Source organism: Sphingobacterium sp. UBA1897, assembly GCF_002337775.1.
GTDB lineage: Bacteria > Bacteroidota > Bacteroidia > Sphingobacteriales > Sphingobacteriaceae > Sphingobacterium > Sphingobacterium siyangense.
The window spans coordinates 1-57,671 of record NZ_DDGR01000023.1 but is presented as its reverse complement, the minus strand read 5'-3'; the positions used below and the strand labels follow the sequence as shown (position 1 = coordinate 57,671).

Below are 57,671 nucleotides of genomic sequence, written 5' to 3'. Positions count from 1 at the left end.
TTTTGTCCGGCATTATTCACCAAACCATCGATACGGCCATATACTTCCAATGTTTTCTGGACGGCTCTTTCACAATCTTCGGGTTTAGATAACTCCGCCTCAATACAGAGTGCATCCACACCAAATTGCTTGATTTCTTCCTTGACTTTTTCATTATCCGCCTGTTTACGGCCAACAATGACCGGAATAGCCTGTTCTTTAGCTAACGCATGAACTACGGCCCGCCCGATTCCTTTTGCTCCGCCGGTAACAATAACAACTTTATCTCTTAAATGAAGATCCATAATACTTTTATTGAATGGTTTGTTTCATTGATTGTGATTAACAATCGCAACAATGAACTCGTTCTATGGTTATTGATTAATTTTATATTGACTTTATTCAGCCCATTTATCCGGCTTCATGGCCAATAAAAAACTTCAGCATGCTATTTTTCCCTTTCATAACATGCTGAAGTTTTTCTTTTTAAAGATTATACACGCGTATAGCGTTCTCTGCCCAAAATGCGTTCTTCTCTGCAGCTGTAAATTGCCCTAGTTTATCTTCAACTATGGCAATACTTTCTTCGTAAGATGCCGCCAATAGACATACAGGCCAATCTGACCCGTACATAATGCGCTCCTTTCCAAAACGTGCAAAGATATGCTCCAGATATTGTTTAAAATCATCAAGCTTCCATCCTTCCCAATCGGCCTCTGTGGCAAGTCCAGAAACTTTACATACGACATTCGGAAGAGCAGCTAGCGCATCGATAAACGTGGCCCACTCATCAAATGCCTTCGACTTGATTGGCGGTTTGGCAATATGATCCAACACAAATTGTAGATTTGGATTTTGCTGCACACAATCCAGTGTTGCTGCATAATGACGTGGACGGATGAGCAGATCATAAGTATAACCATAATCTGCCAATGCCTTCAGTCCATTTAGTATGGCAGGGCGGATAAGAAAATCAGGATCCGCTTCTCCTTCAACAATGTGACGAAATCCTTTGATGACCGTATCTGACTGATAGCTATCCAACTGTTGTCGAATATCTGCTGCTTGAAGATCAATCCAGCCCACAACGCCTTTAATAAAAGGATAATCATTAGCCAGCTGAACCAAATAAGCAGTCTCTTCTTTGGATTGATCTGCCTGAACAGCAACACTCCCTCCGAATCCATTTCGTTCAAGCACAAACTGAATATCTAAAGGGCTGAAATCACGTTTTATGACCTGCATTTCTTCGGTAATCCAACTATCTCTAATTGGGTCGAATTTCCAGAAATGCTGATGGGTATCTATACGCATAATGAAATGAAAACCTGATGAGCAATTAATTTTTTGAATACGCTACAACAGTCTGACGGGACTCCCCAAGACCATCTGCTCCTAACTCGATAACATCGCCAGGCTTCAAGTAAATCGGTGGATTAAATCCTAACCCAACACCTGCAGGTGTACCTGTTGAAATAACGTCGCCAGGCAACAAGGTCATAAATTTAGACACATATGATACCACATGTGCTACCGAAAAGATCAAATCCTTGGTATTGCCATCCTGATAAGTTTTTCCGTTTACCTTTAACCATAGACGCACATTGTTGATATCTTTGATTTCTTCTTTTGTCGCCATGAAGGGTCCCATTGGTGCGAAAGTATCACATCCTTTTCCTTTATCCCAGGTACCGCCACGTTCCAACTGATACTCACGTTCGGAAACATCATTGTGCAACACATAACCAACCACATAATCTAAGGCCTCATGCTCTTCTACATAAGAGGCTTTTTTACCGATCACGATACAGAATTCCACTTCCCAATCTGTTTTTAGAGAATCTTTAGGAATCATCACATTATCGTATGGACCTACCAACGAAGTGGTCGATTTCATAAAGATGATCGGTTCAGCAGGAATAGGTGCATTGGTCTCCTTTGCATGGTCTAAATAGTTCAATCCAATACAAACAATTTTGGATGGGCGGGCAAAAGGTGCTCCGACACGCTCGCCTTGAGGAACTTCAATCAACTTACCTTCATTTGCCTTCACAAATTCTTCTAAACGAGCTACACCATCCTCAGCAAAGAATTGCTCATTGTAATCACCACCAAATGCGCTTACATCGTAATTTACACCATCGATCTGAACACCGATTTTCTCTTTGCCTTGAGCTCCAAAACGTATTAATTTCATTTTTATAGTATTGAGATAATAGATATTTTATTTTTAGCTTTTTAATTGTTCAATTTAATAAAACCACCATCAATTGGATAGTCATTTCCAGTGATAAAGCCCGCGTCATCACTACACAGGAAAAGTGCTAATTTGGCAATTTCCTCCGGTTGTGCCATGCGGCCTATTGGCTGGCTTGCTGATAATTTTTCAAACATTTCTTCCTCTTTTCCAGGATAGTTTTTTGCGATAAATCCATCCACAAATGGCGTATGTACACGTGCAGGCGAAATGCTATTGCAACGAATACCGTATGCCATGTAATCCCTTGCAACAGACATTGACATCGCGTAAATAGCACCTTTGCTCATCGAATAAGCAAAACGATCCGTGATACCAACCCATGCAGCGATGGATGCTAGATTAAGGATTGCTCCAGAACCCTGCGCTTTCATCATCGGCACGATAGCATGCAATGCATTATAAGCGCCCTTAACATTCACATTAAAAACACGCTCAAAATCTTCTGATTGACAATTTTCCAAATTACCAACATGAGCAATACCTGCATTATTTACTAAAATATCAATTTTTCCGATATTTTGTGCTATAGCAGTAATTTCTTGCTGGTCAGTTACATTACAACGATTAAACACAGCCTGACCACCCAAAGCCGAGATCTCATCAACCACAGCATTACCACCGTCTTCATTCAAATCCAGAATATGAACTTTTGCTCCTTCTGCAGCAAATTGCAGACTGATCGCACGGCCTATCCCACTACCACCACCGGTAATTACAGCTACTTTTTGTTCTAATTTTCCCATTGTTATTTAATTGTTAATGTCAATACCAAATCTGCTTCATCTGTCGATGTTGGCAAATCCACGCGTAGACTATTGTTCTTATGACTAAACTTAATCTCTTTCTTTCCGATAAATGTGCTTACTTTTTTCACCTGATAAGGCAGGTTATTGATCAACAATTCCTTTTTATCCGTTTTAAACACATGTAGATACACCTGATTTCCTTTTTTTGTCAACGCATAATCGTCTGTTGGCGACACCGCTCCCCCCTCTGTTCCATAGATTGTTTCACCATACACCGATAGCCATTTTCCAAGTTCTTTCAAACGCTCCTGTTGATAGTCCTGAATCTCACCGTTCGGCATCGGACCTACATTGAGCAATAAATTGGAACCATGACCAGCTGCCTTGACCAGGTATTTCAACACTTCCTGAAATGATTTTCGTGTCCGATCTTTCAGCTCAAATCCCCACGATCCTGCAATTGTTCCACATACTTCCTTCGGCAATTTCCCAACATCATGCGCTTTCGTGCCGAACCCAGTGGTATTCTCCCCAGGTAAATCACGTTCGAACATCTGAAAATCTTCACCTTCAAATGGTGCCAAATGGTGATTGTTACCGACCAAACATTGCGGCTGTAACTTATGAATCAATTCATAGATTTCTTTGAAATGCCAATCTTCATTGGGCTTGTCCCAATGACCATCAAACCAAATCCCATCGATGTTGCCATAATTGCTCAACAGCTCCGTTAATTGGCTTTTCATAAACTGGACATAATGATTCCAATCCCCTTTTGTTGAATCGCGGCCCGCAATGCCGCCGCCCGTTTTACCAACGGGTAAATAATCATCCCGGTGCCAATCTAAAAGTGAATAGTAGAACATCACTTTTATCCCTTCAGCATGGCAAGCTTCCACCAACTCTTTCACAATATCGCGTTTGAAGGGCGATTTCTTCACCACGTTATAATCCGAAATCTGGCTATCCCACATCGAAAACCCATCATGATGTCTTGTGGTAAAGGTGATATACTTTGCTCCGGCTTGTTTAAATAACTTCGCCCATTCTTTCGCATTGAAGGAAATTGGATTGAAAAATTTAGGCAGCAATGCATATTCATCCAAACTGATATTTTGGTTGTTCATGACCCATTCACCATCCCCCAGCACACTATATACCCCCCAATGGATAAAAACTCCAAACCGAGATTGTTCAAACCATTCCCTATTTTTTAGATTTTCGGGACTCGGTTGATAATGTTGCTGGCTATAGCTCGCGGATATGGATCCCATCAGCAAGGCCAAACCACAGATTACATGTTTAAGTTTCATATGTAAATAATTAGTTGTCATGGATTTTCAATAAATTCATTATACTCAACTACAATGAAACACCTCTGCGCCATGGAATGAAATCGTCTTGCCCCAACAATACCGCCTTGGGTTTAATTTCACCCGAAGCAACTTCTATCACATAATCCAAAATACGGTGTGCAGCCTCCTCAATAGTCTCTGTACCTTCGATAATGGTACCACAGTTCAGATCCAGGATATCGGGCATTTTCTCAAAAGTTTTGGTATTTGTTGAAAGTTTCACAACCGGTGTAATCGGGTTACCTGTAGGTGTACCTAGGCCCGTCGTAAACAAGACGATATTGGCACCTGCGGCCACCTCTGCAGTGGTACTTTCCACATCATTGCCAGGAGTACATAGTAAGTTTAACCCCGGACCGTTGGCCAATTCAGGATAATCAATCACCGCTGCAACAGGTGAGGTTCCTCCTTTTTTGGCTGCCCCTGCAGACTTAATCGCGTCAGTAATTAAGCCATCACGAATATTTCCCGGAGAAGGATTCATATAGAAACCCGAGCCATCAGCTTCGGCTTTTGCATTATAAGTACGCATCAGCGACATAAAACGTTCCGCAGTTGGCTCATCGATACAACGATCACTCAACTCCTGTTCTACGCCACATAATTCAGGGAACTCCGCCAGAATCACCGATCCGCCTAAAGTCACCAAAATATCCGACACAAAACCGAGCGCAGGATTGGCAGAGATACCCGAGAATCCGTCCGAGCCACCACATTCCAGTCCAATACACAATTTGTCCAATGTGGCTGGTTTGCGCTCATTTTTATCAGCTTGCATCATCCCCGCAAAAGTTGCCTTAATAGCCTTTTGCATAAGTTCCTTTTCAGTTCCTTCTTTCTGCTGCTCGAAAATATATAGCGGGCGATCAAAACCCGGGCTTCGCTTTTCAATTTCCGCCTTCAGAATAGAAGCCTGCGCATGCTGACATCCTAAACTCAATACGGTTGCCCCCGCAACATTCGGATGGGTAATATAGCCAGCCAAAAGACCGCATAAAGCATCCGAATCCATACGCGTTCCACCGCATCCCATCTCATGATTCAAAAACTTGATTCCATCGACATTTTTGAATAGGCGTTCCTGCTCACTAGAAGTCGAATTAGCAAGTAGATCCTGACTAAGGATCGCATTTACATCAGCACCGGACTTATATAAGCCGATGAGATCTTCTACTTCAGAGATGTAATTATTCGCTTTTACTTTATAGCCCAGCTTTTCCTCAAATGCAGCCTTCAAGGTCAATACATTTCTGTTTTCACAAAAAACTAATGGAATAACCAACCAGTAATTGGCCGTTCCAACAGTCCCATTTGAACGATGAAATCCATTGAACGTTTTATCTTTAAATGCAGCAACATCAGGTTTTGTCCAAGCTGTCTTACGGTTGCCCATTCTAAAATCTTCCGATGCATGGCGCAAGTTTTCGGTGGTAATAAGTTCCCCTTCAGCTAAGGGAGTATTCAATTTCCCTACCAGAACACCATACATCAATATCTCTGTATCTTGTTCCATTGGCTGGATCGTGAATTTATGTTTGGCAGCAACAGCTTGCTTTAATGTAAATTCCTTACCTTCAAAAACAATCGTTGTTCCCTCAGCCAAGTCCTGTAATGCAACAAGGACATTATCCATTGGATGGATCTGTAAATAGCGCTGTATAGCCATAATTATACTAATTCAAATATTTTTGTCATCATTACCCATTTCTCTCCTGGCTTTGCCCCCGGAATAGCCGCCTGATATTTCCACATCAGCTGTTCCCATTCCTGAACTTTTTCATTAGCAGCATCCATAGCTGATTTTTTCTCAAATGAAAAATCTTCACCCACCTCCATGTTCATAAACAATCTATTTTCAAAACGATAGATCTCCATCTGCAGAATACCTGTATCCAGAATCGAGCGTTTTATTTCCGGCCACACTTCGCGGTGGTAATCCTCATATTCCTTGATCAATTGTGGATCGTCCACAAGATCCAAGGCCATGACATATCTTTTCATTACTAACTAATTAATGTGATTTAAGATTTTCCGTTTCCGCAATACTGACATTTCTATTTTGGAAAGCAAACAACAAGACAACAATAAAACAAACCAATGGTACAAAATAGCCATATTGGAAATGTCCCGTTTTATCGGAGATAAAACCTAATATTGGAGGCAATAAAGCGCCGCCAACAATAGACATGACGATCAAACTAGAAGCAGATTTCGTATCGGCACCGATACCTTGTACACCAAACGCAAATATTGTTGGAAACATAATGGACATAAAAAACGCAATGCCAATCAGCGCATATAGGGTCTGAATACCTGATCCGAAGATGACAAATAGGGATAGAACGATCGCTATAGCGGAATAGATGATCAGAAGCTTGGATGCTGATACAAAACGCATAAAAAATGTACCGATAAACCGGCCCAACATAAAAGCCAATCCAGCGAACCCAGCATAATCGGCACCATCCTTACCCGATATTCCGGCAGCTTCTGTTGCATATAATACGAGGAAACTTAAAATACAAACTTGCGCTCCGACATAGAAAAATTGAGCCACCACTGCCCAACGCACATTTTTATGACGCAACGCGTGGAAAAAACCGGCTCTACCTTCTTCCTCAGCATCTTTGATATCAGGCAATCTGGTAAAGAAAAACAACGCAGCAATCAATAAGATCAATATCCCTAGTACCACATAAGGCAATTTCACAGCAGCTGTTTCCGACTGAATATACGCCATCTTTGCCTGCTCAGCCATTTGCGCCAGTTCTTCCTGTGATTTGGGTTCATGGGATAAAATAAATTTTCCCCCAAAAATCGGAGCAACAAAGGCTGCTAACCCATTAAAGGACTGCGCAAAATTAAGTCGCTGTGCCGACGAAGCTGGATCTCCCAAAATCGCTACATACGGATTTGCAGCAGTTTCCAGAATGGTAAGACCACAGGCTACAACGAACAAAGCCCCCAAAAAGAAAACATAACTTATCGTATTGGCCGCAGGTACAAAAAGAAAACAGCCAATGGCAAAAAAGATCAATCCGATCAAAATACCGGCTTTATAGCCATATTTTTTCATGATAATTCCAGCAGGAATCGCCATCACAAAATAAGCGATAAATACAGCCGAATCGACTAAGGAAGCCTGAAAATGGGATAAACTAAACGCATTCCTCAAATGCGGAATTAAGATTGGATCAAGGTTATGAATAAATCCCCAAAAAAAGAACAAGGATGTCACCAAAATCAAGGCAAATGCGTAACTCTTTTTATTCGTCATATTTTTCAAATGGTTATAAATAGTTATTTAATGTAAAATAAGCTTAAAAATGCTAGACAATATTCAAGTATATTATCAAATTATTAAGCTATATTACCATAGCTAAACTGAATTATGTAACTTTACTGCATATATTTCATAATTATGAAAGCACAACTGCTTCATTTAAATAGCAATCTTGAGCATTCGTTCAACGCGAGAAGAGACAATACGCCCCAATACCATAATCTTTGGCATTACCATGAAGAACTGGAATTAATATATTTTGCCAAAGGCTCAGGCACCCAATTTATTGGCGATAGTGTCCGCCGCTTTGAATCAGGCGATATTACCCTTGTTGGTTCAAACCTGCCTCACTATTGGTTATTTGACGAGATTTATCTTCAAGAGGAAGAAGCAGAAAGCGCAGATATTCGTGTAATTCATTTTAAGGAAAACTTTTGGGGAAATGATTTCATTAATTTACCTGAAAATAAATCCATCAAAGACCTTACACGTGTATCCAAAAGAGGGATTTCATTATTGGAGAGCAGCCGACTAAAAACTGTGCAATTAATTGACGCTATCTTGGCAGCAACAGGTACCACACGTATTATTCATTTATTAGAAATCTTACAATTTATTTCGGCCGAAGAACAACATGATCTGTTAACGAGCCCCACTTTTACCATCCAGCTGCAAGATCAGGACGCCAACCGAATGCAGATTGCCATGCAATATATCGGTGAAAATTATCGCGACCAGATACGACTGCAGGAACTTGCTTCCCTAACGGGAATGACCCCCAATTCGTTCTGCCGCTATTTCAAATCACAAATCGGAAAAACACTCTTTCAGTTTCTGATCGAAATGCGTGTGAAGACAGCCTGCAATTTATTAATAGAAAACAAACAGATGGTGAAGCAGATCTGCTTTGAATCAGGTTTTCAAAACTTTTCGAGCTTCCATAAATACTTCAAAAATGTAACTGGCACTACACCGCTCAGCTTTCAGCGATCAAAAACTTAAGACAATTTTACCCAATAAGCTTGAATCTTCCATCAATCGATGGGCTTCAGCAGCCTCCGCAAAAGGAAGCACACGGTATAAAGTAGGTTTGAAATCGCCAACGCTGAGCTTCGGCCATACTTGAGACCAAATATCATCCCGTAGCACTTGCTTAAATTCACGGTCTCTCGCCCGCAGCGTACTTCCCGTTAAAACAATCCGTTTCTGCATTAATTTGAGCAAGTTTAACTCGACTCTTGCGCTTTCCATCGCATTAATGTAAACCAATCGACCATCAGGGTTCAATAGATTGATATTTTTCTCAAAATATGATCCGCCAATACTATCTAAAATAACATCAACTCCCAAAGGCTTCAGCGCCTCCAGAAAATCCTCCGTTTTATAATTTATTGTTTTACTGGCTCCCAATGATTTACAAAAGCTAGCCTTTTCAGATGAGCTGACTGTCGTATATACTACCGCACCAAACAAGGTCGCTAACTGAATGGCCGCACTGCCAATCCCTCCAGCACCACCGTGCACCAAAAAATGATCGTCGGCCTGCAACTTACCCCTTCGAAAGACATTATCCCAGACCGTAAAAACGGTCTCGGGCAGTGAGGCTGCCTCCGCAAAACCCAAATGGTCGGGAATAGGTAAACAATGTCCCTGATAGACTTTCGCATAGGAAGCATAGCCACCACCGGCAACAAGCGCACATACACGATCACCAATAGCCCAATCGACCACATCCTTCCCTTTAGCGACTACAATCCCTGCTATTTCCAAGCCCGGTATTCGCCCATCTACACCGGCTGGTGCCGGATAGTTACCTTTACGCTGAAAGACATCAGGTCTATTCACTCCTGCAGCCTTTACTTCCACCAAAACTTCAAGTTCACCGATCTGCGGCATCTCCACATCGCGGACTTCCAAAACTTCCGGTCCCCCCGGTTCAGTAATAATGACGGCTTTCATCATGATTTTTTTGGGTATTTCTGTAACCTTATATTCAGCGAAAGCATAAAATAACGAGCCAGACGATTGTTCCGAACATCTAAAATATCATTTCCCACCACGGCACGTGAAATACCAGTATTCTGATTCATCAGATCGAATCCCTGAAATCTCAACATCCCCAAGTTATTCCTTCCAAAAGTATATTCCATATAGGCATTGATTATCGTCGGATTAATATTGTTCCATGAGCTCGAATAACCCGCATTAAATTTTTGAGAAAGCTCAAGTCCCATGGTAAAATGTTTCCCTAAATAAGCTTTAGATCCCAACCCAACAATCCCTGAATGTGCCGTGATATTATCTTGTACAGGCCAGTCAAATGTCGCCCTGTTTAAAGAATAGTTTCCATTTAATTCGGCTTCAAAGATATCACTCCAGGTATAGCGGAATTGAAGAGCCTGTGTTAACAAAAAGTGTCCACCAAAGCTCTTTTTATCATTGACATAGGAAATATTATTGTAATAATCTGCATTACCATTCAAGCTCATCTGCAAATTATCCGACAATAAAGAAGCTGTAAACAAATAATAGCTCTTAATATCATAATAACCTTCTGTATTGCGATAGGTCGTTTTCTGTATCGTTGAATTAGGTTCAATTGTCCGGTTTGCTACAATCTTGTCATTTACCAAATTAAAAGCCAGACTCGCTTCTAAATATTGCCCTCTTCGTGTAATGGACTTCCGATACTTTGAAACAATACTATGTGCAAATTCGGATTTCAAATCCTTATTTCCGATCACAATATTTTGTGTGTTGGTATTATCCACCACAGGCTGTATCTGATAGAAGCTAGGCTGGTTATTACGTCCATAATAGTCCATGGAAAGATCCTCTTCTTTGGTAAACTTCCATTTCAATCCAGCAGAAGGCACGAGGTTAACATTTGAATAGGAGGTTTTTATCAGTTTGTCCGTTGAACTTCCCGTTAATTCGGAAGGCTGAACAGCAAAACCGAAGTTCACTTTCACTTTCTCGCTTAAATCTTGCCGATAAATCATGCCGACTTTATTGCTAGCAAAGGAATAGTCGTACTTCAAACTGAGGGAGTCTACCAGTATGGGGCCGTTGTTAAAATTATTGTTATTATCAAAAGTGGAGCGGCGAGCATCAATTTTGGTATAGTCGAAATCGTAATTAATCTCCAAGGTACCACCTAAATCAACAGGCTCCACCAACGACAACCGACTTTGGATATTTTTATTTTCATTGCTGGAATGGACCATTTGATTCAGATAAGTCTCTGTTATTTTTGGCACATTCGTGCTACTGTCGATCGCTCTATTAAAATCGCGCACTTCCTCATCTTTATCCAGGGAATTAAAATCCGTATGCAATGTATAAAGTACTTTCCGCCCCGGTTTAGTAAAACTTCGCACGTAAAAAAGATCTAAAGCCGCTGCAGGACTTTCTGTACTATTGGCCGCGCCATAGTTTCCCGTACTGCTCAACCGATTATTTTGAATCCTTCTATCTTTTAACGTATTGCTGGTCGAATTGGTCCAAGATAGTTTGGGTGATATTTTAAGCTGATCTTTGGGCGACAGCTTCATATCAAAATCCCAGTCCATTTTATGTATACGATCGATTGATTTTATCTTGTAGTCTTCATAATTACTAATCAAATTATTCGCTGCTTTGCCGTATCCATATATCGATTGTAATAAGGAATTTCCCTGGATATAATTATTGCGCTGCGTAAAGGAATATTTACCGCTTGCTGTTACCGTTTTAGAAAGTGGACTAGAGAAACTCCCCCCGACAGATCCGATTTTATTGACCCCATCCGTTGGATCCGCAAAGTCGGCTAGCTCGCCCATTTCCCGTTCCCGCTCCCCTCCATTGGGAGAGCCGAAAGAAAAGAGATTGGTATTCGTATTATTCACCGATGCGATAACAGAGTACTCTTTACCGTCATTGAAACGATTCAGCCCAGCACTCCCCAAATAACGATCTACCGAACCACCGCCAAGCGTAGCTTGACCAAAAGTAATTTTCTTCTTATCATCTTTGAGCACGATATTCAGGACTTTTTCGGATTCAGCACTTTTAATTCCTTTTGCGGTCGCCTCATCACCATAAAAATCAATAACCTGTACACTTTTCACAAAATCTGCAGGAAGATTACGTGTAGCAGTGAGCACATCGCCACCAAAAAATTTTTTTCCATCCACCTTAACAGAGGATATGGGCTTACCGAAGGCATAGACAGAACCATCACGGGAGACCTGTATATTGGGCAATGCTTTAAGAGCCTCTTCTAAGAGTGCCCGACGATCAAATTGAAAGGCATCTAGGTTAAATTGAACAGTATCCTGCTTATATACAATGGGTTTATATTTCAGTACAACAACTTCTTTTAAAAGAGATACATGGGGAAACATGGTCAATTTTCCGACATCCAATTTAGCTGTCGTGCTATTATATAACGGATAACTACGCTCCAATATACTTAAGCCCAGCTGGCTACAGCTAATACGAATATCATTACCGAGTACACGACTAAAATGAAAATAACCTGTTGCGGAAGTGGATGAGAACAAGGTATCGCGAGAACTCGTCAGATGAACACTGACGCCATTTAAGGGCCTTCCTGCAGTATCTACAACAATTCCATAAACTTCTTTTTTTGACACCTGCCCTAAAGCGCTTTTGGGTAAAAAAAACAAGTTCGTTATAGCTAAAAAAAGTACTAACCGGATAATATTCCCGCCCCTTAGTTCCATCAAATAGACTTTGCAATAATACAATTCAATATAAGAATTCTTAAGCTATTAACGTAAAAAGTTGTGATTTTGTATATAAAAAAACGAGCTGTTTTCTCAACAGCTCGTTTTTTACACTATTTTTTACAATTTATTATTCACCCGCAAAGGCAACCTTAACGAGGTGTTTGTCAATTTCCCAACGACCAGTACCGTCTTCACCAATCACATCGAACAACTCAAGGATACGTCTTGCAACAAACTCCTCTTCTACTTGCTCTTCCAAGAACCATTGTACAAAATTAAAAGTAACATAATCCTTCGCTTTAGCACATTTATCGGCGATGTTGTTGAACTGTTCAGTAACAAACATCTCTTGTTCCAATGTTTGTTCAAAAACGCCACGGAACGATTCAAAATCTTGAGGGATACCTGTAACTTCCGGAGAAATTGCACGACCACCGCGGTTGTTGATATAATTGAAAAGCTTCAACATGTGCTCACGCTCTTCGTTGGATTGCTTCGCAAAAAATTCTGAAGCATTTTCCAAACCTTGATCATCACACCATGAAGACATTGCCAAATATAAGGCTGAAGAATGAGCTTCAACTTTAATTTGTGCATTCAATATATTTTCGATCTCTTCTTTCAAAGAAGATTTTAATTTCAATAAATCTTTCATATTTACCTTAAGTTTAATTTCTAAAATATCAACAGGTGAAACACATTATCACCTTATTACACTACAAAGATACAGTAGATCTTCAAAATCTGTATCAAGAATATGCAATACAAATTCAGTCTAAATTAGACATGGAAACCGCAACTTGTTTAGAATCAATACAATTACAAATACGTAATATTGATACTTTCAATAAGCGATAAATTAAAACAATAAGTGGCTTAAAGGCCTAAAAATCATTGAATGTCAATAAAACCAGAGGACGGCCTCATTGACACTTATTTAAATTAAAATTAAATAAGGTCTTTCCAAACAAAAAGCGGTGTACATCACAGACGTACACCGCTTTTTTCAATTCGTTTATATGTATAGCCTTATGCAAAAACTGCAAATGGCGAAACCTGCAAACAAGTTCTAACGACGCTATTCAGTTCCATCATAAATTTAGCGCCATCTAACAATTCGCGCAACTGAAGTACTTCCTCTACAGCTAAGATGAAACATCTTTCCGTACGGAAAGGCATGATGATTTCAAAATCCGATGAACGTGTTGTATCGTGAAGCATGTGCTCAACATCAATCGCATCGATACGTTTCTTAAACTTCAAAAAATCCGATACCGAGAAAGAGGTTGTTTCATTATTATATTCCAACCAGAAACAATTTTTGCGGCTACATTGATAGACTGTACCCGCTGTGGTTGAAAAAACTTCCTCAACATTTGCTAACGGACAAACCAATTCTGACATTTCTATTTCCCTTATCATTTAAATCGATCAAAAATAAATATTATTTATAATCAATCCAAGTAAAACAGAAGATTATTTTGATTTAATATAAATAAGCCTACCAACAACTCATGCAAAATAAATCCTTCCTAATTTCGCACGCTCCAAATTTTGAAAACCGACTGACGTTTTTTTCTGACCAATCACCACAAAAAAGGAGGTCAGTAGCAACTGACCTCCTGTATGTATTTCTATATTTTAATAGTTATTAATCGTATTCTTCTTCCTCTTCTTCTTCCTCTACGGCAAGAACTTCATTACGCCCATTGATAACTGTATTTTTCGTCTTTGTTTTATGTTTGTTAATCTGTCTACGCAAGGATTCTACAGCAATATCTGTCGCCTCCTCAAAGCTTTTCGCTTGCCCTTTCGCAAAAAGCTGGCTTCCCGGGATATTCAATTTAATTTCTGAAATTTTATTTGCCTCATCATCGACATTTTCCAATCGCAGGTAGCATTCGCCCCCAATAATGGAATCCAAAAACTGCTCCAATTTTCCTGTTTTCTTTTTGATAAACTCGATTAGCTTTTGATCAGCAGTAAATCGAATGGATTGCACAGTAATGTTCATTTTTCCTCCTTTTTTTAAGCTTTTGGATGAGCTTGTTTATAAATTGACTTCAATCGTTCTGCTGAGTTATGCGTGTACACTTGTGTTGCCGCAAGCCCTGCATGCCCCAGCAGCTCTTTAATTGCATTTAAATCCGCCCCATTGTCCAACAGGGCCGTTGCGAAAGTATGTCTCAAAATATGAGGACTTCTCTTACCTTGAGTAGAAATCAGCGTCAATTGCCGATGTACAATATCATAGATCAGCTTGGCATATGCCGGCTTTCCTTCTTTCGTAACGATTAGTAAGCTGTTATTAGTATCAACAAATTGCGTCGCCTTTTGTTGCAAATAGTTTTTCAATTCTTTCAATAAAAGATTATTGATCGGAACCAAGCGTTCTTTGTTCCTTTTACCTAATATAAGAATATTTTTATTAAAAAAATCGATATCCTGCTCCTTAATTTTCAACAATTCGGCCAAACGAATCCCGGTACCGAACAACAATTCCATAACCATATAATCGCGACAGGATTCAAATCCATCCTGCTCCTGTTCCATTTGATCCAATAAACGCACCAGCTTTTCCTTTTCAACGACTACAGGTAGTTTTTTAGCAGTTTTTAACGCTTTAATGAGCGTCATGGGATTTTTCGCGATACACTCTTCTCTTTGCAAAAATTTAAAATAAGTTCGCATTGAAGACATACTCCGGTTGACTGAACTTGCATTTTTTCCGGACTCTACCATTTGCGCGAAATAATGACGTAAATCACGGTATACGATATCCTGCACAGTCAGTCCCTCACGATCCAAAAAAGACTGGAACATCTCCAGCTCATGCTTATAGGCAATAACCGTATGTTCTGAATACCTTTTTTCAATCTGCAAAAACCGAATAAACTCCTTTTCCAACATATTTTCCCTTGCTATATAGCTTAAATTACAAACTTAAAAGCACAAAAAAAAGGGAAAAGCATTGCTTTTCCCTTTATATTTTAAAATTCTCAGCGAATCAATTAGTTAGCTACATCTTGATTCAAAGATTGTTTGTAAATCGCTTTTTTCACTTGAATGCGACGAGTTACAGATCTCTTTTCGTAAGCTTGACGTGAACGCAACTCTCTTAAAACTCCAGTTTTTTCGAATTTCTTTTTGAAACGTTTCAATGCTCTATCTAAAGATTCTCCTTCTTTTACATTTACGATAATCATGCGTTATATATACCTCCTTTCGCCGCTTTTAAATTTAAAGTGGGACAAAGGTAAGCTATTTATTTTTAAAAAGGAAAACAAAATTATTTTTTATAACAATTCGAATTCTTCCAACAAAATTCTTAGCGGTTTCTCCTTCGTACACAATGCCGTATGCCAACCCAATTGTTTTGCTGTCGCCAGATGTTGAGGACTATCATCAATAAATAAAGTCTCCGCCGGATCCAATTGTTGCTCTTGCATGACTAATTCAAAAATCTCCGCATCAGGTTTGCGCATCCCTACCAAATGAGAGTAATAGGTCTTTTCAAAAAAACCTTCATTGTCGGCAACACCATATTTCTCATGAATATCATTCATACAATAGGCATAATGAATTGCATTGTTGTTACTTAACAAAAAGGTACGGTATCGATCTTTCAACTGGACTAAAATCTCATGATTTCCCTGTGGTACACCGATCAGTAAACTGTTCCAGGCCGTATCAATCTGTGCGTCCGTCAGTGCTGGATTTTGGGTTAATTCTCTTATCCCCTCACGAAATTGCGTCGAATCAATTTTTCCTTTATCAAAATTATCAAAAAGTGCACTTTGACCATGATGTCCAAATACGGCATCAACATTTTCTATACCTAACTGAGTAAAAGCATCTTTCAATTTTACAAAGTCGATCATAAAGATCACATTCCCATAATCAAGAACAATATTTTTAATTTTTTCCATCGAATTATTTTGAAATATCGATACAAATATCGATAATTGCATCGTCAAAACGGCACAACAGCTGTTTAAATTGACAAAACAAAAGACCTGCTCCTATAGCTCAGTCGGTTAGAGTAGAAGACTCATAATCTTTTGGTCCCTGGTTCGAGCCCAGGTGGGAGCACAGAACAAAAAAGTCGCTTTTCTATATAGAAAAGCGACTTTTTTCGTTTCTACGCATCATTTTCCTACGATGTAAAGGTCTAGGAGAATCACACCATTTCGGCCCGTTTTGCATAGTTTTTTATTGAACTTCACGTAAAAAGATATCTAACGGGATTTTTCACCTGCTAAAGAAAAAACTATAGCAACCGTCAGCGCAAAAGTTTATGAACACCACAAGAAATCAGATGGTACCTACGACGTGGAAATAATACCTTTTCTGTAAAGTTTACACTATATTAGCACCTTAGATATTCGATCAATTCAAACCTATTTCCGAATGGATCTCGAAAAAAACATCGTTCTCGACCATCTATCTTGGACGAGTATTTTACGATTATATTCTGATTCTTCAAAAATAATTTAGCATGGGATAAGTCGAAAACTTCAAACGCAGGATGTATATCAGAATTTGTTTGATGGTACTTTTCTTCACGAATATGAAGCTGGATATCTCCGATTTCAAACCAAATAGCCCCCCTGGGATGATTACCAAGGATTTGATTCAAACGCAATATCTCAGCATAAAACCTTTGCGCTGAAGCTAGCCCGCCTAAAGGAACACTTATGAGTATATGATCTACACGTTTAAATTTGATCATTAGTGTATTTTTAAAACATTGGCCAACGCTGAATGCATAACAGAAGGCTCGACGTCCATATCCATCCAATATTTAATTGCTATTCTGCCTTGATTAACGAGCATACTAAGACCATTTAAAACGCTACATCCCTTTTCTCGAGCGGTTCTTATAAAATGAGTATCTGGGGGATTGGGTATAACATCTGCGATAATCATCTCCTTTCCGATAAGATCAAATTCAATATCGAGTTTTTGATCCACATTGGGAAACAGCCCTACACTAGTTGCATTGATCAAAATATTCGTTGATAATTTTATCTTATACCTTCCTTCCCAACAGTTAAATAACGCGTTAGTTTTAGTATTACTATTTATCAGATCGGCAAGTTCTTCACCTTTAGATTTGTCCCTATTTACAATAATAATTGTATGGGCTCCCGCTAACGCCAATTCAACTGCAATTGCGCGAGCAGCTCCTCCAGCACCAAATATTGTAATACACTTGTCCTTAGGATCTTCAATAATTTCTAGCGCTTTTAAAAATCCTTTTCCATCTGTATTCTCACCTATCCAAAGGTCCCCCCTTCTAACTACAGTATTAACCGCACCTATCAATCGTGCAGAGCCTCCTAATTCATCAAGATATGGAACGACCGCTATTTTGTGTGGAATAGAACAATTGAAACCAATCCATCCCATGGCTTTTGCTCCTTTGATAGCATCTGCCAGATGCATAGGCTCAACCTCGCAATTCAGATAACGAGCGTTGATACTGTGATATCTATAAGCTGCTTCAATCATCATTACAGTTGGATTCTCAGAAGCTGGTTTGGCAAAAGAGCCCGTAATAAAAGGCAAAAAATCAATGTTATCTTGCATAAATGTGAAATAAAGTAATTGATACAAAATGATAAATCTTCTATTACAAAGATTGCATATTACCGGCGCCACGCCCAGGTATATTTAAAGGTATTTTTTGTATTTTTATCGTAAGCACTTTTTAAAATGAAGAAAATACAGTTTGATCAACTCGTTATTCATGATTATGAAGAAAAGACTTTTCATTTACCCCTTCATAGCCATACTTATTATGAACTGGTTTATATCCACAAAGGTAGTGGCATTCATTTACTGAACAATAATAGGTTTCAATATGGGGAAGGAGATCTGTTTATAATAAGTCCAGAAGACGAACATTATTTTGAGATAAACAAAAGTACTCACTTCACATTTATAAAGTTCACAGACGCATATCTGTCAGAACACTCACTGCATACAGTAGATAATTTCAATTTATATGAACCTGTCCGAATAATGAAGAATAAGTTATTAAAGGAAGTGAAATTAAAAATAGATGAACCTTCCAATGCTATACTTCGAAATATTATTGAGAATATAGTATTGTACAAATTTTCGAAGGATATCTCTCGTTCAGCGCTCATATTTTATCAGATACGATCTATCTTAGTCTTAATTAGCGAAGCTGCTGCTAAACTTCATATAAGAATTGACAATGGTCAGCCCGGTAAAGAAGAGCTCATTTCCTTCATACATCAACATATCTACCAACCGTCAATTATTCAGATTAAAAACATCGCCGCTCACTTCTCTATTGCGAATAGTTATTTCAGTGATTATTTCAAAAAAAAGTTTGGTATAAGTTATCGAAATTATGTCAACGAATACCGCATAAACTTAATTCAAACTCGATTAACTGTTCCGACCGTTTCACTATCGCAGATCGTATATGAATTTGGTTTTACCGATGAAAGTCATTTAAACAAATTTTTTAAAAGCCATAAAGGTCTGACCCCAAAAGTATATAGAAATTTACACCTTGAAAATACAGTCTTGATCTCTCCAATCGCAGATTCAATACCTCAAATAAAAGTAGCCAAATAACTCTGACTCTCTGATCAATCGTACTTTGATATTAACAACTATTGAGTTTCGTAGTTTTTATCGCAAATTTTGTAACTGAATTATTTTAGTATAAAGCCATTCCATTCAGGAGCGAATTAACTGGTCATCGATTTTCCAATCTCTTTGGCCAGTACTTTTAAATCTCCAAGTAGTAAAAAACGCCAATTTAGTCTACAATCTCTGATCAGATCATGTTTAATTGTTGTCCATGTGACTTATCCAAGGATCATCCCTTCCATAATCGGTTGGTATTTCCGACGATTCAATCTGCAGCGTCCCTCCCTTTCTAAGCTCTTCATGTGTGATCCATAACCTCTTCAAATCCCTTCCATTCAACTTAATCGATTTGATATAACGCGTTTTGTCGCTTCGATTCGGCACCTCAATGGTCAGTGGATTCTCTTTATTTTCCAATCTGATTTGATCAAAAAATGGCACGCTGATATAAAAAATAGGTTCCCCGACCAAAGGTTGTTGCAATCCGATCGCAGAAAGCACCCACCAGCTCGACATAGCACCAGCATCGTCGTCCATGGTTCTTACAAAGGCTTTAGGCTCATTTTTATAGATCCGGTCGATATGTGCTCCGATTCCACGACTGTTGTCATTAAAGTAATATTGTATGATGGTGTCCAATGCAATTCGATGTATCCACTCCTGATAGCGCCAAGGGGTTTTACTCGCATTATATAAGGTCAGCGATTGCATATCCGGTTCATTCGCCCTATTGAAATAATAACCGTCATAAAACTCATCCAGTTGCTGTGTGAAATTTTCTTCACCACCTGCTAGCTTTCTTAATCCCATAACATCAAAAGGTACATTCCAACGATATTGCCTAATTGTTCCCTGATACATATCCCGTGCCGACATACGGTCGACATCCCGTTTGGTCAGGTCTTTAAAATCTTTATTCCAAATTGCCTGATATGATTTTGCTCGCTCCAGATAGGTTTTGCTGTTCTGCGGAAAAAGCTTGGACATTGCCCACATATCATAACATGCTTCAAGGTACTTGTCCGGTTTCTTAAAATCATAGCGCAGGGTATCGTGTATTAACGAATCTTTTATTCCATCAATATCGACCCGATATCCTTTCTTGACCGCATCCAAAAGAACGACAGCGGCATGTTCTGTCCGGACCGAATTTGCTGGTTCATGAGCTCCTGCAAAGTCAAATTTCCCATAACGGTACAGGTCTGCAATCGAGGAGACAACGCCCTGATACATTTCAGTATCTATCAGCTCCAAAAGCGGTAGTTGTGTTTTATAATTGTCCCAAATTGCCCATCCATGATAACGTGTTTCTTTGGAACGATGTATTTTCCCGTCTGTTCCCCTAAAATTTCCCTGCTCATCGCTGATAACAAAAGGAGATTGTAAACTGCGGTAGAGCAAGGAATAGAATAAATCTACCTTATCCGAATCGCCCTTTACCTGCAGTACCGACAGGGCAGTTTTCCAACGATCAGCTGCACGTTTTTTTACCGTTGAAAAATCTAGCTTATCATATTCTGCAAGTGTCTTTCTTGCGTCCTGTTGATCCACAGCCGAAAATGCAATATTGACATCTGCTATAAGGCTTTCCTCCTTCAGGTCTACCCAGATTTTGTTCCCCTCCTTTCGCCATCCGCTCGCTGTAGGAATTTCCAGCGCATAATAAATGGTATATGTTCCCACATGGCAGGTCGTTTTTGCACGTACTTTACCGAATAGCAGATTACCCTCCTGTGTAAATTCATTGTCAACAAAAGCGCCATTGAAAGCATGCCCCAAATCAATAAAAAAACCTTTTCTACCCACGGGAAAAGTATATTGTTCACGACCAAAATCATTATTCACAGCCACTTCAACTTGAATACCCTCTGCGGTTTTTAAAGCATAATACCCAGGTTGGGCATGCTCGTCAATTTTATTCAGCGGCTTTATATCATTTTTTATAAATGGTCTAATAAGGATCAGTCCACCACTGCCCATACAACCTACTCCCTCAAGGCGATTGTGTGTAAAGCCTTTAATTTCCTTGGCAAGATGCTCATAGCCCGTATGCGTTCCCGGATTAGTATAAGGCACAATGCTCAATTGATGGAAAGGAGAAGAAGCCGCTGGTGAAAGCTGGCCGTGGTCGCCGGAAGATCCCAAGAAGACGTTTACACGATCGGTCTGCGCTCCAGCAATTGTAGCATAACAGAGCATCAAAGACAGCAGTAATTTTTTCATATATAGTCTATTATTTTTCATATGTATAAAGGGCGCAAACTGATTTTTCACGATACGAAAAGCTAACCTATACAGTTCTTGGCCATAGCAAACAACTATTTTTTTCAGCGCCTGATGTTTTTTATTTATTAATTCTTCTAGAATGCTCATTTCGATTTAGCAAATCATTAGATCTATTTTACTTCAGAAAACCGAACTTTCATCTTCCAAAATTAACCTACACAAGGTAAACCCAATATTAAACTACTGTTAATTCCATTAATTATTTTCCATCTACAAAGTTCAGAATGTAAACCTAAAATCGGAGGAGACAATTTTTATCACAAATTTTGTAAAGATAGTGTAACGGAGCTAAATTTTGATAAGTAAAAAATATTCGACTAACTACGTTATCAAAGCAGCGTCCAAGCTCTTCCAATTAGTAATGAGGTACAGAAGAAAAGGCTCATAATCTTTTGGGCCCTGGTTCGAACCCAGGTGGGAGCCTAGAACAAAAAAGTAACCACACCTTACGATTGCTAAAGCAAAAAAACAGCCATCTATATGCCAAAAATTTAAGAACAGTACAAAAAATCTGACGAAATAAACAGGCCAAATCATATAGCAGATGCCAATCTATTCCTTCATTTTTCTAGAAATATTTATTCAAAAAAAATACAAACGAGAATCTTATTTGTAATTATTCTAAATAAAAATGTAGATTTGCGCCATTCTTACCATGAAACAACATTGGACAGCTACATTAAAAGGTTCTTCTGAAGCTTTTGAATCCTTATATGACTTAGTATATCGAGAGCTTTTCGCTTATGGCGTTATGTTGGGGTATTCGCGCGAGGCCGTAAAAGACGGTATACAACATCTTTTCTTAGAACTATGGGAAAAACGTGACCGTCTGCACGATGTTGATAATATCAAGTCTTATTTAATGACATGGCTACGCCGTGTCCTGAATGACCATCGCGTATTGAATGAAAAATTAAATTCAGGAAATTATCAGCCTAATGATAATACACCTTCACATGAAGCTTTACTCATACAACAGGAAACCGTAAACGAAACCACTGCGCGTCTATCAAAAGCATTGGAATCCCTCACACCTAAACAAAGACAGGTGATTGACCTTAGGTTTTTTCAAAATATGTCTTATGAACAGATCGCTTCCAAAACAGGCAATAGTCAGCGCACAATCTATAACATTGTATATGAATCTGTTAAGATTTTAAAAGAAAAAAAATAAAAATAATCCGGTAAAAAAACGGAATTGCTCCCTCTACCTTCATATATACATGAAAAAAATTTATAACGACAGCGTTGATTTGCTCAGTGACGAGAGTTTTGTGTCTTATCATAATGGAACCGCAAATAAACAGGAAATTCATTTTTGGGATACATGGATCGCAGAAAATCCGGATAAATTGGATCTTGTTGCAGACGCGCGAAAGATGCTCGATACCCTAAAAATGCATATCACCGAAACGGAATATCAAGTTGAAAAAGACAAACTATTTGCGACACTCGAAAGCAAAGTGCCTACAAAAACTCGAAGACTGACAACGAGATGGCGCTGGATCGCCGCAGCATCAATCCTGCTCATAGGAACATTTACATTCCGTCAGTTTTTCTACAAAGACTCACCTCAGCGTACTTTAGCTGTAAATACAGTTTCCGCTGAACAATGGCTCAGTGTCGTCGCCCAAAATGGCAAAATGGTTAAAGTCAATCTAACTGATGGCAGCCAGATTACGTTGATGGGTGGTAGTAAACTAAAATACCCCAAACATTTCCGTAAGGATACAATGTATGTCCTGCTAGATGGTGATGCACGCTTTAACATTGCAAAAAAGCCTGATCGCACATTTGCTGTAAAAACAGGCAATACCTTGGTAACAGTATTAGGAACACAGTTTTTGGTAGAACAAGCTGACACTAAAAATACCAGAGTCAGTTTGTTTTCTGGAAAAATTAAATTGACCAACCACTTAAACAACAAACAAGCCCTACTCAGTCCAGGACAACAGGGGTATGTCACAAATCAGGAGATCCATCTCGATAAATTTACGCCAACAGAGATCAATAATTTTGCAGAAGGTATTTTGCATTTTCAAAATGCTTCTTTTGCTGAAGTCGCGCGAAAAATGGAGCAATATTATGGTATCCACCTCTCTCTCAGCAAACCAAATGCACGATGGCGGTATAGCGGGCATTTTGAGAAGCTGCCTGTTGAGACCGCACTCGCCGCGATTTGTTTTTCAAAAGAATTGTCATCAAAAAAAATAGCAACAGATACCTATGTGCTTTATTAAAAAAACAGTAAGACGAACCTGTTTATTGAATACTTTTTTTCTATTATTCGCTGGCGCTGTTTCAGCTCAAAATGCTTCCAACCAAGGGAGTTTGGAAACTGCTTTTCAATTACTGACGCAGCAACATGCTGTACATTTTTCCTACGATGCATCCATCGGACTGCAGCGACGCGTTCCACTTCCGACAGCAAAAGAGAATATCGATACGTATTTGTCGAGACTTGCTTCAACGCTTCAGTTGCGCTTTCAGCGGATTAAACATTCAAATCTGATAGCCGTCAGCAAGGCGCCAAAACCCATACAATTAAGAGGTGTAGTGAAAGATGCCAAAACAGGCTTGCCTATGGCCGGTGCGACTATTATGCTACGCAAAGAAAACAAAACCTATTTCACCGATAGTTTAGGGCGATATCGCATACTGACAGCAGCCGAAAATCGCGGCGAGGGAATAGGCGTACGTTACTTAGGTTATCAGAATTACGACTTCAAGGTGGATACCGCTGTACAGCAGATCAATCTGTCACCTTTAGATCAACAGCTTGAAGAAGTATTCGTCAGCAGTACTTACGAAGCGCCTAAACTGCGCGAAGAGATGATCGGAAGTGTCTATACCGTCAGCGCAAAGGATTTACAGGCCGATCGCCCTATAGAGAGTGTCGATAAGATGTTGGAAGGATTGGTACCGGGATTATATGTCGAACCCAGCACTTCCTTGGGCACATCCGTTAAGCTCCATATCCGAGGACAGGGAACATTGACAAACCTGACAAGCAATACTGGACGATCAACCTCATCGCAGCCTTTGTACGTGGTGGATGGTGTCGTTGTCCAAGAACAGGAGATTGGCGACGCCAGTTCGCTTTTTAATGGCGAAACATTGCTGAACCCAATTGCAGGAATCAATCCGTTAGATATTGAATCCATTTCGGTACTTAAGGATGCTGCCGCAACCGCAATCTATGGTGCTAATGCAGCAAACGGTGTGATTTTAATCACCACCAAGTCTGGGCGGAGCGGCAAACCGCAGTTGACAGCGTCATACAATACCGGTGTATCCACATTTATCAATCGGATGAAATTGCTCTCCGGGCCGCAATACTATGAGCTACTACGGGAGTTCCATATCAATACGGGCAAAACCGAGAGTGAAGCAACGCGTCTGGCGGGTAGCAATACCATTGATACAGATTGGTTTGGACTGACTTCACGCAATGCACGCTATGATAATGTAAATCTATCACTTTCGGGCGGAAAAGGTAACGATACGTATTACCTCTCTATGGGCTACCGCAATCAACAAAATGCCAGTCCGGGAAATGAACTGAAGCAATACACAAGCTCCATGCGTTATTACAATCAGTTTAGTGATAAACTGCAAATGACCACGACTATATCGCCGACACTGATGCAGCGTGAGGGGCTCGACCAATTTGCAAATGCTGCTTACATGCCTGCCAATATAAATCCCTACAAGGAAGACGGAACTTACAGTACCTTCTTAGGGCTCGTGAATCCTGTCGCAGCGCTGGCTGAAAATACAGATAAAGCCTTGGCTTTTACAGGGACTGCACGGATTGAACTGCAATATGCACTGTTACCCTTTTTAAGCCTGCGCGGAGCTATCGGCGGGAATATGCTGCAATCCAAGCAGGAAACTTTTCTTTCAGGTATAGCCGGTGCTTCCACAGCTAAAGATGGGCGCCTCCGCATCAACGATCGCACGACGTACAGCTGGACCTCCATGTTACAGCTAACCTATAGCCCAAAATGGCAAAACGGGCATCGTTTTGTTGGTATTGCGGGGATAGAACTAAAAGATCAATACAGCAAATTATTAGTGGGCCAAGGTACCGGCTTTACTTACGATAGGGTCATCTCACTCGGCCTCGCAAGTTCGACACAGTCGTCTTCCTCTAAAATCTCGGATGCGACAGTATCCAACTATGTACAGATGAATTACGACTATGACAAGCGATTTTATGCTTCTCTGAGTGGCCGTGCAGATCAGTCGTCCATGTTTGGTGGCGACAAACAGGTCGCACTCAATGGAGCGCTTGGATTAGGCTGGAATATCAGCAACGAAAAATTCATGCAACCCCTTGCAGCAATTGATTTCTTACGTCTTCGAGCCAGCTTCGGAACCACAGGGAATTCGCGGATCGGATCATATGCTTCCAGAGGGCTTTATGATTTAAACAACGTGACCTATGGTGGGCAAATGAGTGCAACACCCTCTTCTTCTGCTGCCGAAAATCCAGATCTAGGTTGGGAAACGAATATCAAATTCAACTTCGGTTTTGACTTGAATGCCTTCAATAGATTGCGTCTTGTATTAGACCTTTACCGGAATAATATCCGCAATCTCATTACAGACATCAGTGTGCCATTAGAAACAGGATATGGCAAAATGCCAGTCAATTCGGGCAATATGTACAATCAAGGGCTCGATTTAAGCATTGCCTATCAATGGCTTAAACAGTCTAAGATAACCTGGAACAGTACCCTTATCGGTGGTTGGAATAGAAATAAGGTGACCTCCTTTAATAATCCACTCATTGAACAATATGCAGCAAACTCCTCCGATAATGTAGGTATAGGTCAGCGTGTGGGATACAGTTCAACTTCGCTCTGGGGTATCAAATGGGGCGGTGTAGATCCAAGCACCGGAGTGGAACAATTCTATACCCCAGATGGAGAGCTGTTAAATCGGACTGAAATACGGGCAATGGGTCAAAACGCTTACCAATTACTAGGCAATTCGATGCCTGATTTTCAAGGAAGTATCATCAACAATCTGGGCTGGAAGGGTTTTCAGTTCACCTTCAATATACAGTATAACCTTGGTGGCAACAAGTTTGCATCGACAACCTACTTACGGGATGGCAATAATCTGGCAAACTCCAATATGTCGGTCAACCTACTGGATCGTTGGCAGAATGCGGGCGATATCACTGCAATCCCCAAACTTAATTCAAGCTCACCACTCAACAATTCCTCCCGCTATTTGTACAGCATGACTTATCTCAAGCTGAGCAACGTATCCTTAAGCTATCGCCTGGCAGATCGATTGACCAAGCGCATCGGCATAGGGCAGACAGCTTTGAGCTTCAATGTTACAAATGTACTTTACTGGTTCAAAGACAAAAGCCCCGCTGGCAGAAACGGTATCCGCGAGTATAGGTTTGTCTATCCCGAGACACGTAATTTTTCGATTGGCCTACGCACCACACTTTAATCCTTTAATAATTTGAGCTATGAACATAAAGACGCTAAGTATTGCTTTTCTTGTCACTTTGGGCACAACGGGCTGTTCAAAATTTTTAGATAAAGAACCGGAAAACAAAGTATCGGTCGACCTGCTTTTTTCAGATATGCAGGGTGCTAAATCGGCTTTGGCGGGAGTTTACGAAGACCTATTTCAGTCAACTTACTACAATGGCTTGCGTATGGTTTACCCAGACCTGCTTGGCGGAAACTTAACGTTTACCGTAGCGAGCAAAACGACACTTTCGGATGTTTATTCCTTTGAGACAGATGCCGAAAATGGTTCTATGAACAGTCTATACAGTTATCAGTATACGCTACTCAATGCAATCAATAATATCATAAAGCGTGTCCCAGCGATGCAGAATGTCAGTGAACTCGAACGCAATAACGTAATGGCCCAGGCCTATGGTCTGCGGGCATTGGTTCATTTCGATCTTGTGCAGTTATATGCCCAGCCTTATCGTTACACCGAAAATGCTTCACATCCGGGCATCATATTGGCCAAAACGACAATTATACCCAATGAGGCACAGATTGCACGCTCCACAGTGGCAGATGTATATCAATTTATACAGGCTGATCTGTCCCTCGCTGATTCTTTATTTGCCAATAGCAAAGCTATATTTGAAGGCAATGCCAAAATATATATGAGCTTACAGGCAAGTAAAGCACTCCAAGCCCGGTTAGCATTAAATCGCAACGATTGGGAAAAAGCTTACCAACTATGTGCCGAACTGCTCAAAGCGAACTATTCGCTATATACCAATGCTGAGTATATCGACAGTTGGAAACAGGCCAACACCAAAGAATCTATATTCGAATTGGCTGTGCCGAGCAATTATTCCAGTAACTCAATCGGTAGTTATTATGTCAATGATTCAGGCAACTCCTACTATCAGTTTGGACCAAGTCAGGATCTAATCCATTTGTATGGGCAAAATGATGTGCGTGCTCAGGGTGGAATATTTAAATATCCAACTATACAAACTGCAGTAACAAGCGTCAAGTTGATCCGTCTTTCCGAAATATATTTGATTCATGCCGAAGCGGCAGCTGAACTTGGCTATGCTAATGAAGCTATTTCAGACCTAAATGTCATCAGACTACGCGGTAATCCGCAGCTCGGCGCTTATCTTTTCAACACAAAAGACCTACTGATCAAGGAGATCCTTGACGAACGTCGTCGTGAGCTCTGTCTTGAAGGCTTCTTATACCTGGATCTGATGCGTAGAGGTCAATCCGTTATGCGCAATGACTGTACTGGTGCAAACTGTAATGTCACTTATCCAAATGATCATATGGTACTGCCTATTCCACAACAGTCTGTACTCTCCAATTCACTGATGAGACAGAATCCCGGCTATTAATCACTCAATAAAACACAAATTAATAAAACAACACATGAACAGTTTAAAAGCAATCCTTAAGTTATCCAAGCTAGTCACTATTTTCAGCATCTTATTTTTTACCATGTCCTGTAGCAAGGACAGTACCGTGACTCCTGAGCCCGAGTCTGTTGCTAAGCCATATAATGCCGTAGCTGCATTTACCAGTACAGATGCTTATTTTGAACTCTATATCTACCGCTTCGATGATGCCACTCAAACCTGGGGCAAACGTATCCGAGCACACTATCCTACCGTGTCATTAACAGACACAACTTATATGGGCTTTACCAATCCTTATGTGACAGATAGCGGGGTAAACCTATTCCAGATGGTCACGCTTTACAGCGATAAAATCGGCTCAACAAACATCAAAACGGCTGGTATAAATGTCGATCAGGTATTGCAATTTTTACCAAATGAGAATAATGATAAAATCGGTAAAGTGACTGTAAAAGAACAACAGGTAAAAATCTATAAGAAAACCGAATCCGCAGAAGAACGGAAAGATATGGAGTTCTTTGAGGTTGGTATCAGTGGCTCGGGAACCTATGATCTAAATGAAGGTGTAATCGACTTGGAAGTGAATTTTAACGAGTCTGCGATCGGAGGAGCAAATAAGGTAACCCGTAAATACAAATTGAGTACCAAAGCGTTAGAACTATAAAACAACGAATGATACGAAGAGTACTTGTATTTGGTTTATTGGGAGTCGTCCTGATCTTGCTGGCTTTTGTCCAGGATCAGGATATTCCTGATATTGCGCTATGGCGCAGACTGTATGCTTCCGGCGACAGCAGGCAATGGCCGACTCCCCACCTAGATGATGATGTAAAAACAAATTTTGTGGATATCGGATCACTGCCCGATGTAGAATACCCTTTGGACAATCCCTTTTCCAAGGAAAAGTCAGCGCTGGGAAAATTATTGTTTTTCGATCCCAGACTTTCTGCTACCAAACAGCTGGCCTGCGCAAGCTGCCACGATCCGCAACTGGGCTGGGGCGACGGCAAAAGCTTAGCAAATGGGCACAATCGACGGGTAGGAAAGCGAAATGCAATGACCCTGTATAATGTTGGATACTACCATACTTTCTTTTGGGATGGACGATCTCCCTCCTTGGAAGCCCAGGTATTATTCCCATTGACCGATAGCGTTGAGATGAACACCGCTCCGGAAGTAGCTGTACGTCATATTCAGGCAATAGCCGGTTACAGGCCTTTGTTCAAATCAGCCTTTGGAGACAGTACGATCAGTATCTCGCGTATTCAACAGGCTATTGCAACTTTTGAGCGCGGTATTCGTAGCTACAACAGCAAATTTGACCGCTTTATTAAAGGAAATAAAGATGCCATGACGGATGACGAGGTCTGGGGGCTTCATCTTTTTCGGACTAAAGCACGCTGCATCAACTGCCACAATACACCGTTATTTTCAGATAATCAGTTCCATAATGATGGTCAAACATTATATGGTACCAGGCAGCAGGACTTTGGACATTACCATATCAGTGGCAAGCAGGAAGATATAGGTGCATTTCGAACGCCCTCTTTACGGGAAATCACCCTTACAGGACCTTGGATGCACCATGGTAATTTTCCAACATTACTGGACGTCGTACAACTTTATAATCTAGGTAATCCTGAACCGATACAGCGGAGCGTTACGATAGATCCTAAAACCAAACCCATTCATTCGGCGAAGCTGAAAAAGCTGAACCTCACAAATGAAGAAATTAATGCTGTGCTTAAATTTCTAGGGGCTATCAGTAGCAGTACACAACAGCGTATAGCGATGCCAAAATTGCCTGAATAAACCAAAATAAAAAAAAAGAGAAATCCAGCATTAATACGAAGATAAATAAGGTGTCAACCGAGTCTTCTTAAACTAACATGTGCTTATCGCTTTAAATGAACAGCGTAAAAAACGAAGGCAGCACAAAGCCATAAAAAAATCCCCATCGCATGATGGGGATTTTTCTTACCGGGCTCTCCTTATATTTCCTTTCGATTATCGTCCGATTCAATATCGATCAGTTTATTGTAAGGATCTATACCTACCTGTTCGGGTTTTTGATCAACAATCAGCGTTATCGTATTGTTGATTCGATCGATTTTATGCTTTTTTAGATAAAGCTCCTGACGTTTATTACCGTCTTTGCTTTTCTTATCCGAGAAAACACCTACCTCGATATAGTCTGCCAATGGCAATGATTTCAGAGTCACACGATCTGATTTCTTAAAGGACAGCGGCTGTCCACCTTCGTCATTGTAACTCTTTTTCCCATTGCCATCTACGCGGTACTTGGACACTTCAAATTGGATATCAACCTGGTATTTACCATCCTTAAGTTTTTTAGAACTTACTTTTTCTATTTTATTGTTATACAGGGTGATCGTTTCAAACATATCTTTAATCAGGTAACGTAATGAGTCAGGAGTCGCCTGTCTAAAACTATCCACAAACTCTGATGAAGTTGTATACGGTGGGTTTTGAAACGCTGTACGTTGTAAATAAGATTGGGCTGTCCTGTTAAAAAGATCCTCGCCCAGATAATCGCTCAAGGCATAAAGCACCAGGGATCCCTTTTGGTAATGGATGTACATTTGATTTTCATTATACATCAACGGCTTTTCACCTAGTTTTTCGGCACTTCGTCCTTGCAAATAGCCATCGAGCGCATCTTTGAGAAACTTACGCATCTGCCCTTTACCATATCTTTTTTCCAAAACCTTGAGCGATGAATATTCAGACATACTTTCGGACATCAATGTAGCCCCCTGCACATTGGCTCCTACCACTTGATGTGCCCACCACTGATGTGCAATCTCATGGGCTGTTACCGCGTAGGGATAATCGACCGCATCTTCTTTCTTCTCATTGACATCAGCAATAAAACCGATCGCTTCGGAAAAAGGAATTGTATTTGCAAAGGACTGCGCGAAAGTTCCCGCTGTGCGCGGAAATTCAATAATACGCAATTGTCGATGCGGGTAAGCACTGTATTCTTTCGTATAGTAAGCCAAAGAAGCTTTACTGGAAGCCATCATCCGATCGAGGTTATAGGTATGCCCCTTATGGTAATAAATCTCCAAATTAACCCCGTTCCACTTATCTTTTTTGACTTCATATTCGCCCGAATTAAATGCAAAAAAGTTCAGGATTTCCGAATCCATTTTATAGTGATAGTACTTACGACCATCTTTCTCCCATTGTTTTGTGAGATAGCCCGGAGCAATAGCCAACTGATTCTTGGCCGTACTTACTGTAGCTTCAAAACGGATCCAATCGGCATCGTTGGATATATAGTTATTCTGCAGGGCCCTTTTGTCAGTCTGCGCAGCCATTCTATCGCGATACGGAAGTCCATACTTTTTGCGGACATCATTGTCTACCAACTCGCCACGGTCAAGATAGCCTATATTCGGGAAAAGCATATTGTTGATAAACGTACCATTGCCCTTCACAGGCGACTTTTCATTTATCCAGGTATTGGCCGGACTAACAGTACTAAATTTCAACACAATAGAATCGCCCGGAGCCATCGGCTTCTCGAGTTTATAAATATTGAAATTATATTTATCGTCGGCAGAGATCAATTTATTTGGTACACTTAAAGAAAATGTATAATCGTAATTATTGTAATTGACAAAAATAGAATCAATAGGCGTATTGGTCTTGTTTTTCAATACATAGTCCGCATGCGCTTTAAAACTTCGCGTATCGGGAAAAATATCCAGATTAAACTTAATATCCACGACACGGGGCTGCGGCCTGTACTGGTATTTCTTATATTTCTTTTCCCATTCTACAGCTTGTTTTTCATGATCTAAACTGGTATAATATGGATTTTTAATGTGGTTTTCGTAATATATTGCAGCACCGATGCCAATAAAGCCCGCAAAGGCAAAAATGAGCAGCGCCGTTGTTACCGGTCCCAAATTCGCCTTAAAAATACCCCAACGCTCCCTAACTCCCGAAAAACCACCTCTTCGCCATAACAGCAGGGCGATAACAGCAAAAAATACTGCAAAAAGCAGCCAATAAACCCGATACGTTAAAAACGGAAGAACATAGCCGAATCCATCCATATCCGAATAATCCAGATCCGGTCCCTGATTAAACTGATAGATCTCCTGTTCTACACCGACCATGGATAAAAAAGGTAATCCAATAAAGAGGGTCAATAACACAAAAAATCCAGCCAGGTAATTTTTGAAAAGCGTATGTACAAAAAGTGAAATAAATAGCCATACCAAATTTGACAACATACCATACACCATCAAATGCATCACATATTGTCCAATTTCAAAATTATAATAATGATGATACACCTGAAACCCCATGCAGGTCGCAATCACAACGGCCAGCAAAGTCAATTGCATCAAAAGAATTGCGATAATCTTCGACCCCATAAAAGCCCAGTTGGGCGTCGCTGTTGTATCCAACAATCCCCCCATCCGCGTAATGCTTCCGCGGTGGACAAGAAGTCCCGTAAAAAGAAACGTCAGGATCAGCAGGAAAAACTTAAACGTAGTCCCCGGGATCATCAGCATTTTCCAGGTCACCGGATAAGTCGACGTTCCGAATATCGAGCCAATGGTGCTTGCCATCAAGATAATGAACAATACTCCTACCAAAGTCAATATTAAAAACACCGGATTTTTGACGATATAGCGATAGTCGTACCGTGCCATTGTCCATGTCGTTTTCAAATAATGAAAGGTCGAAAAATCATAGTTTACTTTAGGCAGATTGATTTTGAAGATACTATCAAAGTTATTTTTGGTTAAACGGGCTCCTTTTTTCGATGATTTAAAGGAAATCGAATGTTGTGAAAAAGAAAACAACATATAAAATCCGCCAATGAATAAGGCTGCGACAGCGAGCCATATTAACCGGTTATAAATAACAGCTCCGGTAAAGGGAAGATTATTGACATTCTTCTCATCTGGAGACCAGTATTGGGTATAGTATGAGATGGCACTATCCCCAAAAGGATCTATCAATGCCCCCACAAAACGATTGTCCATATTGTTCGCCAGATTCTGAACCAGCACCTGAAGAATAATAAGGATCAACACCGCGACAAAACCAACGTATACGTTTCGTGTCAATGTTACCAGCACAAAGATAATTGCACTAAAAATAATGAGATTTGGGATAACCTGTACAAGATAGGTCTGTAAATATGCCCAAACATGAATTGGTCCCAATAAGGATTGATTGATACCCGGCACGAATTGTGCGACGATAATACCCAAGGTTGAAGCAAATACAATAACCAATACAACAGCTACTGATCCAAAGAATTTACCGAGTAGATAGTCCGTTTTTGAAAAAGGGTAACTGAAAAGTATCGTATGCACCTGGTATTGAAAATCCCGGTAGACGCAGGCTCCAACGATGGACGGTATCAAAAAATAGATAATAGTCGACATGCCATTAACCATACCATTAATCGCCCATGGAGAGTTCATAATGGTGTTGGACGAAGTCGTTGCCGTTATACCATCAAAAATACCGAGCGAAGACAGCATAATAAACAACGAAAGCGCAAAGAAGAGTGCCATATAGATGTAGACGGCAGAACTCTTAAACCAACGCGCAAACTCAAAATGAAAGATGGCTTTAAACATGGCGTTGATCATTTTTTAGCGCTACAAAATAGACATCCTCCAATTGGCCTTGAGCGTTCACAAATGATTCATCGGGACGCGCATCGCTGTACACCCGAATATTGAGTGTGTTGTCCTGATTGTAATTGGTTGAAATAACGTTATATTTTTGTGTATACTCATCCAGTTGATCCCGACTGATGATACGTACCCAGATTTTACCATCCAATTGATCGATGGATTCTTTAGGAGTGCCTCTCAAAAGAATCTTTCCCCCATTCAAAATGGCCAACTCATGACAGAGTTCACGCACATCATCCACAATATGCGTAGAAAAAATGACGGTATGATCTGTACCTATTTCTCGTAGAACGTTCAAAAAGCGATGTCTTTCCGCGGGGTCAAGCCCTGCAGTCGGTTCATCTACAATGATTAACTTGGGATCATTCAGCAACAATTGCGCAATACCAAAACGTTGCTTCATCCCGCCCGAGTAACCACTTACGCTTTTATTGCGTACGTCCCAAAGATTGGTAACCTCAAGAACACGGTTGATAATGGCATCCCGATCGGCTTTCGATTTAATTCCTTTAAGCTTTGCAAAATATTGCAGCAGATCTGATGCAGAGAGATTGGGATAAACACCAAATTCCTGTGGCAAATAACCCAAAACTTTCCGCAAATCGAGCTGATTTTTGAGTACATCAATATCACCAAAAGTAATACGGCCACTGTCGGGCTTCTGAAGTGTCGCAATTGTCCGCATTAAAGAAGACTTGCCAGCACCATTTGGTCCCAGTAAACCAAACATCCCGGGCTTAATTTCTAAGTTTACGCCATCTAAAGCTTTTACTCCATTAGAATAGGTCTTACTAAGGGTCTCTATGGATAAATTCATAATTTATTTTAACTGTTAATAATATGTTAGTATACCAAAACAAGGATATGTTACATCAAGATAGTAAAAGTTAAAAACAAACGAAAATGAAAAGCTTCCAATAGACACATCTACAGACAAAAAAACTGTTTTTGCTTTTGGACAAATACCCTAAAAAGATGAGTCTCCAAGCGGGTTAGATAGCATTAAAAGATCTACTGAAAACTTCGCAATAATGGCTGTGTACTACATCGAAAGGATCCGCCAAAGCTACGGCTGATCTGGAAATCAACGTATTCAACATGGACACCACAAGCGGAGAGCTTATCTCCAATATAGCCAAAAACAGGATCTGTCACATAGACTGTCGGATTAATAGGCAGACCATTCGTTGCTAGCAAGCTAGCCTCCTTCAAATTGACCACAATTTTGTCCCATGTTTTCAGTTTTTGGGGTATCCCATAGGGTAGCGCTTCCTCACAAACGATCATCAATCCTTCGCGGATCAGTCCTAGTGCACAGTCCAAATGAAGTATATTGGGATGAAGTTTCACTTCTTCAACCTGATAACCATAAGGCTGTAATAGTTTAGAGAGCCACTTAATCCCTAGGCTGTTTGAAGAAAGCCCAGAGTTGCCGACAAAAATATGTTTACCGTATACCAGGATGTCGCCTCCTTCTAGAAAAGGGCCATGCCATAAGGCCAATTCCTCCTGCTCCGCCATGGCGGGTCTTGGCGCTGCCACATAAAGGCAGTCACTTTGATAAACTTCACGTTCCAACAGATCGCGAATGGGCCATATTTCATTGCGCCGCTGCATAAAACGGATTGACCCCTCAATAACGGCATTTCCGATGGTGAAAAATGGGTCACGGACAAAGAAATTAGAATAACCGTGTTCTCCTCCGGACACTTTTTCAAGTGTTGTTAGGTTACGTGGCCGCAACACTTCAACGCCATATTTCTCCAACAGCAAAGCAAAATTATGGCGCTCTTGTTCCCATGCCTTTTGCAATTCGGGATACACTTCTCCAAAATCTTTTCCGGCATTGGCATCGTCACCCTCCAGCGCAGTGGAAGATAAAAACCGAAGATCTTCAACCTTCATCATTTCCGGAAAGCCAAATTCAGAAACCGTAAGAATAACTTTCTTTAAAGGGGCAAACTCATTTTCTACAAAGATCATAGCACTGATTTTAAGTCCAATTTGCTTTTTTTTATCAAAAAAAACAAATGTATAGGAAGCCGAACCTAAATTCCTAGAACCCAGCGCACATTGAACAAATCAGTTACTTCAATAAATTTCTGCTGCTTATCAAAATCTATTCTTCTTTTTTGTTGGGATGTAAGTCTTTCAATCAATTCCCCACGCTCGGAAATATCCCGACAGGGCAAAAACACAGCGACGTAGTTTCCTACTCTCCGTCCCTCGTTGTGCACCAAATCAGAGCCGTAAATTGCGATACGTCCGGAAATAAGAGTGGCACTCACTACAGGCATTTCAGCACAGCCCTGCAAGGGTTCGTCGAACATATCAAAATGTAACGTTCCCCCAAAACAGGTCTGATAAAACGTAAGTGCCGCTCTACAATTTCCTGAGAATGTAATGAAAATTCCGCTTTGCAAGCGTTCCATTGGCTGAACTAACATCATATCAATTGGCTATGCATCCGGTATTTCAGGCTCTACAAGTTTTCTCATTTTTTCCAACGACTCTTGCCATCCAAGGTAGCACATCTCGGCAGGAATAACCTCAGGAATTCCAGTCTGTTCAATCTTAAGCTCTGTACCACAGATCACTTTACGCAAGGAAACAGTCGTAGTCATTTCACCCGGTAAATTGGGATCATCAAATCGATCCACGTACTTGATAAAGGTATCTTGCTCAATCTCAAGGTACTCACCACCAAAAGAATGGCTATGACCGGTACTAAAATTAATGAAAGTCATTTTGAAACTTCCGCCTACTTTAAAATCCATTTGCTGTACTGTACAGACAAAACCATAAGGAGGTAGCCAGCTGGCATGTGCTATCGGATCTGCGAAAGCACGGAATACCTTTTCAGGACTTGCCTGAATAATTCGATGTAATGAAATATGATTCGTTTTCATATCTATATTGTTTATAAGTGAATAACCATTTCTTTTTTTTTGTTTTACTCGCTATCAGTACATTCTTTCAGTCCAATACAATCCGGTAAACTTGCTACACTACTGAAGTCTGATGATATGCTCCTGTACCAGCTGTCTCTTTGTTGCTTAAACGAGTAATCTTCGCCTGATAGAAATAAGAAACAGCAAGTATCCCCAATACTAAAATGGGCATCACCATAAATGCTGCATTTTTGTCAACACATGCGTGACTAATAAAAGCAAATATTAAATTGAATGTCAATCCAGCATAGGCCCATTCTTTTAATTTGGTCGGAACCTGCGGTACTGCAATTGCAATAACGCCCAACAGCTTACAGATAATTAAAGCATAGGCAAAATAGTCGGGATATCCCAATGGTTTTGTGCCCGCATTGATATATTGCGGCGCAAATAACAGTGTTCCAAGTGGCATCAGTCCTTCCCAGAGAACTATAAATACCGTTGCTATCCAAAAAGCAATTTTGTTCTTTTTCATCGTTTTTCTGTTGTTTATATTGATATAACAAAGATGCAAAGGATCACAACATTGCGGCTGTTGCAAAGACGACAACTTTAGGGGTAGATTACGACAAAAACTATTTGTACCTTTATATCATAAACCAAAAATGATATGCAAATCTCTGTTTTTGTTCCCGAATACGGCACTATAGAAGGTATTACCCCTGCGTTCAGAACCTTTCATACGGCCAATGAATTTCTAACGGCCTTTGGAAAACAGCCTATTTTTGAAGTCGAATATGTAGGTTTAACGACTTACGTTCCGGCCAATAGTGGGGAGTATACCATCAAGACAAACCGGCTATTACAGGACGTTCAGAAAACAGATCTGCTTATCATACCGCCTATTTTTGGCAACATAGAAAAAGGAATATGTGATAATGCCGAAGCGATCCCTTATTTCACAAAACTGTACCACAAAGGGGCTAGTCTTGCCAGTCTATGCGTGGGTGCTTTCCTGCTCGCTGAGACAGGTCTTTTAGATGGAAAAAAATGTTCGACACACTGGGCACATATCGAAGAGTTCAAGGAAAAATACCCCCACATTGAAATTGAGGATGGCGCTGTGATCACTGAACATGAAAATATCTACAGCAGTGGTGGCGCGAGCAGCTTATGGAATCTGATACTCTATTTAGTGGAAAAGTATTCCGACAGGGAAACAGCCGTACTCATAGCCAAATATTTTGCGCTGGATATCAGCCGGGATAATCAATCGCAATTCGCCATATTCAGAGGTCAACGTAATCATGCTGATCTGGATATCCAACAAGCTCAAGACTATATCGAGAAGAAGTACGAGGAGAAAATTACAGTCGAAGAACTGGCCAATCATGTCAATATTGGGCGGCGAACATTTGAACGGAGATTTAAAGAAGCAATCAACAACACGCCTGTCGAATACCTGCAACGCGTACGCATCGAAGCTGCAAAAAAATTCTTCGAAGCATCACGAAAAAACGTTTCCGAGGTGATGTTTGATGTAGGCTATACCGACACAAAAGCCTTTCGGGATATTTTTCGAAAAATTACAGGCCTTACACCAATAGATTATCGAAACAAATTTGCCAAGGTAACTGCTGATGTCGCCATTGAGCAATAAACTGTGATAAACAATAAAGCCACTCCTCTGAGTGGCTTTATCATTGCTCGAATTCCTTATAATTATTTTAACATCATTTCCCGAATATACTTCACGGGTGAATTACCAAAACTTAGGAATTTTTCATTGAACGCCTTCAAATTAAACTGTTTCCCTTCTTTTTGTTTAACAGCTTCCCTAAGGTCATAAATTTCTTTATATCCCGTAAAGTAAGACGTCAGCTGCACACTGCTCACAGACACACGTTTCCATTTACCGGCTGCTTCGGCCTGTTGTTGAAACGCCTCATCAACCAACAAATGCATGGCGTCTTTTTCACTCATATTTTTCACATGGACGCTATAATCGAGTATAGCATTACAAACGGTACGCAGATGCCATTTGTACCACATCAACCACATTTCAGGAGCATTGTCACCGTAACCATTTTCGAGCATCATTTGTTCGGTATAGACAGCCCAGCCCTCAATCATTGCACCATTACCTAAAATACTCTTGATGAGACTCGGCGATTGGTTTGCATACACCAATTGGGTATAATGGCCCGGAATAGCTTCGTGGATATTGAGTATTTGCAAGATATAATGGTTATACTCCCGGAGGTAACTCTCCGTTGCCTCTTTGGTCCAGCCTGTTAGACTGCCCACATTGTAATAGGTATTCCCACCTTTATCGTATGGACCAGGTGCACTGATTGAAGCTCCCGCAACACCAGCCATATAAGCAGGCTCTTTGCGCACCACAAGCGGCTTGCTATCATCGATGTACAATAAATCCTTTTGTTTGACAAACGCAACCAGCTTCGGTATCTGTGCTTCGATAGCGGATTGAAACTCTTCTGCTTTAACATGTTTGACAGACAGGGTGTCGATCATCTTTCGAATGACAAGCAAACTATCTGACGGCAAGGATGATTTTCCAAAATATTTAGGCCACAGCTCTTTGCTGATTTTATACATCTCACCATGTAAATAGCTTTTTCTTGCTAGAGCAGCCTGATAAATCTGTTCGGCCGTTGACCCCGATTGGATATCGAAATCAAATTTCTTGTCGTAAAGTTCTTTTCCTAATCTAAAACTTCGCGGAGAAGGATTAGGTGTCACTTTTAAAAATTGAACATACCCGTTGATCGCCGCAATAGCTTGTTGTGAAGCCTTCTGGATAGCCTCCTTTTCTGAAGCCGGCAGATCGGATTTTTTCAGTGAATCCCGTAAATCGCTTTCAAAAACAGATAAACCGCCCAAATTCTGTTGAATTGCCAAATCGGTCAATACCAAGGCTGGATTTTTAAGCTGTCCTTTCGCGGCCTCATAATAGGCCGGAATCTTCGTCAAACGTTGATAAATAGCTTTAAGTCGGGTCGATAATGGTGCATAATTCTCGGCAAGCATAAAAGCAATTGTCCCCCCAACATTGTACGAAGAAGGATTCCACTCATACGCGCGCTCTTTCTCAATAGACCACACATTGGATTCAAGATAGTTTTGAATCAGATGATAATCTGTTTGCTGAGAAAGATTCAAGGTGCTCAGATCAAAACTTTTGAGGCTGTCCAAATGTCGCTTTGAAAACTCCATACGTAGTTTTCGCGTATTGGCATCTGGAATTGTCAACAAGGAATCATACTGATGGAATCCAACTTGGGTAGCCCATTCCGGATTTTCTTTCCAAAGCTGCTGAATAAAGCGGTCCTCATACGATTTAAACTTTTCATTCACAGCAGTATCAGCAGCAGATTGTCTGTTATGAGTTCCCGATCCACAGGAAGCCATCAGGCCCAATCCAGCGATAGCAAGGGTATATGTTATAAGTTTCATTGGAGTAATTTGTCTAAAATTAACATTATTGTTGATGAATTTCAGCATTTTACTCCAATAATTTAAAACTATAACCAGGTATGAAATTTTTGGATAAACCAATTTTTGACCCACTGTGTAAGTAAACAATAGCAGACCAAAATGCCGATAAGCCATGGAAAATAAGTCAGAGGCAGTGCCTCCATTTTTAAGGCAGCGGCAAATGGCGTAAACGGCAAAACGACCCCAATAATCATAATTAAACTCGTCAAGGCAACAACCGGTGCAGCAGCCCAGCTTTGAATAAAGGGTATTTTCTTAGTCCTGATCATATGAATAATTAATGTTTGTGAAAGCAATCCCTCTACAAACCAACCAGTCTGAAAGAGTGTTTGATCCGATACCGTATTGGCCTTGAACACGAAAAACAATACCGCAAAAGTGGCGAAATCAAACAATGAACTTATGGGGCCAATAAATAACATAAACTTAGAGACACTACCAGCATCCCATTTCTTTGGCTCGACGATAAATTCCTCATCCATGCTGTCCCAAGGAATAGATACCTGCGATATATCGTAGAGTAGATTTTGAATAAGCAGATGCACCGGCAGCATCGGTAGAAAGGGAAGAAAAGAACTGGCCCCAAGCATACTGAACATATTGCCGAAATTGCTGCTTGCCGTCATCTTGATATATTTAATGATATTTCCAAAAGTTCGACGTCCATAAATAACCCCTTTGCGCAGCACCATAAGATCCTTTTCCAGCAGAATTATATCTGCACTTTCTTTGGTAATGTCAACAGCCGTATCCACACTGATACCCACATCTGCCTCCTTAAGTGCGGCCGCATCATTGATACCATCGCCCATAAAGCCAACCGTATGTCCTTTTTCCCGCAATGCTTTTACAACACGAACTTTTTGAAGAGGGCTCAACTTTGCAAATACCGATACCTCATCAACACATTGATTTAACTCGGTGTCCGAAATGCTATCTAATTCATTTCCATTGACAATCCGATCCACCGGAATGCCGACATCCATACAAATTTTGCGTGTGATAATCTCATTATCTCCTGTCAACACTTTGATCCCGATTCCCAATTTTTGTAAGGATTCAATGGCCGGCTGTGAAGAGGGTTTGGCCGGATCCAAAAAGCCGATAAATCCCGTCAACGTCAATTTCGCTTCATCTGCAACAGCATAGGTCAAGGGGTGAGCACCTTCAAATTCGCGGATGGCAACTAATAAAACACGTAATCCCTCCTCATTCATCTTTTTCGAGGTTTTCAATACAATTTTACGCATCGTATCGTCCATCGGTACAGTACGGTCATTTTCGACATGCAGACTACGGTCATCTCCCGGATCAAAAGCGTGTGTACAAAGCTCAAGCATTTCCTCTACAGCCCCTTTACAGATCAGTAGATGTTTGCCATTATGCTGTTTGAGGACCACAGACATCCGTCGCCGCTGAAAATCAAATGGAATCTCGTCAATTTTCAGATATTGATCCTCCACTTTCAAGTAATCGTGCAATTCGGCATGTTCCAACACAGCCTTATCCATCAAATTCTTGAGACCAGTCTGATGAAAACTATTGAGATAGGCCCATTTAAGCACCTCATCATCTTCGACCCCATACACATTAAGATGTTTTTCCATGACGATCTTGTCCAATGTCAACGTCCCTGTTTTGTCAGTGCACAGAATATCCATGGCACCTATATTCTGGATAGAATTTAACCGCTTGACGATGACTTTACGCTTACTCATATTGACAGCACCCTTGGCCAAGTTAGCGGTGACAATCATGGGCAGCATTTCGGGGGTTAAACCTACAGCGACAGCAATGGCAAAAAGTAGCGCTTCTGTCCAGTTCCCTTTCATCAACCCATTGATCAAGAAAATCAGCGGAACCATGACCAGCATAAAACGGATCAATAAGAAACTCACCTTATTTATACCCTTATCAAAACTTGTTTCGGGACGTTCGCCGGTAATCGATTTGCTGATACTCCCAAAATAGGTGTAGCTTCCTGTCGTTACAATCACGGCTATCGCCGATCCACTAACAACATTGGTCCCCATAAAACAAATATTACAAAGTTCAATAGGTGATTTTTCCGCCGCATTCCGGATAGGCAAATAATTCTTCTCTACCGGAAGCGCCTCTCCAGTCAGCATACTTTCACTCACAAAAAGATCCTTACTCTGAACAATACGGCAATCTGCAGGTATCATATCCCCAGCAGAAAGGTATACAATATCTCCCGGCACCAGTTCGACAATAGGAATCTCTCTTTTCCCTTTAAATTTCCGCAACACTGTTGCCGTAGTTTTGACCATACTTTTTAATTTTTCTGCCGCGGCATTACTTCGATACTCCTGTACAAAACGAAGCAGCGCACTGACCAAAATCATAATAGACACCACAACAACTGTTTTATAATCTCGTTCGCCAACCTCTGGAAGCCCTACATCGATGATAAAGGAAACAGTGGCAATCAATAACAGAATATATATAAAGGGGTTGGCAAAAGATTTCAATAGCTGCACGTACCACTTTGGGGCCTTTTGATGTTTCACCTCATTTAATCCAAATTTCTGTTGACGTTCCTTAGCCATTTCATCTGTAATCCCCTCTCTGCTCGTTTCTAACATCGCGCAGGTAAGTTTTTCATCCTGACTGGCCACCCCCTGCAACTTGGTCACGGTCCCCACATTCATTCCATTGGAACTGATCATATTGTGCAATGGATTCTTTGTTGTTTTATTGTTCATTTTAATCATAACCCTATAGCCCCTTTCATGTTAATTTCCGTAAATCCCGTTCTTATTATAGATCCGATTCTTATTACAGGTCCGACTCTGTACCTATAATTTCCCAGCTTATTTTTGTTACTCTTTCCTCGATGGTCAATCGACTAGCCATCCGTTCGATAAGACTGTCTTGCTGACCGATGGCTCTAACGATGGCCCTAATGACAACGCCGTTTGTAGCGAGGGTATCGTCACTCGAAAGCGAAGACAACAACAGTTTTTCGTTACTGCTCAGCATCTGCATCAATAAAACACGAATATGATTTTCGATGTCTATCCCACAGCCTATGGTCAGTAGATATTCGGTTTGTGATGCTGCAGATTTATTAAAAGTCAGGAAGGCCATTTTTTGCCCGATTGGGCGAAAGATCAGGTGTGTAAGAATAATAGCCAACGCAACCACAAATGCTTGGGCATGCAAACCTAGACCACAGAGCGCCCCTACTGCAGCCGAACACCAAATCGTCGCCGCCGTGTTTAGACCATGCACATTCAAACCGTCCTTCATAATCACACCAGCGCCAAGAAAACCAATTCCGCTGACCACATAAGAAGCAATCCGTCCGATAGCATCACCGCCAATTTCTATGGAAAGCAGCACAAAAGCTGCTGCTCCCAACGAAACTAAGGTATTTGTCCGAAGCCCCGCATTTTTCTGGCGCCATTGGCGCTCTACTCCCACAGCAGCTCCTAAAAGCAAGGCTGCAAATAATCGTATGGCAAATTCAAAAACACTCATCTCTTTGTCCTCCTTTGCCTGCAAAGGTGCGCATTCCTACCTCCATGATCCGTTAGAGATCTTTTAGAAAATTATTAGAATTTTATTAGAGAAATAATCAAATTAAAAAACTGTAATACAGTTACTTATAATTTAAGTCTAAAATTTACAGATCAAGCTGTCCAATTTCTTTAACTTCAAGCATTGTTGTGGTGTAAATCAGTTACACTAAAAACAATAAAAAAATGAAACAACGCATCAATTTTTTCGCAAAAGGGCAAAACGCCATGAAATCAATGTATGGAATAGGTACATATCTGAGCAATTGTTCGATAGAACAAGAGCTTTTGCATCTTATTTATTTCCGTGTATCACAAATCAATGGCTGTGCGTATTGTCTTGACATGCATTCAAAAGATCTACTGGCGACTGGAGATCAACCACAACGATTGTTCTTATTGGATGCCTGGCGGGAAGCACCTCTGTATAGCGAACGTGAACGTGCTGGGCTGGAATGGGCCGAAGCCGTGACCAAAATTACGCATGGTGATGTGTCGGACGAGGTTTATACGAAAGCAACTACTGTATTTTCGGAAGAAGAACTTATCGACCTGACCTTGGCCATTACAGCAATCAATTCCTATAACAGGATCAATATTTCCTTCCGCACACAAGCAGGAAGCTACAAAGTTGGGCAGCACAAAGTACAGCCAACCTCATAAACAGGAGGTCGATATTTATACGATAAATTAAACCATAAAAATGAAAGATTTCATCTTATTATTTCGTCAGGGGGCCAATGAACCAAGTCAACTGACAGAAGAAGAAGCAAAAGCTGTAAACAAAAGATGGTACGACTGGATCAGTGACATCGATGCGCAAGGTAAACTGAAGGATCATGGCTCCCGTCTTGAGCCAGCCGGAAAGGTATTAAAGCCAGGCGGTATCGTTACGGATGGACCTTTTGTGGAGATTAGGGAAAGACTCGGCGGTTTTATTGTCGTCGCAGCAGACGATCTTGACGAAGCCACAACCTTGGCCCATGGCTGTCCTATACTCGAATTTAATGGTAGTGTAGAGATACGTGCACTGCTCAACTAATCATATACGGGGCAGCTGTACACGCGCACAGCCGCCCCTATTTTAGACTTATGGATCCGGATTTTCTAAAACAGCTTTTCCAGCAAGAATTTACCAAAATAGTCGCTGTCATCAGTAAGAGTTTTGGTCTTCAATACATCGAAATCGCCGAAGATATCGTCAGCGAAACTTTCTTATTGGCCACAGAATCTTGGCAGACCAAAGGCGTTCCTGCAAATCCTAAGGCTTGGCTGTACACGGTTGCAAAACAAAAGACATTGGCCCAGTTTCGAAGAAATAAAATATTTAAAGATAAAATCATCCCTGCAGTGCGGCAGAGCGAGCCGGAAGCGGAAACCTTCGACGACTTTAATTTCTCACAGGAAAATATCAAAGACAGCCAATTAAAAATGCTGTTTGCAATCTGCACGCCAGCAATTGCAAGTGAGGCTCAAATAGGTCTTGCCCTTAGAATCCTCTGTGGTTTTGGTATAGACGAAATTGCCGAAGCATTTCTTTCCAACAAAGAAACCATCAATAAGCGCCTATTCAGAGCAAAGGAAAAACTACGTTCAGAAAAAATCGAACTCGAACTGCCCTCCGAAGCAGAAATTATTAAACGCCTCGATAACGTACTCCATATTATTTACCTCTTATTTAATGAAGGGTATTATTCTAAAACCCAAAATCAAATTTTAAGAAAGGAGCTCTGTATTGAAGCGTTACGCCTTGCGTTAATGCTTTCGACTTATGAAAAAACAAATACACCTAAGACCAATGCGCTCATTGCGCTGATTTGTTTTCATTCCTCCCGTTTCGAGGCAAGGCTGACCAATAAAGGTGATTTCATTTTGTATGAGCAACAGGATGAGGAGCGCTGGAATCAAGAACTTATACATCAAGGGCTTTATTTTCTGAAAAACGCTGCATCGGGAGACGAACTCACATCCTACCATCTGGAGGCAAAGATTGCGCAATGCCATTGTATAAAGGAAGACAGTCCAGAAAAATGGGCCGAAATCCTGCAATGGTATGACCGTTTATTAGTCGTCAACTATTCACCTGCAGCTGCATTGAATAGAATATTTGCACTATATAAAGTAAAAGGCAATAGAGCTGCACTTACTGAAATAAAAATGCTGCAGCTAGAAGATAATCACTTTTATTTTGTCCTCCTTGGTGAACTCTATAAGGAACTGGACAAAAACAAAGCCATCGCAAACTTTAACAAAGCAAAAATCCTGGCTAAAACAACATTGGAAAAAGAGATCATCCAACAGAAGATTGATGCTATAAAGTCTGCAATGGCCTAATTGTTTGCTATTGATCGATTACTTTTGCTCCTTTCCAATAGGATACAAAAAGTTGGTATAGCTCCGAGGGCTCCAAATCAATAGTTGAGGACGAATACATGATACACAGTTCTTGAGTGGATTCTTGATAAGCCATTTTCCATAATAGCGACGAAAGCTGCTTTTTATATTTAGGGGGATTACCCAATGTAACAATGACCATCGTATCACCACCGACTTTTTGTAAGTCGATGCTTTTGACATCCTGCCAGTCGCCTTGGCCAAAAGCTTTCGATATTGGTGTTGTCTTTCCAAGAAAATAGCGGTCGTTCAAAACAATTTGCGCTGTTTTATCCCGAAGGCTCAGTAGGCTGGAAAACAATAAAACTAAGAGTACCAGCAATGCTCCTGCAGAGAAAACTGTCGGTTTGGCTTTAAATACACCATCAAATAAACCGATACTGTACAATAAAATGACCAGAAGCAACAAACATAGGCCTCCCGAAATTGACAATAGCTGACTTGTTTTCTTTTTATTTCTGTATAAGCTTGTTTCCTTCATCTGCTTAATTTCCCCACTTAACATTCAGGTTATGTTTTTCAGCATAAGCTTTTCCTAAAGCATATACGTTGTCAAACACCTCGTTAATGGAAGGCATATCGTTTTTTTCGATCTTTTGGAGTAATGCCTGCTTTTCTTCAGCCGAACCTTTACCATCACATAACTTTGCATAAGCGGTATATTCATTTTTATAGACAGGCAACACTTTTTCAAATAATGCAATAGACTGCTCTTTCAATGCTTTTGCATCGGCATCGGAAACATTTAATTCCTTAATATCCTTTAAGGCCTTTTCAACAACCTGAATTTTGATCCCGACAGATTTTTGAGCTTCATCGCCTACTTTCTTACTGGAGGGCATATCCGCAAATTCAACGGTCTCCTGCTCGAGCTGTTTGCCATAGCGTTCAGGGGCAAAATCTGCTACAAGATTTGTGTTTAAAACAACTTTTCCGAAAAAAGTCTCTGGACTTGGGGATTGACAAGCCGTAAAAAATAAGCTCATCGACATGAAAATAATAAATAGTAAGTGCTTCATATATAAATTCTGTTTGTGACCAAAGTAATTAATTATCATGAAATAGGCAAACATGTTGCCCCGCCCTCCTGCTCTATAAATTGTCATAAACCCTTCCTTTTAGGCGAAAAAAGCACGATATCGGAGCGATTTATATTGCACAAAATGTTAATTTTTAATATATTAGCAATTACAACATAAGAGATTAAAAACAGTCATTATGGGCTATGATATTAGTTACCACCCCATCTCAGAACAGCAGATAGAAACTTGGTATTTTGACTTGCTCAAAAATCCTGAAAAGATTGAGGAAGTTTCTGCAACTCACCAACTAGAAGACTTCTATAAAACCAAATACCAAGACACCTTAAATGCGGGCCGGGAAACCGACAAAAATGATTATTTTGACAAAACCCATGGTTTTTTCATTGCTGTTGTCCAAGGTTTTTTCGAAAAATACTTCTATGTTCGAGGTGGAGCCCTTTCCTTCTCCAAAAACGACCATTTATCCAGCTATTACAAACAGTGGGAACAATTTGTTCAACAAGAATTTCTAACCAATAATATCGAAAATAGGCTTGTAGAAAATTATTGTTCCGGTGTCTTTATCCCCGCAGAAAAAGTCGCGCAATTGTTGATAGATTACCAAAGTGACCCGACGATCAAGGATGAATTAGATACGCTATTTTCTGATAACCGTATTTCTATTTTCCTCAATGCACTGCAATATGCCAAAGATCGTAACCTTGGTCTCTTGGAAGCAACAGAAGTTGTAGAACCACAACCTTTTGATCTGAATGAATCAAAAAGTTACTCCAACCTCTTTAACTGCGACAAAGACGGACCGCTTTTATATCAGACAACAGCATTAAAACAGATCCAGGAAATAGAACAACGCAATGGACTTCCAGAAAATGAGATTTTACCAAATGTCAAAACAGAGACAATCCATGCAGACCCTAAACATTTTGAAACCACAGACAGCTCTCAAAGCAGCAAAAAAAAGAATTTTTGGAGCAGATTATTCGGTAAAAATTAGATGCTGGTCTTTGCTGGACATTGGCACTATAGATACCTTAATAGCATCTACACTGTTGAAGAAATCTTGAATTCCAACCCATTAAACACGTCAATAATATTGATTTCAATCCGTTATACGGATATATTTCAAAAACAATTGATCGCCTTGCATCTGAATTAAACAAATGATTTGACGATATTCGTCTTAGAATTATAACTGCTCACCCCATTATGATCTTCATTCTTCTCCTTATTATTCTTACGCTGTTCGGGATTTTATATCTGCTTCGTTCAGCTGTCAAAAAACAACAGCGGAAAATAACAATGGTTGAGTATGCCATTATCATCGGCTACCTGATTTCATTAATGATAAGCGGGGTAGGGCTATTATTCCACTCGAGTCAATATAATCAGGCCGTAGATCCCGTAGATGGTGATTGTTATATTCCCTTCGGCGGAAAACACCTTGTATCGCTATCATTTTATTTTATTGCATTTAATATTTCAGCAATAGCGATTTGGCTCAAGGGACGAAAAATTCCTCCTATTCCTCTTGTTCTGATGCTGATTATGTTAATGATAGGTAATATTATCAGTCTGTTTGTGCTCGTTCAGGTCAGTCACCACGATACGTCCACATTGGATATGTATGTTGGCAACGAAGGAACTTTATTCTTTATTTTCACGCCAATATGCTGCTTGATTATGGGCATTGGGCTAATCCGTAAAATCATCGTTGAAGAGCGGGGTTACGCTATGAGCAGAAGCTATGCCAACAGCACGCTCAATAAAATCAATAACCTGCTTTCCTCAAAGCTGAATTATCCGGCATGGGCTCTGATTTTACTTGTTCCGGTCTTTCTCCTACTAACGATCATCCTCATCCTATTGGGGCAGGATCGGGATTCAATGGTGAAAGTTTTCACAGAAACAACTACTTGGGCTTTTTCACAAAAAATGCACCCTCCTATCCTCGATCATCAGGGCCATTACCTCTGTACAGTTGCGGCAAAAGGAGATCCCGCTCTTGTTAAACCCCTACGGCTAGGCACAAGACATGGCAACACGATCATTGTCAATAGACAGCTTCAGGTGGCCAACGCATTCGAAGAAATATTAAGCGATTTATCACCAGCACTACATCGCTATGTCAGATATTGCTATGATAAATATGGTTTTAATATCTCCGTCAAAATTAATTCCAGCAGCGCATCAAATGTGACTTATATTTTGATGAAACCACTAGAATACATATTTTTATTTTTCTTATATACATTCTACGTCGAACCCGAAAAGAAAATCGCAAAACAATACAGCTAATTTTTAAAATCGTAGCCAACAATCAGTCATTACCCCAATTTTCTCCATTTCGGGAAGCATTTCATTTTAATCATTATGGATCAAACACATTATTTTATCGTTCTGACAGGAGGACCTGGAGTCGGTAAAACAACCTTATTAAATGAATTAAATAAGCAGGGATTCAGCATTGTGGAAGAGGATGCCCGGCGCATCATCCGAGAACAATTGGAAGCTGATGCCGATGGTTTGCCCTGGAAAAATAAAATTCACTATGCCAAACTAATGTTGGCTGCTTCATCAGCCAGCTATGTGATGCAGGTGAGGCAAGATCACCAAAACTACATTTTTTTTGACCGCGGAATTCCAGATGCATTGTCATATATTGCGATGGAAGGTCTTTCAATCGAAGAAGAACTGCTTCACGAAGCAAAAGGTCGACGTTATCATAAAAAAGTATTTATCTTACCACCTTGGGCAGAGATCTATGCGAATGACAACGAGCGGAAACAAACGTGGCGGGAGGCCGAAAACACTTTCAAGATAATGAAAGAGACCTATACACAACTCGGTTATGAAACCATTGAGGTTCCAAAAACAACGGTAAACGATCGCGTTCAGTTCATCCTGAAAGCCCTGGAACAGCAAAACTATTGATTCCGCATTTCTTCCTCAATACGGCGGTCAGGTATAAGCCACATAATAGCGACTGTTCCATACATGAGCAAACTGATATAGGGATTAATAAAAGACAGTCCTATCCCCAAAAAATACAGCGCTGTAGAAATATTTTCCTTAACCTTCGATTTAACCGCTTTTTTCAGTGCAGATTCTTCCCCTTCGATTTGAATCACAAAATATTCAACGATATTATATGATATGGAACACATGATCAGGACAAAGCCATAAGCGATAATAGGATCCCTTTCAAAATGTGACTCACCAATCCAATTTGTTGTAACCGGCATTAATGATAGCCAAAACAATAAATTCAAATTGCTCCAAAGAACTTTTCCATTTACTTTTCGAACAATTTGAAAGAGATGATGGTGATTATTCCAGTACAGTCCAACGTAAACAAAACTAACGATATAGGAGATAATTTTAGGATATAATGGTTTAAGGCTCGCAAAAGTAAATCCTTCAGGTACTTTTAATTCAAGTACCATAATCGTTATAATGATGGCCAAAACGCCATCACTGAATGCTTCTAACCTGCCTTTAGTCATTTTTGAAGATCGGAGTTAATAGCTGATACTGCAGGCCTAAGCGGAATACATTTAATCGTGCCACACCGGGATCAGCACCAAGCATCCCGTTGTTATAATCCTTCAATCCCCATGAATAACCGGCAAACACGGTATAACGGTCATAATTTACATTAAACTGTAAACGAGGGCGTAGATCCAAATCGATAACCTTGCCTCTATCACGATCAAAACTTGTTTTATTCCCCTGTTTATCTTCAATGCTACCATTTTCTTTGATACTCAGCGTTTTGGCAATATCCATACCCAACTGAATATCCATTGTCATCGGTTCAAAAAAGACACGATAGCCAACAAAAGGATTAAAATTGATAAATTGTTGATTTAGACGGGTCTGACCACGGCTTCCATTCATAAACTCATTGCCTTCCAAATCAATCTTTGTCTGCAATCGTTCATATGCACCCTCTAAACCTAATATTAGGTTGTTGGCAAAAACATAACGGTAGTTTAAAGCGCCTCCAATATTGATTCCATATTTTTTTCCATAAGGATTATTGGTATAATAGTCCTGTTGTGTAGATCCATTCAACGTACTCTTTGCTTCCGATCCCGATCCCGTAAAATTGGACACACCGGAGGTGACACCCACACGTAGTTCATGAGATTGCGAGAAAGCCATAAAATGGGTTATACCAGCAAAAAGTCCGACAAGTAAAAATCTCTTCATCATAACCGAAATATTAAATTAAAATCCTTTAAAAAATTGAGCGAATTTGATTGTTAAAAGTAAGAAAATTTATGTGATTCAACTTACTCCAATCTTTATTTTTTCTGTAACGATAAGCTGTATTCATCAGCGGAAATCCATCAATCTTATCAGCCAATAAAAAAATATCAGGAGACAATATGACTATATTTATTGAACTACATCAATGGAAATGAATCAATTCAGGCTTATTTTTGTTGTATTACAAACAAAAGAATAATCCGTATGAAATATATATTGGAAAACCCTATCCTTGGCCATATTACTGAGCAGAAATATAAGACCACAATACAATGGAGAAATGGAGAGTTTATTACGGATGAGCCTGAAAAACTTGGTGGCAAAGATCTTGGTCCTGACCCCTACACCCTTCTTATCTCATCGCTTGTATCTTGTACCTTAGCTACTTTACGCATGTACATCGATAAAAAAGGGCTTGATATTCCAGAAATTTCAGTCAGTTCAAATATGTACCTCAAAATTGAAAAAGGACAGGTGGTTACATATTTTGATCGCGAGATAGCTTTTGGACAAATCTTAGCAGAGGATACCCGAGAACGCCTGCAACAAATTGCCGAAGAATGTCCCATTTCAAAAATTTTAAAGGGCAATGCCATTGTCAATACGCTCATCAGGACAAATCCTTAAACAAGAACATCATGAAAACATTAACCTTTCTCATATTTGGTAAAAATGAAGAAATTCTCCTCACGCTCAAGAGAATCATTGAAAACACGCCCAACTGGAATGCAACGATACAATACGATTTGGATGCCTGTAAAAAACAGCTAATAGATGTCCCTGTAGATGTTTTATTATTGAGTTCGGGACTTTCTCCTCAGGAAGAGCATGAAATAACAGATCACCTTACGCGGCTCACCTATTCGATTGGTCTGATCAAACATTATGGCGGTGGAAGTGGGCTTCTAAAAAATGAAGTCTATAGTCTTTTTCCAGACTTACTCTCCGTTTAATAAAGCATAGGCCATAGCAATAGCGCCCTAGAAAAACAACCGAAAACCGTTAAAACTCTTTCTTTATTGAACTAGATCAATAGAAATCGGCGGCTAATAGGCTAATTTTGGATACTAAATAATAGAATCATGAACAGACAGAACTTTATAAAAAAGGGACTTTTGGGTTCCGGAATATTTGCATCAACAGTGTCTTCAGCTGATATCTTGAAGAATGATATTGACGAGATAGAACCGCTTGAAACGCTGGATGCGGAAGCTGTAAACTATAATTCAGACAAATTGGAAAACCATAGTGTCCTCCACAAAGCGGCGACACGCGGTCATGCAAATCATGGTTGGTTAGATAGCAATCATACGTTTAGCTTCGCCAATTATCACAACCCCGAACGTATGCACTTTGGTGTGTTACGTGTGCTAAATGATGATATGGTGGCTGAAGGAAGAGGTTTTGGCAAACACCCTCACGACAATATGGAAATCATCAGTATCCCTTTGGAAGGTGATTTGCAACATGAAGACAGCATGGGTAACAAAGCTATTATCCGGAAGGGAGATATTCAGGTCATGAGCGCCGGAACGGGCATCATACACAGTGAATATAATAAAAATACCGATCAGGTAGTCAAGTTTCTTCAAATTTGGGTGTACCCTAATCAACGGAATGTGAGCCCCCGATACGATCAAATTACATTGGATATAACACAAAGACAGAATAAATTCCAGCAAATTCTTTCTCCAAATCCAGAAGACGAGGGTGTATGGATCCATCAGGATGCCTGGTTTTCCATGGGGCATTTTGACAAGGACGCCCAAACAAAATACCAGATCAAAAAGGCGGGAAATGGTGTATATGTTTTTGTAATAAAAGGTAGTGTTACTGTCGAAGGACAAGAATTAGAAAGCAGAGATGGCTTTGGAATATGGGATGTCGCTGAAATTAACCTGAAAGTGACCTCAGCAGATACTGAAATCCTACTGATGGATCTCAGTATGATATTGGACTAATTAGATGCACTATTTAGACATCAATTAACAAAAAAAGGGAGCCTATGAGGCTCCCCTTTTTGTTAAGGCTATTTATATTTTAGAAAGTAAAGGAATTCAGCTTTTTATCAACCAAAATCCCATCTATTGCTTTCAGATTGAAGTTGACATTACGTTTTGCTTTCAATTTGATCTTAAATAAAACTTCAGAGCCATTCAAAGTCTCCTTGTTGCCTAGATTAACAAAAGTAGCATACAGAGCCTTACTTCCATTGGTGTGAAGGCGATCGTTGCTATAATTGTTCATCTCTTTTAAATGTACGGACTCAATACCGACATATTCAAAATCGCCTTGATTGTAAGGAAGAGCAAAACTAAGTGCATTGACAGCTTTAAGATTCTCTCCACTAACACTGATCTCCACAATATCACCCGATTTTAAGGTCGTTTTTGAAGGAATCAATTTTAATTTACCACTGACCTTTTCTTCCTTATTTGGTTTTGCACCACCTTCTATGACAACAGCGACATTGGAAATATCATAAGCGTCAATCAGATTATTTTTATTGACATCACCATTGCTGACATAACCTTCAAAATCTCCATCTCCCAGTCGCAATCCCGTGTAGTTAATATAGGAAGTCAAGTCATTATGATCGATCAATCGGTCATTATTAATATCGCCCGGTAAGTAGCTTGACGATCCTGGTACTTTAAACACATATAATTCTCTTCCTGAACCAAAACCTCCAACAGCTTCAGAAACTGAAATTTTGACAAATCGGGCCACCGGATGGGTTCCAAAATCAAAACGTTTCATTTCGCCATCACGTTTCCAATCAAAACTACCGGCTTCCGTCCAGGTGTCCTTATCGTTGCTATAGAATACCTTTCCTTTTAAAATGATGCCATTTCCGCCATCGGTTCTTGGAAGATACTCAAACTTATCCAATTGATTAACAGATTTTAGATCTAAGGTCATATCAAACGGAACCGCAGTCTGTCCCCATTTTGTATGCCACATATCCCCCTCATCATAATTGAACAATTTATTGATACCATTTCCGCCTTGGTTATCCACAGAAGTCTCTGCTTTGATACCTTCGATGGCAAATTCCAACGGGTTTGCCTTTGTTTTTGCGGCAAATGTACTCCAATCTGAAACACCAGATTTATTGACAGCTCTAATTTTAAACTGGTAATCCGTTTCCGCGGCCAATCCTTCGAATAGCAATTGACTGTCTTTGATGGTCGAATAGATCAGATTATTGAATTCAATTTCATAATAATCAGCATTTGCAACCTTTTCCCAGGTTGGCGTTAAGGTATATGCTTGTGTATGTTGATCTGTGATAACAGCTTTGGGCGAAGTCAAAGCACCAGTCTGAGCCAGATAGTTGTCAGCAGGAGCATATTCGAACCCCTCCAATTGTACTTCTATTGCGGTCGATGAGACATCCTGTTTGGCTAGTCGTACCAGCAACATCGGATTTTTAACCAAAGGTACTTTTTCAAACTCCGATCCCTTGGTTGCAAACTGATTCAGGTTTGGTTGTGCGTCGTAGAAATATACGTTTTCAGAAGTATTAAACGCATCTATACTATTCACTTCTTTAAGTTTGCTATTTTTCCCATTGACCTTTACCGTCAATTTCTTCGGTGCTTTGCTAACGTTGAAACGAATTTCCGTAGACTTCATTTTCTCAAAGCCGTCAAATTCGCCTTGCGTTGGAGCAATCGCAAAAACAACTTTATTGTTGTTTAACTGTGAAGTTATGGATGTATTTGCCCCCTTACCATAACGATAAGCCTCTGTCTTTCCATCATCATCATATTCCAGGAAACTAGAGTTTCCATAAGGGTATACTTCATAAATACGTTGATCTTTTTTAATTTCCAGCACATTATTATTTGGGTTGGTCACCGGAATAATGGCTCCATTTTTCACGAAAACAGGCAGCTTCCAAATAGGCACATTAAAATTATTGATAATACGCCCTCCCTTGTATTTTTCACCCGTAAAATAATCAATCCATTCACCATCCGGCAGGTAGATACCATTGCGCATATCATTTCCCTTCTCATCCACACGTGTTTCCTGGTAAATCGGTGCTACAAGGAAATTTGGACCATAGAGGTACTGATATTGCGTTGCCTTTCCAAGCGTATAACTATTTGCTTGCTCTAAAAACATAGCACGAATGATGGGCAGTCCATCTACTGCTTGTTTCGCAACACTATAGCTATAGGGAACCAATTGAGATTTCAATTTCAGATACAGACGATTGATAGAAGTAGCCGGCTCACCCAAAGCATGTGGGTATTTCTCGTTCGATCCCCAGCCATCCATATTGAGTTCCATTGGTGTCCAGGTCTTCCATTGAAAATCACGAATATTGACCTTAAAATTTTTACCACCAAAGATCCCGTCCATATCGGAGGTAATATTGGGCTGACCTGAAAGTCCCGAGCCAATATATGTTGGTATATGGAATCGAATATACTCCCATACGCCTCCAGTCTGGTCGCCCGACCAGATACCGGCATAGCGCTGTGTGCCTGCCCAACCATCCAATGAAATAATAAATGGACGAGCGTTGTTACCATAATAAGGCATAGTATGTCCCACATCGGCGACCCCATTGAGACCAAAGGAGTATCCTGGACCAACCCAGGCCACATCCGTTTTTAGGACTCTTACACCCGCATCCCGAACCTCTTTTACAATATCACGTTGCAGTAATGCACTTATACTATCTTTCGGATGGAGATCGGACTGTGTCCATAAACCGATTTCTACACCATTCTTACGTGCATAATCACCAAACTCTTTCAAATTTCGGATATTTCCATCTAAAGATTCCGTTTGGCCATAGCCAGCACCATAGCCATCATTTGGAAGAATCCAGCCCAAAGGCATATCATGTGCTTTATACCGGTCTATTACAGCGCGGGCCGAAAATTGATAATTGTTTTTCTCACCGTTCAGCGATTCTTTGATTCCCCCATTGTCCTTTTGACTTTCTTTATAGCGTTTGCCGTCTTCAAATAGAATTCCCTTTTCATCTTCTTTCCAAAAATCGCGGTTATAGGCATTAAGATGCCCCTCATACAAACCAAATTTCGGTAGAAGAATTGGGTTACCCGTCAATTGATAGAAATCGTTGAGCAAAGGAACTATCCCGTCATTAATCATAAAAAAGACATCCAGATAATCTGTGTCATGCGCCAATTTTACTGTCCCAGGGGTTTTGGCTCCAAAGGCATAACTTCCCTTCTTAAAGGTATGCCACATAAAACCATATCCTTGGGTTGACCAGTAATAAGGGGTTGGAGAGGCAACACCACCATCGGTCCAGCTGTTCTGATTTTCGATTGCAATCACTTTTCCTTTATGTGAAAAACGCCCATTTTGAACGCCGCCACCAAAAAAGTATTCATCCGCATTTTCCTTCAATTCAACGCTTACTTGTTTCTCTTCGAAAACAATTGGTTTTAAGCTTTCAACGACAATTTTATTGCTTTTCCGATTGAGGATACTAAACTGAGAAGTCTGTTTATCCATTGAAAAAAGAATATCGTTAGTGGAGATGCTGACCTTATTACCTTCATCCTTTACCTCAAGCCCGGTGACTGTTTTCCGAGGTTGCTCTACCAATATTTTTGCTTCGGGTTTTGCTTCGGGATCACGGATAATACCACCATGAACATCCTGGAACATCCTAAAAATATGATTACCGTAGAAATCTAAAGTCAGACGTTGACCATTATCGTATACAATCTCGACTGTTGTCGGATTAATTTTCTGAATCGTGATAATACGGTTGCCTTGATCGCGACCTATTGTATTATAATAATTGATCGTACTTACTTTAGCGTCAACTCGAGTGGGTTGAAAAATAAAAGGAGAAGCCAATCCCATCAGTAAACAGAGTTGTGCTTTTGTGCTCCAAAAAGATATCTTCATGCGTATGATTTATAATGCATTAAATTAACTTAACAATAATACAATAGTAAATCGAAGTAAAAAAGAGATTATGGAATGCAAACGATTGTCCAATAATAATGTTGCAGGCTAGCGGCGGTTGCGGAACAGCTGCCGATGGACCGGGCTCACCGACGGTCCTGTGCTGCGATAACCGATAGGCGGAGGATCGGCAATAGCCTGTACATGGAAATACGGAAGTATTTAAACGAAAGAAGC

General features: G+C 40.2%; 50 protein-coding genes and 1 tRNA gene (1 of these 51 running past the window's edge). 19 read left to right on the top strand and 32 right to left on the bottom strand.

What is annotated here, in order from left to right; all coding sequences use genetic code 11:
• The 8 genes from B4N43_RS13630 to fucP all read right to left on the bottom strand — a co-directional run.
• Positions 1–284: the 5' end (the start) of an SDR family oxidoreductase gene (locus B4N43_RS13630; RefSeq protein WP_120336224.1), read on the bottom strand. Its footprint begins 508 nt before the window's first position; only the first 284 of its 792 coding nucleotides appear in the window; it begins with the start codon at positions 282–284; the stop codon falls past the left edge of the window.
• A gap of 181 nt (positions 285–465) precedes the next feature.
• Positions 466–1,293 (bottom strand): amidohydrolase family protein, encoded by an 828-nt coding sequence (locus tag B4N43_RS13625; RefSeq protein ID WP_286735328.1) that lies wholly within the window; start codon positions 1,291–1,293, stop codon positions 466–468.
• Positions 1,294–1,318: 25 nt separating this feature from the next.
• Positions 1,319–2,176: a fumarylacetoacetate hydrolase family protein gene (locus B4N43_RS13620; protein WP_120336222.1), complete on the bottom strand. Its 858-nt coding sequence runs from the start codon at positions 2,174–2,176 to the stop codon at positions 1,319–1,321.
• 41 nt (positions 2,177–2,217) lie between these two features.
• Positions 2,218–2,982, bottom strand: coding sequence for an SDR family NAD(P)-dependent oxidoreductase (locus B4N43_RS13615; RefSeq protein WP_286735327.1), 765 nt, complete (start codon positions 2,980–2,982; stop codon positions 2,218–2,220).
• A gap of 2 nt (positions 2,983–2,984) precedes the next feature.
• Positions 2,985–4,298, bottom strand: a complete 1,314-nt coding sequence (locus tag B4N43_RS13610) for an alpha-L-fucosidase (RefSeq protein WP_286735326.1) — start codon at positions 4,296–4,298, stop codon at positions 2,985–2,987.
• A 49-nt stretch (positions 4,299–4,347) separates the two neighbouring features.
• Positions 4,348–6,006: a UxaA family hydrolase gene (locus B4N43_RS13605; protein ID WP_286735325.1), complete on the bottom strand. Its 1,659-nt coding sequence runs from the start codon at positions 6,004–6,006 to the stop codon at positions 4,348–4,350.
• Between the two features lie 2 nt (positions 6,007–6,008).
• Positions 6,009–6,341: an L-rhamnose mutarotase gene (locus B4N43_RS13600; RefSeq protein ID WP_286735324.1), complete on the bottom strand. Its 333-nt coding sequence runs from the start codon at positions 6,339–6,341 to the stop codon at positions 6,009–6,011.
• 10 nt (positions 6,342–6,351) lie between these two features.
• Positions 6,352–7,617 (bottom strand): L-fucose:H+ symporter permease, encoded by a 1,266-nt coding sequence (gene fucP / locus B4N43_RS13595; protein ID WP_201669475.1) that lies wholly within the window; start codon positions 7,615–7,617, stop codon positions 6,352–6,354.
• A gap of 144 nt (positions 7,618–7,761) precedes the next feature.
• On the opposite strand from fucP, the gene B4N43_RS13590 reads away from it, so the two are divergent.
• The gene (locus B4N43_RS13590) at positions 7,762–8,625 is read left to right on the top strand and encodes an AraC family transcriptional regulator (RefSeq protein ID WP_286735321.1); all 864 of its coding nucleotides are present in this window, start codon (positions 7,762–7,764) and stop codon (positions 8,623–8,625) included.
• On the opposite strand, the gene B4N43_RS13585 is transcribed toward B4N43_RS13590, so the two are convergent.
• The 8 genes from B4N43_RS13585 to B4N43_RS13550 all read right to left on the bottom strand — a co-directional run bounded on the left by B4N43_RS13585 (position 8,614) and on the right by B4N43_RS13550 (position 16,285).
• Positions 8,614–9,585: an NAD(P)H-quinone oxidoreductase gene (locus B4N43_RS13585; RefSeq protein WP_312460334.1), complete on the bottom strand. Its 972-nt coding sequence runs from the start codon at positions 9,583–9,585 to the stop codon at positions 8,614–8,616. The genes B4N43_RS13590 and B4N43_RS13585 overlap by 12 nt on opposite strands.
• The gene (locus B4N43_RS13580; protein WP_286735320.1) at positions 9,582–12,260 is read right to left on the bottom strand and encodes a TonB-dependent receptor; all 2,679 of its coding nucleotides are present in this window, start codon (positions 12,258–12,260) and stop codon (positions 9,582–9,584) included. The genes B4N43_RS13585 and B4N43_RS13580 overlap by 4 nt, the downstream gene beginning before the upstream one ends.
• A gap of 223 nt (positions 12,261–12,483) precedes the next feature.
• Positions 12,484–13,011: a ferritin gene (locus B4N43_RS13575; protein ID WP_075993930.1), complete on the bottom strand. Its 528-nt coding sequence runs from the start codon at positions 13,009–13,011 to the stop codon at positions 12,484–12,486.
• Between the two features lie 374 nt (positions 13,012–13,385).
• Positions 13,386–13,778, bottom strand: a complete 393-nt coding sequence (locus B4N43_RS13570; RefSeq protein WP_286735318.1) for a DUF6686 family protein — start codon at positions 13,776–13,778, stop codon at positions 13,386–13,388.
• A 229-nt stretch (positions 13,779–14,007) separates the two neighbouring features.
• Positions 14,008–14,370 carry a ribosome hibernation-promoting factor, HPF/YfiA family gene (gene hpf / locus B4N43_RS13565; RefSeq protein ID WP_088162635.1) on the bottom strand — a complete coding sequence of 121 codons (363 nt, stop codon included), beginning with the start codon at positions 14,368–14,370 and terminating at the stop codon, positions 14,008–14,010.
• Between the two features lie 14 nt (positions 14,371–14,384).
• Positions 14,385–15,266, bottom strand: coding sequence for a tyrosine-type recombinase/integrase (locus tag B4N43_RS13560; RefSeq protein WP_120336217.1), 882 nt, complete (start codon positions 15,264–15,266; stop codon positions 14,385–14,387).
• A 101-nt stretch (positions 15,267–15,367) separates the two neighbouring features.
• Entirely contained in the window at positions 15,368–15,562 is a 195-nt protein-coding gene (rpsU, locus tag B4N43_RS13555; RefSeq protein WP_046672133.1) for a 30S ribosomal protein S21, read from the bottom strand.
• Between the two features lie 90 nt (positions 15,563–15,652).
• Entirely contained in the window at positions 15,653–16,285 is a 633-nt protein-coding gene (locus B4N43_RS13550) for an HAD family hydrolase (RefSeq protein ID WP_175441966.1), read from the bottom strand.
• A gap of 89 nt (positions 16,286–16,374) precedes the next feature.
• Between B4N43_RS13550 and B4N43_RS13545 the strand changes: the two genes are divergently transcribed.
• Positions 16,375–16,448, top strand: a tRNA-Ile gene (locus tag B4N43_RS13545).
• A 639-nt stretch (positions 16,449–17,087) separates the two neighbouring features.
• Here B4N43_RS13545 and aroE read toward each other — a convergent pair.
• Complete coding sequence (gene aroE / locus B4N43_RS13540) at positions 17,088–17,948, bottom strand: shikimate dehydrogenase (RefSeq protein WP_145330133.1); 861 nt, start codon at positions 17,946–17,948, stop codon at positions 17,088–17,090.
• Between the two features lie 126 nt (positions 17,949–18,074).
• Here aroE and B4N43_RS13535 point away from each other — a divergent pair, with 126 nt between their 5' ends.
• Positions 18,075–18,971, top strand: a complete 897-nt coding sequence (locus B4N43_RS13535) for a helix-turn-helix domain-containing protein (protein ID WP_286735314.1) — start codon at positions 18,075–18,077, stop codon at positions 18,969–18,971.
• A 216-nt stretch (positions 18,972–19,187) separates the two neighbouring features.
• Here the strand turns inward: B4N43_RS13535 and B4N43_RS13530 are convergent, their stop codons facing one another.
• Positions 19,188–21,212, bottom strand: a complete 2,025-nt coding sequence (locus B4N43_RS13530) for a glycoside hydrolase domain-containing protein (RefSeq protein ID WP_286735313.1) — start codon at positions 21,210–21,212, stop codon at positions 19,188–19,190.
• 718 nt (positions 21,213–21,930) lie between these two features.
• Between B4N43_RS13530 and B4N43_RS13525 the strand changes: the two genes are divergently transcribed.
• From B4N43_RS13525 to B4N43_RS13500, 6 genes are read left to right on the top strand one after another with little or no spacing between them, the layout of a single operon-like run.
• Complete coding sequence (locus B4N43_RS13525) at positions 21,931–22,449, top strand: RNA polymerase sigma factor (RefSeq protein WP_286735312.1); 519 nt, start codon at positions 21,931–21,933, stop codon at positions 22,447–22,449.
• A gap of 49 nt (positions 22,450–22,498) precedes the next feature.
• Positions 22,499–23,515: a FecR family protein gene (locus B4N43_RS13520; RefSeq protein WP_286735310.1), complete on the top strand. Its 1,017-nt coding sequence runs from the start codon at positions 22,499–22,501 to the stop codon at positions 23,513–23,515.
• 25 nt (positions 23,516–23,540) lie between these two features.
• Positions 23,541–26,750 (top strand): SusC/RagA family TonB-linked outer membrane protein, encoded by a 3,210-nt coding sequence (locus tag B4N43_RS13515; RefSeq protein WP_286735309.1) that lies wholly within the window; start codon positions 23,541–23,543, stop codon positions 26,748–26,750.
• A 19-nt stretch (positions 26,751–26,769) separates the two neighbouring features.
• Positions 26,770–28,149, top strand: coding sequence for a RagB/SusD family nutrient uptake outer membrane protein (locus tag B4N43_RS13510; RefSeq protein ID WP_286735308.1), 1,380 nt, complete (start codon positions 26,770–26,772; stop codon positions 28,147–28,149).
• A 34-nt stretch (positions 28,150–28,183) separates the two neighbouring features.
• Positions 28,184–28,834: a hypothetical protein gene (locus B4N43_RS13505; protein ID WP_286735307.1), complete on the top strand. Its 651-nt coding sequence runs from the start codon at positions 28,184–28,186 to the stop codon at positions 28,832–28,834.
• A gap of 8 nt (positions 28,835–28,842) precedes the next feature.
• On the top strand, positions 28,843–29,982 hold the full coding sequence (locus B4N43_RS13500) for a cytochrome-c peroxidase (protein ID WP_088162727.1): 1,140 nt from the start codon (positions 28,843–28,845) through the stop codon (positions 29,980–29,982).
• 179 nt (positions 29,983–30,161) lie between these two features.
• On the opposite strand, the gene B4N43_RS13495 is transcribed toward B4N43_RS13500, so the two are convergent.
• The 6 genes from B4N43_RS13495 to B4N43_RS13470 all read right to left on the bottom strand — a co-directional run bounded on the left by B4N43_RS13495 (position 30,162) and on the right by B4N43_RS13470 (position 37,292).
• Positions 30,162–33,818, bottom strand: a complete 3,657-nt coding sequence (locus B4N43_RS13495; RefSeq protein WP_286735306.1) for a M1 family aminopeptidase — start codon at positions 33,816–33,818, stop codon at positions 30,162–30,164.
• Positions 33,799–34,683, bottom strand: coding sequence for an ABC transporter ATP-binding protein (locus tag B4N43_RS13490; RefSeq protein ID WP_201669481.1), 885 nt, complete (start codon positions 34,681–34,683; stop codon positions 33,799–33,801). Before B4N43_RS13490 ends, B4N43_RS13495 begins: the two co-directional genes overlap by 20 nt.
• A gap of 194 nt (positions 34,684–34,877) precedes the next feature.
• Positions 34,878–35,849: a dimethylarginine dimethylaminohydrolase family protein gene (locus tag B4N43_RS13485; protein ID WP_145330118.1), complete on the bottom strand. Its 972-nt coding sequence runs from the start codon at positions 35,847–35,849 to the stop codon at positions 34,878–34,880.
• Positions 35,850–35,914: 65 nt separating this feature from the next.
• Positions 35,915–36,316 carry a VOC family protein gene (locus tag B4N43_RS13480; protein ID WP_182330823.1) on the bottom strand — a complete coding sequence of 134 codons (402 nt, stop codon included), beginning with the start codon at positions 36,314–36,316 and terminating at the stop codon, positions 35,915–35,917.
• A 9-nt stretch (positions 36,317–36,325) separates the two neighbouring features.
• A complete protein-coding gene (locus tag B4N43_RS13475; RefSeq protein WP_145330116.1) occupies positions 36,326–36,775 on the bottom strand; it encodes an SRPBCC family protein in 450 nt (149 codons plus the stop codon).
• Between the two features lie 94 nt (positions 36,776–36,869).
• Complete coding sequence (locus B4N43_RS13470) at positions 36,870–37,292, bottom strand: DoxX family protein (RefSeq protein ID WP_145330114.1); 423 nt, start codon at positions 37,290–37,292, stop codon at positions 36,870–36,872.
• Between the two features lie 135 nt (positions 37,293–37,427).
• On the opposite strand from B4N43_RS13470, the gene B4N43_RS13465 reads away from it, so the two are divergent.
• On the top strand, positions 37,428–38,417 hold the full coding sequence (locus tag B4N43_RS13465) for a GlxA family transcriptional regulator (RefSeq protein ID WP_286735301.1): 990 nt from the start codon (positions 37,428–37,430) through the stop codon (positions 38,415–38,417).
• 62 nt (positions 38,418–38,479) lie between these two features.
• Here the strand turns inward: B4N43_RS13465 and B4N43_RS13460 are convergent, their stop codons facing one another.
• The 3 genes from B4N43_RS13460 to B4N43_RS13450 all read right to left on the bottom strand — a co-directional run bounded on the left by B4N43_RS13460 (position 38,480) and on the right by B4N43_RS13450 (position 43,780).
• Positions 38,480–40,234 carry a DUF885 domain-containing protein gene (locus B4N43_RS13460; protein WP_075994945.1) on the bottom strand — a complete coding sequence of 585 codons (1,755 nt, stop codon included), beginning with the start codon at positions 40,232–40,234 and terminating at the stop codon, positions 38,480–38,482.
• Positions 40,235–40,302: 68 nt separating this feature from the next.
• Entirely contained in the window at positions 40,303–43,002 is a 2,700-nt protein-coding gene (gene mgtA, locus B4N43_RS13455; RefSeq protein ID WP_286735299.1) for a magnesium-translocating P-type ATPase, read from the bottom strand.
• 73 nt (positions 43,003–43,075) lie between these two features.
• Complete coding sequence (locus tag B4N43_RS13450; RefSeq protein WP_286735298.1) at positions 43,076–43,780, bottom strand: MgtC/SapB family protein; 705 nt, start codon at positions 43,778–43,780, stop codon at positions 43,076–43,078.
• 224 nt (positions 43,781–44,004) lie between these two features.
• Between B4N43_RS13450 and B4N43_RS13445 the strand changes: the two genes are divergently transcribed.
• The 3 genes from B4N43_RS13445 to B4N43_RS13435 are packed head-to-tail and all read left to right on the top strand — an operon-like array spanning position 44,005 to position 46,152.
• Positions 44,005–44,481, top strand: coding sequence for a carboxymuconolactone decarboxylase family protein (locus tag B4N43_RS13445; RefSeq protein WP_286735297.1), 477 nt, complete (start codon positions 44,005–44,007; stop codon positions 44,479–44,481).
• Between the two features lie 40 nt (positions 44,482–44,521).
• Positions 44,522–44,860, top strand: a complete 339-nt coding sequence (locus tag B4N43_RS13440) for a YciI family protein (RefSeq protein WP_075993946.1) — start codon at positions 44,522–44,524, stop codon at positions 44,858–44,860.
• 50 nt (positions 44,861–44,910) lie between these two features.
• Entirely contained in the window at positions 44,911–46,152 is a 1,242-nt protein-coding gene (locus B4N43_RS13435) for an RNA polymerase sigma factor (protein ID WP_248932464.1), read from the top strand.
• Between the two features lie 7 nt (positions 46,153–46,159).
• Here B4N43_RS13435 and B4N43_RS13430 read toward each other — a convergent pair whose 3' ends face one another.
• Together B4N43_RS13430 and B4N43_RS13425 are read right to left on the bottom strand one after the other, a co-directional pair.
• A complete protein-coding gene (locus B4N43_RS13430) occupies positions 46,160–46,693 on the bottom strand; it encodes a hypothetical protein (RefSeq protein WP_286735296.1) in 534 nt (177 codons plus the stop codon).
• Between the two features lie 4 nt (positions 46,694–46,697).
• A complete protein-coding gene (locus tag B4N43_RS13425) occupies positions 46,698–47,231 on the bottom strand; it encodes a hypothetical protein (protein WP_157626203.1) in 534 nt (177 codons plus the stop codon).
• A 199-nt stretch (positions 47,232–47,430) separates the two neighbouring features.
• On the opposite strand from B4N43_RS13425, the gene B4N43_RS13420 reads away from it, so the two are divergent.
• The 3 genes from B4N43_RS13420 to B4N43_RS13410 all read left to right on the top strand — a co-directional run bounded on the left by B4N43_RS13420 (position 47,431) and on the right by B4N43_RS13410 (position 50,186).
• On the top strand, positions 47,431–48,249 hold the full coding sequence (locus B4N43_RS13420; RefSeq protein WP_248932466.1) for a hypothetical protein: 819 nt from the start codon (positions 47,431–47,433) through the stop codon (positions 48,247–48,249).
• 212 nt (positions 48,250–48,461) lie between these two features.
• Complete coding sequence (locus B4N43_RS13415) at positions 48,462–49,550, top strand: DUF6688 domain-containing protein (protein ID WP_286735294.1); 1,089 nt, start codon at positions 48,462–48,464, stop codon at positions 49,548–49,550.
• Between the two features lie 75 nt (positions 49,551–49,625).
• Positions 49,626–50,186 (top strand): AAA family ATPase, encoded by a 561-nt coding sequence (locus B4N43_RS13410; protein WP_075993952.1) that lies wholly within the window; start codon positions 49,626–49,628, stop codon positions 50,184–50,186.
• Here B4N43_RS13410 and B4N43_RS13405 read toward each other — a convergent pair.
• Both B4N43_RS13405 and B4N43_RS13400 read right to left on the bottom strand, forming a co-directional pair.
• Positions 50,180–50,758 (bottom strand): TMEM175 family protein, encoded by a 579-nt coding sequence (locus B4N43_RS13405; protein ID WP_075993953.1) that lies wholly within the window; start codon positions 50,756–50,758, stop codon positions 50,180–50,182. The genes B4N43_RS13410 and B4N43_RS13405 overlap by 7 nt on opposite strands.
• Positions 50,751–51,470: an outer membrane beta-barrel protein gene (locus B4N43_RS13400; RefSeq protein WP_286735293.1), complete on the bottom strand. Its 720-nt coding sequence runs from the start codon at positions 51,468–51,470 to the stop codon at positions 50,751–50,753. Before B4N43_RS13400 ends, B4N43_RS13405 begins: the two co-directional genes overlap by 8 nt.
• A gap of 261 nt (positions 51,471–51,731) precedes the next feature.
• Between B4N43_RS13400 and B4N43_RS13395 the strand changes: the two genes are divergently transcribed.
• The 3 genes from B4N43_RS13395 to B4N43_RS13385 all read left to right on the top strand — a co-directional run bounded on the left by B4N43_RS13395 (position 51,732) and on the right by B4N43_RS13385 (position 53,488).
• Entirely contained in the window at positions 51,732–52,154 is a 423-nt protein-coding gene (locus B4N43_RS13395) for an OsmC family protein (RefSeq protein ID WP_075993955.1), read from the top strand.
• 11 nt (positions 52,155–52,165) lie between these two features.
• The gene (locus B4N43_RS13390; protein WP_075993956.1) at positions 52,166–52,480 is read left to right on the top strand and encodes a hypothetical protein; all 315 of its coding nucleotides are present in this window, start codon (positions 52,166–52,168) and stop codon (positions 52,478–52,480) included.
• 129 nt (positions 52,481–52,609) lie between these two features.
• Positions 52,610–53,488, top strand: a complete 879-nt coding sequence (locus B4N43_RS13385) for a pirin family protein (RefSeq protein ID WP_182983495.1) — start codon at positions 52,610–52,612, stop codon at positions 53,486–53,488.
• A gap of 79 nt (positions 53,489–53,567) precedes the next feature.
• Here B4N43_RS13385 and B4N43_RS13380 read toward each other — a convergent pair whose 3' ends face one another.
• Positions 53,568–57,434 (bottom strand): TIM-barrel domain-containing protein, encoded by a 3,867-nt coding sequence (locus B4N43_RS13380; RefSeq protein WP_286735291.1) that lies wholly within the window; start codon positions 57,432–57,434, stop codon positions 53,568–53,570.
• Positions 57,435–57,671 lie beyond the last annotated feature (237 nt).

Coding starts and splice junctions, on each gene's coding strand:
- B4N43_RS13625 (WP_286735328.1), bottom strand. CDS start 1,293: ATGCGTATAGATACCCATCAGCATTTCTGGAAATTCGACCCAATTAGA.
- B4N43_RS13620 (WP_120336222.1), bottom strand. CDS start 2,176: ATGAAATTAATACGTTTTGGAGCTCAAGGCAAAGAGAAAATCGGTGTT.
- B4N43_RS13615 (WP_286735327.1), bottom strand. CDS start 2,982: ATGGGAAAATTAGAACAAAAAGTAGCTGTAATTACCGGTGGTGGTAGT.
- B4N43_RS13610 (WP_286735326.1), bottom strand. CDS start 4,298: ATGAAACTTAAACATGTAATCTGTGGTTTGGCCTTGCTGATGGGATCC.
- B4N43_RS13605 (WP_286735325.1), bottom strand. CDS start 6,006: ATGGCTATACAGCGCTATTTACAGATCCATCCAATGGATAATGTCCTT.
- B4N43_RS13600 (WP_286735324.1), bottom strand. CDS start 6,341: ATGAAAAGATATGTCATGGCCTTGGATCTTGTGGACGATCCACAATTG.
- fucP (WP_201669475.1), bottom strand. CDS start 7,617: ATGACGAATAAAAAGAGTTACGCATTTGCCTTGATTTTGGTGACATCC.
- B4N43_RS13590 (WP_286735321.1), top strand. CDS start 7,762: ATGAAAGCACAACTGCTTCATTTAAATAGCAATCTTGAGCATTCGTTC.
- B4N43_RS13585 (WP_312460334.1), bottom strand. CDS start 9,585: ATGATGAAAGCCGTCATTATTACTGAACCGGGGGGACCGGAAGTTTTG.
- B4N43_RS13575 (WP_075993930.1), bottom strand. CDS start 13,011: ATGAAAGATTTATTGAAATTAAAATCTTCTTTGAAAGAAGAGATCGAA.
- B4N43_RS13570 (WP_286735318.1), bottom strand. CDS start 13,778: ATGATAAGGGAAATAGAAATGTCAGAATTGGTTTGTCCGTTAGCAAAT.
- hpf (WP_088162635.1), bottom strand. CDS start 14,370: ATGAACATTACTGTGCAATCCATTCGATTTACTGCTGATCAAAAGCTA.
- B4N43_RS13560 (WP_120336217.1), bottom strand. CDS start 15,266: ATGTTGGAAAAGGAGTTTATTCGGTTTTTGCAGATTGAAAAAAGGTAT.
- rpsU (WP_046672133.1), bottom strand. CDS start 15,562: ATGATTATCGTAAATGTAAAAGAAGGAGAATCTTTAGATAGAGCATTG.
- B4N43_RS13550 (WP_175441966.1), bottom strand. CDS start 16,285: ATGGAAAAAATTAAAAATATTGTTCTTGATTATGGGAATGTGATCTTT.
- aroE (WP_145330133.1), bottom strand. CDS start 17,948: ATGCAAGATAACATTGATTTTTTGCCTTTTATTACGGGCTCTTTTGCC.
- B4N43_RS13535 (WP_286735314.1), top strand. CDS start 18,075: ATGAAGAAAATACAGTTTGATCAACTCGTTATTCATGATTATGAAGAA.
- B4N43_RS13530 (WP_286735313.1), bottom strand. CDS start 21,212: ATGAAAAAATTACTGCTGTCTTTGATGCTCTGTTATGCTACAATTGCT.
- B4N43_RS13525 (WP_286735312.1), top strand. CDS start 21,931: ATGAAACAACATTGGACAGCTACATTAAAAGGTTCTTCTGAAGCTTTT.
- B4N43_RS13520 (WP_286735310.1), top strand. CDS start 22,499: ATGAAAAAAATTTATAACGACAGCGTTGATTTGCTCAGTGACGAGAGT.
- B4N43_RS13510 (WP_286735308.1), top strand. CDS start 26,770: ATGAACATAAAGACGCTAAGTATTGCTTTTCTTGTCACTTTGGGCACA.
- B4N43_RS13505 (WP_286735307.1), top strand. CDS start 28,184: ATGAACAGTTTAAAAGCAATCCTTAAGTTATCCAAGCTAGTCACTATT.
- B4N43_RS13500 (WP_088162727.1), top strand. CDS start 28,843: ATGATACGAAGAGTACTTGTATTTGGTTTATTGGGAGTCGTCCTGATC.
- B4N43_RS13495 (WP_286735306.1), bottom strand. CDS start 33,818: ATGATCAACGCCATGTTTAAAGCCATCTTTCATTTTGAGTTTGCGCGT.
- B4N43_RS13490 (WP_201669481.1), bottom strand. CDS start 34,683: ATGAATTTATCCATAGAGACCCTTAGTAAGACCTATTCTAATGGAGTA.
- B4N43_RS13485 (WP_145330118.1), bottom strand. CDS start 35,849: ATGATCTTTGTAGAAAATGAGTTTGCCCCTTTAAAGAAAGTTATTCTT.
- B4N43_RS13480 (WP_182330823.1), bottom strand. CDS start 36,316: ATGATGTTAGTTCAGCCAATGGAACGCTTGCAAAGCGGAATTTTCATT.
- B4N43_RS13475 (WP_145330116.1), bottom strand. CDS start 36,775: ATGAAAACGAATCATATTTCATTACATCGAATTATTCAGGCAAGTCCT.
- B4N43_RS13470 (WP_145330114.1), bottom strand. CDS start 37,292: ATGAAAAAGAACAAAATTGCTTTTTGGATAGCAACGGTATTTATAGTT.
- B4N43_RS13465 (WP_286735301.1), top strand. CDS start 37,428: ATGCAAATCTCTGTTTTTGTTCCCGAATACGGCACTATAGAAGGTATT.
- B4N43_RS13460 (WP_075994945.1), bottom strand. CDS start 40,234: ATGAAACTTATAACATATACCCTTGCTATCGCTGGATTGGGCCTGATG.
- mgtA (WP_286735299.1), bottom strand. CDS start 43,002: ATGAACAATAAAACAACAAAGAATCCATTGCACAATATGATCAGTTCC.
- B4N43_RS13450 (WP_286735298.1), bottom strand. CDS start 43,780: ATGAGTGTTTTTGAATTTGCCATACGATTATTTGCAGCCTTGCTTTTA.
- B4N43_RS13445 (WP_286735297.1), top strand. CDS start 44,005: ATGAAACAACGCATCAATTTTTTCGCAAAAGGGCAAAACGCCATGAAA.
- B4N43_RS13440 (WP_075993946.1), top strand. CDS start 44,522: ATGAAAGATTTCATCTTATTATTTCGTCAGGGGGCCAATGAACCAAGT.
- B4N43_RS13435 (WP_248932464.1), top strand. CDS start 44,911: ATGGATCCGGATTTTCTAAAACAGCTTTTCCAGCAAGAATTTACCAAA.
- B4N43_RS13430 (WP_286735296.1), bottom strand. CDS start 46,693: ATGAAGGAAACAAGCTTATACAGAAATAAAAAGAAAACAAGTCAGCTA.
- B4N43_RS13425 (WP_157626203.1), bottom strand. CDS start 47,231: ATGAAGCACTTACTATTTATTATTTTCATGTCGATGAGCTTATTTTTT.
- B4N43_RS13420 (WP_248932466.1), top strand. CDS start 47,431: ATGGGCTATGATATTAGTTACCACCCCATCTCAGAACAGCAGATAGAA.
- B4N43_RS13415 (WP_286735294.1), top strand. CDS start 48,462: ATGATCTTCATTCTTCTCCTTATTATTCTTACGCTGTTCGGGATTTTA.
- B4N43_RS13410 (WP_075993952.1), top strand. CDS start 49,626: ATGGATCAAACACATTATTTTATCGTTCTGACAGGAGGACCTGGAGTC.
- B4N43_RS13405 (WP_075993953.1), bottom strand. CDS start 50,758: ATGACTAAAGGCAGGTTAGAAGCATTCAGTGATGGCGTTTTGGCCATC.
- B4N43_RS13400 (WP_286735293.1), bottom strand. CDS start 51,470: ATGATGAAGAGATTTTTACTTGTCGGACTTTTTGCTGGTATAACCCAT.
- B4N43_RS13395 (WP_075993955.1), top strand. CDS start 51,732: ATGAAATATATATTGGAAAACCCTATCCTTGGCCATATTACTGAGCAG.
- B4N43_RS13390 (WP_075993956.1), top strand. CDS start 52,166: ATGAAAACATTAACCTTTCTCATATTTGGTAAAAATGAAGAAATTCTC.
- B4N43_RS13385 (WP_182983495.1), top strand. CDS start 52,610: ATGAACAGACAGAACTTTATAAAAAAGGGACTTTTGGGTTCCGGAATA.
- B4N43_RS13380 (WP_286735291.1), bottom strand. CDS start 57,434: ATGAAGATATCTTTTTGGAGCACAAAAGCACAACTCTGTTTACTGATG.